The organism is Shewanella sp. FDAARGOS_354, from assembly GCF_002209245.2.
Lineage (GTDB): Bacteria > Pseudomonadota > Gammaproteobacteria > Enterobacterales > Shewanellaceae > Shewanella > Shewanella xiamenensis.
Genome location: NZ_CP022089.2, coordinates 980,418 through 1,038,088, shown reverse-complemented (window position 1 = coordinate 1,038,088; position 57,671 = coordinate 980,418). Strand labels below are relative to the sequence as shown.

The window sequence follows — 57,671 nt, the reverse complement described above, 5'->3', positions numbered from 1 at the left end:
TCAATTGGGGACGGCAGAAGTTGCTTCACTGGCATTGGCTGCGATGGGTGAAGCGGCAAATGGTAAAGCATTAACCGCATGGTTCGATCTGTTTGTCGAGTCATCATTACTTGGGCGCAACCGTCGCTGCCGTGAAGATATTCTACCGATCAGCGAGTTTACCGATGCCTTTGAAGCGGCTTATCGCGCTGCGACGTTGGAGTTGTGATTTACAGAAAATCCCCTCGAGTGAGGGGATTGATGTGCTTTATCTGATGCTTTAGTCGATAAATTAAACGGCGACTTCTTTGCCATCGAGTTTACGGATCACCACAGTGGCCGCGCGAGGGCGAAGCACGACACCTGTAGGCGTGACTTCAGCAGCGTTGTTTGAATAAGGCCAGTTTCCCGGATGCTGGATGTTGGCAAATACCGAGGTATAATCAGGGCTTATAGCAAAACCTGTGACTTCACAATCGTTGGGACCTACAAAAAAGCGTTTTAACTCCATTTGGTTATTGCTCGTTAAACTCGCTTGCTTATTGGCACTATCAAGCAGCGTCGAAGGGACAATCGCCAGCATTTGATCGTTCGTTTCTTCGGCGACTTCTTCAGCACCATTATCGGTTTGTACCCATAAGATCCCGCGTTTATCAAAGGCAAGACCATCTGGGCTGGCAAACTGGTTTAGATCTGTTAAGCCAGATAAATTAGTCTCGGCATTACCATCACTTGGTGAGCCAAAGACAAAAATATCCCAGGTAAATTCAGTCTCTTTCTCAGCTTCATCCCAACGAATAATATGTCCAAAGTTATTTTTCAATCTTGGATTTGCGGGGTTTGCTTCGGTACGTTTCGAGTTATTTGTCAGTGTTAAATAGGCTGAACCTGTGAAAGGATCGACTGCGCACCACTCTGGACGATCCATCGGTGTCGCGCCCAGTAAGTCTGCTGCTCCAGCGGTATTGAGAATAATCTCAGCCAGACTTGCAAAGGTGTCACCTAAGGTTTTGCCATCAGTCGTTTGGCTAGCTAAGGTCAACGGTAGCCAAACACCAACGCCATTTTCACTAAACTTAGCCGCATATAATGTGCCTTCATTCATATATTTATCGCCAACTTCAAGGCGATTGCTGCTGTTGGCATCTTGTGGGTCCCAAGGTGCTGCCGACACGAATTTATAGAGGTACTCAAAACGCGCATCATGACCAGAATAAAATACCACGGGTTTACCTTCGCTCAACTTACCAAAAGTACAACCTTCGTGACGGAAACGCCCTAAGGCAGTGCGCTTAATTGCGCGGGATGTGGGATTGTATGGATCTATTTCGACGATATAACCATGGCCATTGGCTTCATTGCGATAATCGTCCTGCGCGCTCGTTCCCTTTGGGGTCACATCAAAGCGGCTAAATTCATCAAGGCGTTCTTCATCTTGGCCGGCAAGATCATCCCAGCCATAACGACTGGAGGTTTTACTGATCCCTATGCGAATTTGATCTGGAGTGAGAGAGCCACGGTTAACAAAATATTCAGGCCAATTTTCCTCACATGTGAGGTAAGTGCCCCAAGGGGTATAACCATTACCACAGTTATTTAAAGTACCACGAGCTTGGCTACCATCGGGGGAGTATCGGGTTTCAAGCAGTGAAGAATAAGCTAGAGGACCGGCGATATCCATCACTGTCGCGCCGGTAAAACGGCGATTATGGCGATCGTTATAAATTACTTCCCATTGATTATTCGTCAATTTGATTCTAACCACTGACACTCCATGGGCATTAATTTCCTTGCGAACTTCATCGACAATGGTTCGTAATCCCGTTGTTGCATCGACCGTTGGACCATTGGGATGTAGGGCTATTTCATCAATATATTCATGGTTAATACACAATAAACCATCATCACCAGCGTCATTCAGTGGGAAAAAATGCATTCCGTCATGGTGCATACCGACAGCATTTGCTTGGTCATCTGCGGTATTACTGCCATCCGCTTTCCAAGGTGCAGCTTTAGAATTTAATGGTGTCCCCCAAGGTGCAAGGACTTGGGCGGTATACCCCTCAGGTACGACTACAGCATCTAAACGTGCGCCTTTGACTGAGGTAAAGTTAAGCTTAGCGCTACTTTTGCTAGGTGGTAATGGTGGCACGGGATCAACTGGGGTGGGGGAGGAGGAATTGCCAGAACCACATCCCGTCAATCCCATACCTGCAAAGGCGGTCATTGCCCCAAGACCTAATCCACTTTTGACAAAATTACGACGAGATAAATGTTTATCCAACACTTGGTTAAAAGGTTCGTTATTACTTTTATTATAGCGTGTAGGATCAAAGGTAGCCTTGCTCATATTTTACTCCAGCTAGTACGGATAATTAATTTCGTGACTAAGCCTAAAGTACTTATATGACACCAAAACGGCATTTATATTACAGGAATACTGCAATGACTAACCATAAACATTTGCAAGACTTAACTTAAAAATATCTTAAATACAGTATTGTGAATTATGGACTAATAAAATGGTTAATCTTCTTTCGGTTTTAGATAATGGCGCAATGAACGCGGATCCGTATGACCAGTTCGTGCCATGATATATAGTGTATCCTTATTTTTTTCATGTAGTTGTGTTACGCATCCGCTGCGTAAACTATGTGCGCCGTAGTATTGAGCGGGTAATCCTGCTTTTACGCAATATTGTTTAATAATTCGATAAATATCGTCTCCATTTAAGAATCCACTATTTCGGTTAAATGTGGTATTGGACTTGTTATTATCTTTCACTTGATAAGGTCTTAAGGTTTTTCCATCACGAGAGATAGAGCGAAATAAATGCCCATCACTAATCTGACTTTCATGTAACCATGCTTTTACTGCATGAAAAGCGGCGAAAGGTTCAGAATCAGGTAAATTTTTCCATTCTCTTAATCCTTGCTGATTACTTTTAGAAAATGGCAGGCGTACTTTTAATTTATCCCGCATAAAACTTAAATATTGCACCTTCAAATTCGCTAACTCAGAACGGCGAAATCCTCCTTGTAAACCGAGTTGAATAATAGCCTTATCCCTTGAACGCAGCAGAGGATGAGGTTGTTGCTCAACCGCTTGGAGCAGTAACTCTACTTCATCGTACATTATCGGTTGTTGATCATAATCTTGCACTCGGCGATTGTGATTACGACTCAAACCGCGCATGACTCGGAGCACCAGCGGGTGCTCAGTGGGTGACGGAAAACCCGCTTGTATGTGATAGTAACGAATCGCGGCTAACCGTGTGGTTAAGGTTTGCTTAGAAAGCTGCATCCTGAAGAATCCCCTGATGATTTACAAATAAATCATCAAATTAGAGTGGAAGCGCATCTTGTTGCATGATCAAATGGTTTCGCTAAAAACTACACTTGGACAACAAGATGCGCGAAGCCAATATCCTACAACATTCTTTACACCAATACTGCCCAGAACTTCACCTAAAACGATTAAACAGCTTGATGCTGGCCTCTAAGGCACTGATTGAATGTAAGACACTGACCTTGACTGAGTTAGGTCGAAATTTACCAACCACGGCCCGAACCAAGCACAACATCAAGCGCATTGATCGTTTGCTCGGCAACACGCATCTGCATCAAGAACGGTTAGCTGTCTACCAATGGCATGCCAGCCTCATCTGTTCTGGTAACCCTATGCCGATTGTGCTCGTCGATTGGTCAGACATCCGAGAGCATAAACGCATCATGGCTCTGCGCGCCTCAATAGCCTTCAATGGCCGCTCTATTACCCTGTATGAGAAGTCCTATCCCCTATCAGAACAATGCTCTAAGGCCTCCCACAACGGTTTTTTAGCGGACTTAGCCAAGATTTTACCTTTGCATGTTACCCCTCTCATCGTGACTGACGCGGGGTTCAAAGTGCCTTGGTACAAAGAGGTTGAGGCGCATGGTTGGTTTTGGCTAAGCCGTATTCGCGGTACAGTTCAATTTGCAGATATTGGCGCTGAAAATTGGCGTGCAGTTCGCAGTACACATGACTTGGCCAACGGTCAAGCGAAGAGCCTGGGTTGTAAGACCTTGACCAAAACTAACCCTATCAATTGCCATCTCACGCTTTATCGTAGCAAACCTAAGGGGCGTACAAATCAGCGTTCAACGAGGACTAATTGCCACCATCCATCGGCAAAAACGTACTCAACATCGGCGAAAGAGCCTTGGGTGTTAGCCAGCAATTTACCACCAGAATCTCGGAGCCCAAAGCAGCTGGTAAACCTGTACGCCAAACGTATGCAAATAGAGGAAACCTTTCGTGACCTCAAAAGCCCGGCATACGGCTTTGGCTTACGCCAAAGTCGTACCAACAGTCCAGAGCGATTCGACATCATCCTACTGATAGCGTTGATGGTTCAATGCCTGTTGTGGCTAGTTGGTTTACACGCACAGCAACAGGGCTGGGATAAGCATTTTCAGGCCAATACCATTGGGCATCGAACGGTACTCTCAACGATTCGCTTGGGATTGGAGGTGCTCAGGCGGCCTGATTATCAAATCACGGAGAAAGAATTGCTGGCGGCCTGGGTATTATTCGCCAATCAGTTGCTCAAATATGGCTATGCTATGGCTGATTTATGAGGGGATCCTTCAGAGCTGCATCCCTGTGTCGGCCATTAGCAATTCTTTTTGATGACCAATAAAAGAAATAACGCTTCTGGGATCAGTCGGTAATGATTGTAATCTGTGTTCTAAGCAATATTGTGCAAATAGACTGAAGCTCGTTTGGTATACACGGCGAGTATTGCTGGATATTTCAAATTCAGTTTCGGCTGCTGCATTATAAAAGTCATTATGCACAGATTGGGGAAGTGCACTTTCTTCAAAAAATGCATTATCAGCTTGTGTAAGTTTTTTTGTTAAATGAGTATTTACCCCTACGGGTTGCTGATTAACATCTATTGGATAAAATCGATTCGTTTTTGACATTAGAGCGATTTTCACTGCCGATAAAACTGGCGCAATTATACGTAAATCTTTGCTATTACTACCAGTGATAATCGTCATTATCACTGGTAGTTGAGTTATATGAGGGTAAAATGCACAAATAGGTTATAAATAAAACAGTTTAGAGAGGGCTAGGGCAAAATAGAGTGAAATTTATTTTTATATGAAAATTCAACCATCATTTACTGTGATTCACATTATTGCTTAAATATTATTCCATAAATGGTGTTGAACTTAGTGTTGGCGATAAAACACTCTATTTGATATTTAATGCTTGCCATAAAGTAGTAAGGATTAATTAAAATATTTAAATATGGTTACACCATTTTATTGATGATTAATGTTGACTAAATTTAAGACAGAATGATTATTGGTGCTGAGCTGGTTAAAATTTAGTCTTGTGAAAACATAATATTAGCCATGATTACCAAGATGAACCTCAGCCTTAACCGTACAGCTTTTAAGCGAGAAGAAGGTTATAGCAAAAACGGTCGATAAAATGGTGTAACCATTCTTTTATTTTATGGTGTTTGTCGTTATCATGAGCTTATCCGTTAACAACAGGTTTTGCATAAATGACGACAGCCTATTTTTGGGAATATCATCAAGAAGCACCAACCTCGGGGCGAAAATTACGGTTATTGGATAAAGCAGAATTAGTATTTGCCTTACCGTTAATTTATCGTATGGTTCATCCTGATGTGGTTGGGGAAAAGGCAGGATGGTTTAACTTATTGATGCATTCACCTGCAAGTTATACTGAGTTAATCGCTAACATAAATATACTGGTTCAATTACGTAAGAAAAATCAAACTGTAGATGTTCAATTACAGCAAGTGAATCGAATGCTGAATCAATATTTTAGTGATTTAGGATGGCGCATGGTTCGCAAAGAACTTTCCCAGATAAAAAAGCGTCAGAAAAAGTCCCACATCGAAGTTAGCAAGGATATTATCTTACGCTTAAAGCGTTATATGGAACTTGAGCGTTTAGATAGTTTTGATCAAGCACTTGATACGTTATTATCAGAATATGCCGCTACTGTTTCTGCCGCAAATGAAGAAGAAACCTTTTAAATAATGTTCATATCAACCAACGGCTATGTTTACCATCTTCAATACGTGACTTTTTGGTTTAGTGACGTAAACTAAACTGAAGTTAGCGATGACGCTGGCGTTAATCGCACAACGTTGGACAATGCTTCTAGCAGAAGTGTGTGACATAAGGAAATAATATGCCAAAAAAGCTATCAGTACTTTGCCGAGTTGAACCTGGTTGTCTCGGGCCAGATGGCCGCGAACATATTGAAGCTTTTTGTACCTTAGCACAGCAGGCCATGAAGCATTTTGCTGTTGATTTAGTGACGTGGACCTTAGTGCCTCGTTACGATAAAACCATGCCAGAAATGGAATACACGGTTGATCATAAAAATTTGTCACGTTCTCAAGTTTCCCAATACTTCAATACATTAGGTCAAGATCTCGATACATTTGAGGAGGTCTTTAACGATAAGCTCACCGCATTTATCAATTTATATTTAGCCAGAAAGTCATAGCGACAAGGTCTAATCGTTCTCAGCATTTCTTCAGTCGCAGACCCTGTCTATATGATAGGGTACAAGGATTTTTCAATGTCTTATTCAGCACCTCAACCCGATGATGTATCAACCTTGATACCACTATTACAGCAACAATTTGGCTTTGCAGGATTTAGACAGGGTCAAGGTGAGGTTATCTCTCAGCTATTAGCTGGCCAGTCGAGCCTGGCGATTTTTCCTACTGGCTCAGGAAAATCGCTCTGCTATCAATTTACCGCGCTACAACTTCCCCATTTAACCTTAGTGGTTTCGCCATTGTTGGCTTTGATTAAAGATCAATTAAGTTTTTTACAACAGAAGGGCATTAAAGCGGCGAGTATTGATTCGACCTTAACACCAGAAATGACTCAACAGGTGATGCGTGAGGCTCGCTCAGGCGAGTTAAAATTGCTAATGGTTTCGGTGGAGCGATTTAAAAATGAGCGATTTAGGCAATTTATTCAATCAATTCCGATCTCTATGCTAGTTGTTGATGAAGCACACTGTATCTCAGAATGGGGACATAATTTTCGCCCCGATTATTTAAAACTCCCCGATTATCGCCGTGAATTAGCGATTCCATTGGTGCTGTTACTCACGGCCACTGCAACACGTAAAGTAAAGCTTGATATGGCGGCGCGTTTTGATATTAAGCCACAACACATTGTTCAAACAGGCTTTTATCGTGCTAACCTCGACTTGACAGTACTACCTGTAGCAAGTCAACACAAGCTGGCGGCACTACAACAGCAGTTACAACATGTTATCGGTGCAGGAATTGTCTATGTGACTTTGCAGCATACAGCAGAGGAGGTGGCCGCTGAACTTTGCCGTATGGGATTTGAAGCAAGCGCCTATCATGCTGGGTTTGAGGATGAGAAACGCCAGCAAATTCAGCAGGACTTTATGCAGGGCAATATCAACATCGTTGTTGCGACCATCGCCTTTGGAATGGGGATTGATAAAAGCAATATTCGTTTTGTGATCCACTATGACTTACCAAAATCTATTGAAAATTACTGCCAAGAAATTGGCCGCGCAGGGCGTGATGGACAACTTTCCCATTGCGTCACTTTAGCCAATTTGGATGGGATCAACACTGTCGAAAACTTTGTTTATGGCGATACGCCTGAACTGGCAAGTATTAAGGCTGTAATTAATAACATTCGCGAAGAAACCCACAATGGACGTTGGGAACTGCAACTTCATCAACTGTCAACTGTGAGTAATATTAGACAACTCCCTCTGAAAACGTTACTCGTGCAGCTTGAAATGCAAGGCATCATCAAACCACTTTATGCCTATTACGCCGATATTCGTTACCGTTTTATTGTGCCGCAAGAGCAATTTTTGCATCAGTTTTCACCCGAACGGCAGGCATTTTTAACTGATATTTTCGCCCACACCCAAATGAAGCGCATTTGGGGCAGTTTGGATTTTTCTTCACTGTATCAGGCTACGGGGGCTGAACGAACTCGAGTAATGGCTGCGTTAGAATATCTTGCGAGTCAGCAACTCATTGAATTAGAAACAAAGCAAGTCACCGATGTCTATCAAGTCGATGAACAAGGCTTAGTACAGGAAAACCGAGCAGAGCAGCTCTATCAATACTTTGCTGATAAAGAAGTAAAAGAAATTGCTCGCATTGCACAGTTAGTACGATTTTTTGAGCTAACGACTTGCTTAAATTACAATTTAGCTCGCTATTTTGACGATAATGCAGCACCCCAATCCTGTGGTCATTGCAGTGTTTGTCGTGGCCAAGTGGCTAAATTGACCTATTCTGAAGAGCTAATATGGCCTGATGATACGCAAATTTGTGCCGATTTAAACGAGTTAAAACTCGCAGCAGAAGCCAAAGGCTTAGCACCTTTGTCCTTAGATACCCAATGCCAGTTTTTAGCAGGCCTGACTCAACCCATTTTGACTCGTTTGCAAGCTCGCAAACTCCAAGGTTTCGGACGTTTGGAAAAATGTAGATACGCCGATATCAAGCAAAAGCTAGAAAAAGCGGGTACTTAAGGGGTTAATGATTGAAGGCATATATGCTATATGCCTTTCGTCATCAGATGCATTTAGCTGGTTTAGGCAATCCTGCGATTTTTGTCGCCTGTTTAGCCGGGCCAACGGGAAACAGCGTATAGAGGTATTTGGAATTGCCTTTATCTGGGCCTAAGGTTTGGCCAATGGCTTTAACTAACACCCTAATCGCAGGGCTGGTTTTATATTCCAGATAAAAATCCCGAACAAAATTGACCACTTCCCAGTGAGCACTGGTCAGTTCAATTTGTTCTTCATGAGCGAGCAGCGGCGCCATATCGGGCTGCCAGTCGGCGATATTCTTCAAATAGCCTTGATGGTCGCGTTCAATTTCGACGCCGTTAAATATAAGCGGATTTACCACGTGATCACCTTATCGTGCTGTAGAGCTTGAGTGACAAACTCGTTGTAATCAATTTGACTAATGTTATTAAGACGTTCCGTTAAGCCGCGGGCGATGACATCGTCTTTCAGCACCATCACCTTAAAGGGTGATAGCGCCATGGCCCATTGGCGCAGTAATAATGCATTTACGCCATCACTCGAGAGTAAAATCGCATCCTCTTTGCAAGCATAACGCAGGCAAAGTTTGAGGGCATGGTCTCGGCTGGGCGAGGTTTGAATATGATGTAAAATCATTAGAATACTAAGACCTCATCGACAGCTTTTAAGTGAGCTGAAATCGCTTCATCGTTTAAGATAGTCACCGGAATCGACAGCAAACCATGGCTTAAGCCGTAGTCACCTAAGGACTGTTTGCAGGCGAACACCGATTCGATGTCGTACAGCGGGAGCGCTTTTAGCGCCGCGAGGTAATCTTTACCACCGATAAGTTCGGGTTGTTGGTCTTTAAGCAGATGAAGCACGCCTTCATCGACAAACACTAAACTCACTTCTTGCTCAAAACTGGCACTTAACAGGGCAAAGTCTAAGGCTTCGCGGCCTTTAGTAGTGCCATGGGGCGCGCTTCGGAACAATATACAAATTTTTTTCATAACATTTCCGAAGCTTAAAAGCAGATCAAACGATCGGCTGATTCAATTCCCGTGACCAGTTCACCCAGTCCACCCATAATAAAAGAACGTTCCACATTCCAGTGGCTTAGCCCGTTTTCCTGCGCCTCTTGCTGCGAGACGATGCCGCGCCGTAATGCCGCTGAGACACAGTTCACTAACGAGACTTGATGCTCGGCCGCCAGTTGTTTCCAGCCTTTAACCACATCATATTCATCGGATGCGGGTAAGTTAAAGTCCGTGGAGTTATACACGCCATCCTGATAGAAAAACACGCAGACAATCTCATGTCCGCTTTGCAGGGAGGCTTGGGTGAAACGTAGGGCATTCACACTTGCCGACGTGCCATAGGCTGGCCCGTTTACTTGGATAATAAATTTGCTCATCATAAAAAAAATGGCCCTAAAAGTAGGGCCATTTTAGCGTAAGTTTCCCGAAAAGGGGATTAATCATCGTTACCAATGCCAAGCAAATGCAAAATGGCGATGAATAGGTTTAAAAAGTCCAGATACAAGGAGATAGTGGCGCGGATATAGTTAGTCTCGCCACCATTCACGATACGGCTAGTGTCGAACAGGATAAAGCCGGTCATTAACAGCGCAAGACCCGCGTTAATCGCCATAAAGGCCACACTGTTACCCACGAAAATGTTAATCAGTGCAGCGGCGATCACCACAATCAATCCGGCGAACAGGAAACCACGTAGGAAAGAGAAATCTTTCTTAGTAGTGACTGCATAGGCCGAGAGCGCAATAAAGATAACCGAGGTTAATCCTAAAGCTTGCATGATAAGCTCAGAGCCATTGGTCATGCCAGCGTAGTGGTTAAGCATGTAACCTAATGAGGCGCCTTCCATACCAGTGAAGGCAAATACCCAGAAGATGCCCGCAGCCGAGTCAGCTTTGCGTAGGGTAACAAACAACAGCACTAAACCACCGATAGATAAACCGAGTGACATCAGTGGGCTGATGTTGAGCGCCATCGCTAAGCCTGCACACAATGCAGAAAAGGCGAGGGTCATGGCCAGTAACAGATAAGTGTTTTTAAGAAGTTTATTCACTTCTAAGGTGGATGCACTCGTTGAGTACAGGGTTTGCTGAGTCATATCTTTCTCCATTAGCTTTTGAATCCAAACTGATCATTTTGATTTTTAACGGGCACGAGAGTTCCCATTAATCTCGCAAATCCAGTAATCCTGTTTGCATAGTAACTAAAACAGCGCTTGGCTTAAAGGATTCACGCCACAAATAACAAGTTGTAAAGGCTGATTTTTCTGTGTTGTCTGATGATTCAGCCGTATTTCGTTACAACAGTGCAACACAAAGACTTTAAAACAAGCTTAATCCTGTGATCATACGGCAATATTACGCCAGCCATTCACGGTGTAATTTATCGGTATCGCCTAAATAATCCAGCACCCAAGCCAGGGCGGGCGACATTTTGTCGGCATTCCAAGCCAGACAGCAGGGGCTGGTCAGCTTAGGATTTTCAAGCTGTTTTTCGACCAAGGCGCCAGCTTTGATAAAGACGCTGGCCAAATGAACTGGCATATAGCCAATGCCGAGGCCCTCTCTAAAACAGTTAATCGCGCGGATCCAATCCGGCACCACGAGTCTGCGCTGATTCTCCAATAACCAGGTCATGCGCTTAGGAATTTCCCGCGAAGTATCTTCCAAACAGATGGAGGGGAAGGGGCGTAATTCATCGTCGGTTAAAGGTCGGTCAATATTGGCTAAGGGATGGTTTTTACTCACCAAAAACGCCCATTGAATATCGCCCATGTCTTTATATTGGTATACGCCACCTACGGGAATGGCGGTGGTTGCACCAATGGCGATATCACTTCGACCGGTCGCAAGCGCCTCCCACACCCCGTTAAAGACCTCGATGCGGATGATAAGCTCAATATCATGGAAATGACGGTAAAAGTCGGCAATTAATACGCTAATTCTGTCGGCGCGGACTATGTTATCTAAGGCGATAGACAGTGTGGGTTGCCAACCATTTGCCACACGTTGAGTGCCACGTTTCATCTCATCCATTTGAGTCAGCAAGTTTCTGGCTTGCTTAACAAAATGCTCTCCCGCAGGGGTTAAGGTCACGCTGCGGTGGTGGCGCTCAAATAACACAACACCGAGTTCTTCTTCGATTTGCTTAACGGCATAACTGACCGCTGAAGGGACCTTGTGCAGTCGATTGGCTGCCGCTGTAAAACTCCCCACCCGGGCCACGATATCAATGAGTTCTAACGCTTGTTCCGAGAGCATAGCTGACATCCATTGTGATGAAAATAATTGATAGCATCTGTCAAAAATAAACGTTTCCAATCAAATTAACAAGTATTTAGACTGCACGCCTTAAGTCTTTTGACATGATTATTTTATGAAAACATCTAGTAATATCTTTGTAAATATGAAGTTTTTTATATTCTTATTCTATTTAGCCTTGTTAAGCATGTTAGGCTTTATTGCCACAGACATGTATTTACCTGCTTTCAAAGCAATTGAAAGTTCGTTCAATTCTTCACCTTCACAAGTGGCGATGTCGCTCACCTGTTTTCTGGCTGGTTTAGCCTTAGGGCAGCTGATTTATGGCCCTTTGGTCAGTAAACTCGGCAAACGTTATGCCCTGATCCTCGGCCTTGGCATTTTTGCCGCGTCCAGTGTTGCAATTGCCAATAGCGACTCGATACTGATGTTGAACATCGCTCGATTCTTCCAAGCCATTGGCGCCTGTAGTGCTGGCGTTATTTGGCAAGCGATTGTGGTCGAACAGTATGATGCCGAAAAAGCTCAGGGGATCTTCAGCAATATTATGCCGTTAGTGGCATTGTCACCCGCATTAGCACCAATCCTTGGCGCTTATATTCTGAACGATTTTGGATGGCGTGCAATCTTTATCTCATTGTGTGTGATTGCCTTTTTATTGGTGCTGATGACCTTATACTTCGTGCCGAGCCATGCAGCGCATCAGGATGCTAAGCCAAGCGCAGTTTCCTACAAGCAGATTTTGAAAAATACCCGTTATTTAGGCAACGTAGTGATTTTTGGTGCGTGTTCAGGTGCGTTCTTTGCCTACTTGACGGTATGGCCGATTGTGATGGAGCAGCATGGCTATCAAGCAACCGAGATTGGCCTTAGCTTTATTCCGCAAACCATCATGTTTATTGTGGGCGGATACGCGAGTAAGTTATTGATAAAACGTATTGGTGCCGACCGTACACTCAACGTATTACTGGCAATGTTTGGACTCTGTGTTATCTCAATTGTATTTTTCACCTTATTAATGAAGATGGAAACTATTTTCCCACTGCTGATTTCGTTCTCGATACTTGCAGCGGCGAACGGGGCGATTTATCCCATCGTCGTGAACAGCGCCTTGCAACAATTTACCCAAAATGCGGCTAAAGCGGCAGGATTACAGAACTTTTTGCAAATCACTATCGCCTTTGGCGCCTCAAGCTTAGTCGCGCTCTGGGCAAGCTCAGGAGAAGTTGCCATAGGTTGGGCCATTTTGAGCTGTTCATTAGTGGTGATCTTGGGTTACCTGTTAAAAACCGAACAAACATGGGCCGATTTTGCCAAACACTTTACTGCGCCGGATCCAGCTCGCCTTGGGATCAATGTGGATAAGAAGCAAAATCAAGCAGATTGAATGTAATACGAGCAGTTAGCGCAAAATTATCAGTTAGTGCTTTACAGTCAGTAAACTAACTTATATTATGCGCATCGTTCGGAGGGGTGGCAGAGTGGTTTAATGCACCGGTCTTGAAAACCGGCGTGGGTTTATAGCCCACCCAGGGTTCAAATCCCTGCTCCTCCGCCATATTCTACGGAAAAGCCATCAGCAATGATGGCTTTTTTGTTTTTGGAATTTCGGGAGTTGAACCCTAGGGTTCCTAATTCTAAGCGCAGCTCCTTGGCAATATTCCACAGATAAACCATTAGTAATGATAGCTTTTCTGTTTTGGAATTTCGGGAGTTGAACCCTAGGATTCCTCATGCTAATCGCAGCTCCTCCGCGAGATCCCACGGAAAATCCATCAACAATGATGGATTTTTTTATTTATGGAATTTGACGCGGCCTTTTTCTTTCGCAATAGATTTAATTTCCCATTAGCTAGGATTTTCAAATAGCAAAGCAGCTTAGGATAAGTAAGGCTAGGCTAAGTGAGCTTATGCCTGATAAGACTTAGCGCAAAAGCTTCATAGGCAGGAACCGTTTCATTCCCCACCCATGTACTGTAGATGCAGGCGGGTTCACTCAATATGAGTCCAAGAGCATTAACATAGTCGGCGCCGTTGACCACCAAGAACTGCTTTTTATAGGGCAACAACACCATCTGCGGTGATTGCTTTAAAAAAGCCTGCGCCTCATCAAAACCGCTGAACCAGTGATTGAGCAAGGTATCGCAGCGCCTGCTATGGAATAGGGAACCTAAGTCTTCACCGATTTGTGCTTGACCCGATAACACTCTTTGACAGTGATTAAAATCAGTAAAACCGAGCTCACGAGCCAATAGGCTTTGGCAATGCTTAAGCTGAATATCCTGTTGCGTAAAACCTTGCTTATTCATCAAGGTGGCGAATCTATCTAGCGCCATTGCATCACCAGCGTGGCAGGCTTTAAGACGCTTTTTAGCGAGGATTTTGACTTCGGTTAAGGCGCGTGGTGCTGGGGTAATTTGTTGTATCACAAACAATTCTCCTAAGTTTTATTGGCATCTCCGCTAAGCCAAACCTAATCAATTGTTGTGTCATACATGTGATGCGTACATCGAGATATGAGTCAGAGTGATGTCATCTTCTGCGGATAGGTGTCTCTGCAACCTGGCGCCATTATTCGACTTCTTACCGTTTGAGTCAAGCTAAGCGCAGCTTAGTTTTCCACACTCTTCCTCACCTAATCGTTACATGCTCAGCCTTAATGTTAAAAATTTTATCACCCAACAACTAAAATCATATTGTATTACTATTAACTCGTAGTAATATTGTAGTATGAAATGATATTCACTCTACCTGCGTAAACCGAATAGGACGCAGACAAAATGAATGGGGATGCAAATGTCGAATGTTTTAGGGGTTTACGCGTTAGGGCTTGATTACGGCTCTGATTCAGTACGCGCGTTATTGGTGGATACCCAAACGGGCGCAGAAGTAGCAACCAATGTGGTGTACTACCCACGTTGGAAGAAGGGGCTGTTTTGTGAGCCCGCGAAGAATCAATTTAGACAACATCCCCTCGATTACATCGAAAGTCTTATCGAGGTAGTGCAAGGATTATGGGCAAAAGCCCCCAGTGGCGCCGCGCAAAGAGTCTGCGGGTTGAGTGTTGATACCACAGGTTCAACTCCCATTGCCGTCGACGAAGCTGGCGTTGCCTTAGCCTTAAAACCAGAGTTTGCGAATAACCCCAATGCCATGTTTTTGCTTTGGAAAGATCACAGCGCCATCCTCGAAGCTCAGCAAATTACCGCCGCGGCAAATAATGCAAACGAAAATTACCTGAAATATGAAGGGGGAATTTACTCCTCCGAATGGTTTTGGGCGAAAGCGCTATTCGTACTGCGCCACGACACAGAAGTCAGACAAGCCGCCTATAGCTGGGTCGAGCACTGTGATTGGATCACCGCATTAATGACGGGCACCACACATCCAAAAGTCTTTAAAGCAGGGCGCTGCGCCGCTGGTCACAAAGTGATGTGGCATGAGTCATGGAATGGTTATCCGCCGAATGACTTTTTCGTTGGCATCGACCCTTTACTCGATGGTTTAAGAGACAAATTACCCCTTGAAACCTGCACATCCGACAAGGTTTGTGGTCAGTTAACCCCTGAGTGGGCACAACATTTAGGGCTATCGACCGAGGTTATCGTGTCTTTTGGCTCATTTGACTGCCACGCAGGCGCCGTTGGGGCCAATGTTAAGCCCGGCGTATTAACCAAGGTGATGGGCACCTCTACCTGCGATATCACGGTCGCCAGTTATGAAGATATTGGTGAGCGTTGTATCAAAGGGATTTGCGGTCAGGTCGATGGTTCCGTATTACCCGGCATGATTGGCCTTGAAGCGGGTCAGTCCGCCTTTGGCGATCTCTACGCTTGGTTTAGGGAACTCACCGCATGGCCGATGCAACAGCTCGACACTTCAGCGCTGTTTGATGACGACACCAGAGCCAAACTTATTCAGCAACTCGAGGCTGAAACCTTAACCGTGCTGGGCAATGCGGCCGCGAAACTCCCCGTTGGCGAGACGGGTATTGTCGCGCTGGATTGGATTAATGGACGTCGCACGCCCGATGCTGATCAATCCGTTGCCATGGCTATCACAGGCTTAACCATGGGCAGCCAAGCACCGCAAGTCTTCAAAGCCTTAGTGGAAGCCAGCGCCTATGGCGCACGGGCCATTATCGAGCGCTTCAAACAAGAAGGCGTTTGCATTGACCATGTGGTCACTATAGGTGGGATCTCGAAAAAATCCGACTTCATTATGCAAACCTGCGCCGATGTGTGGAATTGCAATATCGACGTACTCGAGAGCGAACAAAGCTGTGCCCTCGGCGCCGCCATTTATGCCGCAACCGCAGCCGGGGTTTATCCCGATGTGTTGAGTGCCCAAGCCGCAATGGCCTCAAGCGTTGCGAAAACCTATCAACCGAATCCTGAAAACGCACAGAAATATCAAGCGCTTTATCAAGCGTACTTAGCCCTTGGCCACTATGTTGATGGAGCAAAATAAGATGTCTTTTTTAGAGCTAAAACGCGAAGTCTACGAAGCCAACATGGAGCTTGAGAAACGCAAACTGGTGACTTACACCTTTGGCAACGTTTCACAAATTGACCGTCAACTGGGCGTGATTGGTATCAAGCCCAGCGGCGTGCCCTATGAAGATTTGAAGGTTGAAGACATTGTGATTGTTGACCTTGAGAATCAAATCGTCGAAGGGCGCATGCGTCCTTCATCCGATACCAAGACGCACACCTATTTGTATCGTCAGTGGCAGAGTATTGGTGGCATTACCCATACCCATTCAACCTATGCCACCGCGTGGGCGCAGGCGCAGATCGCGATTCCCTGCTTAGGCACGACACAGGCCGATTATGTGTACGGTGAAATTCCATGCACAGCAGTGATGCGCAATGATCAGATAAGCCGCGACTACGAAGAAGAAACCGGCGTGCAGATCCTCGATTGTTTTGCCGACCGAGATCCCAACGAGTCGCCCATGGTGATAGTGGCAGGCCACGCGCCGTTCACTTGGGGCGCGAATGCGGCTAAATCTGTGTACCACGCCGTGTTGCTCGAAGAAATCGCGCGGATGGCGTATCTCACCAAAACATTATCACCAGGTATAAATCAGTTAAAACAAGAGCTTATTGATAAGCATTATTTGCGTAAGCATGGAAAAGACGCTTATTACGGCCAAAGCAAGTAATTGCCAGTCGGGTCTCATTTCAAACTAGAGAGAGTAATATGAAAGCCTTCAAACAAAAACAAGTGTGGTTTATCACAGGGTCACAGGATTTATACGGCCCGAAGGTATTAGAACAAGTCGCTAAAAACAGTGAGCAAATTGTTCATGGCTTTAATGAATCTTCCGCCATTTCGATGGAAGTGGTGTACAAGCCAACCGTAAAATCCCCACGGGAAATTCATGCCGTATGCCAAGCGGCCAACAGCGATGAAAACTGTGTTGGCGTCATTCTGTGGATGCACACTTTCTCTCCCGCCAAGATGTGGATTGCTGGCCTGAATGAATTAAGCAAGCCATTCATGCATTTACATACCCAGTTCAATGCCGAGCTCCCTTGGAGCGAAATCAATATGAACTACATGAACACCCACCAAAGTGCCCACGGTTGCCGCGAATTTGGTTTTATCGGCACACGTATGCGTAAAGAGCGCAAAGTGGTTGTGGGTCACTGGCAATCCAGCGATGTACAGGCACAAATCGATGATTGGTGCCGCGCAGCGGCGGGTTGGCACGAGAGCCAAAACCTGCGTATCGCTCGCTTTGGCGACAACATGCGTCAAGTGGCCGTGACCGAAGGCGACAAAGTTGCCGCACAAATTCAATTCGGTTACGAAGTGCACGCCTATAGCTTAGGTGAACTTAATGAAGCGATTGCAGCTATTGCCGAAGGCGATGTAACCGCACAGCTCGATCGTTACGCCAGTGAATACCAAGTGGGTAACGAACTTTTTGGTGATGAATACCAATTAGACCGTTTAAGAAAAGAAGCCAAGATTGAACTCGGCTTAACCCAATTCTTAACCCAAGGTGGATTTGGTGCCTTTACCAACTGCTTCGAAAACCTGACTGGTATGACAGGATTACCGGGACTGGCTACCCAACGTCTGATGGCGAACGGTTTCGGTTACGGCGGCGAAGGTGACTGGAAAACGGCTGCCATGGTGCGCATTATGAAGGTGATGGGTCAAGGCCGTGCCGGTGGTACTTCATTTATGGAAGACTACACCTATAACTTTGGGGCGACTGACCAAGTTCTTGGCGCCCACATGTTAGAAGTCTGCCCATCGATTGCCGCGGCAAAACCGCGTTTAGAAGTTCACCGCCATACCATTGGTGTGCGTTGTGACGTGCCACGTCTGTTATTCACTGGTAAAGCGGGCCCAGCAATCAACGTATCGACTATCGATTTAGGCAACCGTTTCCGTATCATTCTCAATGAATTAGATACAGTGACGCCACCACAGGATCTGCCTAACTTACCAGTCGCGTCTGCGCTGTGGGAGCCTCGTCCGAATTTAGCCGTTGCCGCCGCAGCTTGGATCCACGCCGGTGGTGCTCACCACTCGGCCTATAGTCAAGCTATCACCACAGATCAGATTGTCGACTTTGCTGAAATGGCCGGTGCTGAACTGGTTATCATCGATGCCGACACTAAGATCCGCGAGTTTAAGAATGAACTTCGCCAAAATTCCGTTTATTACGGTTTAGCAAGAGGGTTATAATTCTTGCGCAGCAATAAAGCCGCCTTCGGGCGGCTTTCATTTTTCTGGAACCATTCATTTCATAGGGTTAACACAGATGTATACAGAATTTGACGGCATTATCTTCGATATGGATGGCACCTTAGTCGACAGCGGTCAGTTGCATGAACAGGCATGGCGACAAACCTTGAATCACTTTGGGATCCCCGTAGAGCCTGCTCTAATGCGCTCGTTAGCGGGCGTGCCTACTGTTGGCACCTTAGAGATTCTGATCGCCCATTTTGGCGTCACACCAACGGCCAGTTGCGAAGCCATGAACGAGTATAAAGAAGCCCTAGTGCGCGACACTATGCATTTATATGTCAAACCGACGGCATTAGCCGAATTTGCCAAGCAGAATCAGGGCAAACGCCCAATGGCGGTCGGCACAGGCGCCTACACAGAGGAAGCCATTCAAATCTTAACCCTGTGTGGGTTACTGGAATTAGTCGATTATGTGGTGGGGGCTGACCAAGTCGCGTCACCCAAACCTGCGCCAGATACTTTTTTACGCTGCGCCGAGCTGATGGGCATAGCGCCAGAGCGCTGTATCGTATTTGAAGATGCGAAGGCGGGTATCCAAGCCGCCGAAGCGGCGGGGATGTTTGTGGTCGATGTGCATGCTGAATTACAGATTGAAAATGACTATTTCCTAGGCGCTCAATAGCCGTTGCGAGCTTGTCCAATCACTGGCTAAAACGCAAAATTAGGCTTTACAATGTAAAACTTTGGGGTAAGGTAGGGACAATGAGTTTGAGGAAATCCCCATAAATTCTTAGCGTTAACAAAATTTTTATTACCTTTATCAGGAAAGGTAGTATCATAACATTTGTTTATCCGCGTTAAGTACCTTATCCAGCTGATTGGATTGAGCACAGAGATAGAGAGTTAAAGAGGGCACTATGGCAAATCAGGCAAATAACCGTCCGCAGAATATCCATAACTGGGTGGCAAGCGAATTAGGTTCTCGCATTGTGGGCGGCTTTTATGCGCCAGGTGAATATATCCCTAACGAAAATGCTATCTGTGAAGAGCTGGAAGTATCACGCACCTCCTTAAGGGAAGCCTTTAAGGTGCTCACAGCAAAAGGGCTTATCGAGTCTCGCCCTAAGCTTGGCACTCGAATTCGTGAGCGTCGCCACTGGAATATGTTTGATCCGGTGATCTTAAACTGGTTTTCCCAATCGAAACCTTCACCCGAGTTTTATACTTCACTCTATGAAATTCGTGCCGTGTTTGAACCCGCTGCGGCGGAACTGGCTGCCAAGAAACGCACCCCAGAGCAGCTTGAGGTGATTGCGGCTGCTTATGCCAAGATGGAAGCGGCCGAATTAGGTACGGATGAAGTGTATACCTCGGATATCGATTTCCACATGGCGATTTTAGATGCGACCAATAACGAGTTTATGGTATCCCTCGGCGTGTCTATCCAATCTGCGCTGCTCGAAATCTTTAGACTCAGTAGCACAATTCAGGATGACTTTATCCAATCCCTCCCTGGCCATAAGGCCATTTATACTGCGATTGCCGCAGGAGACAGTGAAGGCGCGAAAGCCGAGATGAATAAATTACTCTCGACGTCTCAAGATACAGTGCATAAAAATATCGTGCGTAAATAACGGCTTGCTTAAATTTTTAACGCCGCTTTACTGCAAATAAAAAAGGTGAACTTAGGTTCACCTTTTTTACTTTAGAGCGAGTAAAAAATAGGATTACTGCGGCTCGTTGATGCCTTCGCTTGTCATATGAATACGCTGTAGGGTGCCATCGGCATTGTAATGCAGCGGGTCAATTGCGACGGAACGTCTAAACTCACCGCCGCCATCCTGCGAGGCGCCGGTATGATAGATAAAGTAGGATTTACCTTTAAATTCAATGATTGCTTGATGGTTTGTCGGCGAGTTACCCGCCACTTCATTTAAGATACCTTGGTACTTCCACGGCCCCTGAATGCTATCACTGGTCGCATAGGCAATTTTTTCAGGGAAGCCTGAAGCGTATGAAAGATAATAGGTTTTATCTTTTTTATGTACCCAGAGTGCTTCGGTAAAGTTTGGAATATCAATCGAGTGAATTGGGCCATCGAGTTCAATCATGTTGGCTTTTAACTTGGCAAATCTTGGCTTAGTGTTGCCCCAAAACAGATAGGCTTGCTTGTCATCATCGATAAAGACAGCAGGATCGATATCATCCCAATCAATCTCGGTATCTGTGGTCATATCATGGCTAAATTTGCCCAACGCGCCGAAAATGTAAAGTTAGCTTTATAACTAAGCTCTTGAGCTAAATTAAGCCACTGTTTTTTTTTGTTTTTAATGTGGAATTTATCTGGTTACGCTCATTAACACTGAATTTAAGTCGTTACAGCTTACCGGATCATAGTTAATCTGATTTTGGTCCTTTGACTTTCAACGACCTGAACGGTATCCTTACCTAACTCTATATTGTGTTTCTGTATATAGCTAAAAATCAAAATTTTACTCATTTTACCTGTTGTAAGGATAATTTCTGTAATGAGCTTTAAGCCGCATTAGTTTAACCCCCTTCATTTTGGATCGCTCAGATCCGTTCGTAGTATCTACCCTTCGGTAGCTTTTGTTGTACCTCCATAAATCTAATATTGATTCGTCACGTTGACGAAAAAGCTCTTGTCTTTGCACATCTGTGTATATGGCTAGCGTTAGCTTTTGTTATTGATTTAATTTTAATCAGAGTGAGTAACATGATTCAAACCATGAAAAAAGAGTGGTTCTCCAATATACGCGGAGATCTGTTAGCCGGTATTGTGGTAGCGCTGGCGTTAATCCCTGAGGCAATTGCCTTTTCTATTATTGCAGGTGTCGATCCTAAGGTCGGCCTATATGCTTCATTCTGTATCGCTGTGGTTATTGCCTTTACTGGTGGCCGTCCTGGCATGATCTCTGCCGCAACAGGCGCGATGGCACTGTTAATGGTGACCTTAGTAAAGGAACATGGCCTTGAGTATTTACTCGCGGCGACCTTATTAACCGGTGTGCTGCAAATTGCTGCGGGTTACTTAAAACTCGGTAGCTTGATGCGTTTCGTCTCCCGCTCTGTGGTGACGGGTTTTGTGAATGCACTGGCGATTTTGATCTTTATGGCCCAGTTGCCCGAACTGACCAATGTGACTTGGCACGTATATGCGATGACGGTAGCTGGCCTCGGTATCATTTACCTATTCCCACTCATCCCTGTGATTGGTAAATCCGTACCTTCGCCTCTCGTGTGTATTGTCGGATTAACGCTTTTTGCGGTTTATATGGGGTTAGATATTCGTACTGTCGGCGACATGGGACAACTGCCTGATACTTTACCTATTTTCCTCTGGCCTGAAGTGCCCTTGACCCTTGAAACTCTGATGATCATCTTCCCTTACTCGGCCGGCCTTGCCGTGGTGGGCTTGCTGGAATCTATGATGACCGCCACCATAGTTGATGACTTAACCGATACCCAAAGCGATAAGAATCGCGAGTGTAAGGGCCAAGGTATTGCCAATATCGGCGCGGGTTTAATGGGCGGTATGGCTGGTTGCGCTATGATTGGTCAGTCGATCATCAACGTTAAATCGGGTGGTCGCGGACGTTTATCATCCTTCGCTGCAGGCGTTTTTTTACTTGTGATGGTGGTGTTTTTAGGAGAGTGGTTAAAGCTTATTCCTATGGCGGCACTGGTTGCCGTGATGATCATGGTGGCTATCGGTACATTCTCTTGGGATTCAATCCGTAATCTTAAGCATCATCCTATGTCAACCAACCTTGTGATGGTGGCGACGGTTGTGGTCGTGGTCGCTACCCATAACTTAGCAATTGGGGTATTTGTAGGTGTATTACTCGCGTCCCTATTTTTTGCTAATAAAGTGGGACGTTTTATGGTGGTTAAGAGTACAACGACTGCTGCTGACACTGGTCGCCATTATCAGGTTATTGGACAAGTCTTTTTTGCTTCATCAGATAAGTTCAGTAATTCATTCGATTTTAGGGAAGTGGTTGATAAAGTGACTATCGACTTATCTCAAGCACATTTTTGGGATATTACCGCGGTATCGGCCCTCGACAAGGTAGTGATTAAATTCCGCCGCGAGGGGACTGAGGTTGAGTTGATTGGCCTTAACGAAGCCAGTGCCACCATAGTCGATAAATTTGGGGTACACGATAAGCCAGAAGAAGTTGAAAAAATGATGTCTGGTCACTAAGCCATTAGCAACACAACAACAAAGGAATAAAACGATGACAAATGTGATTGCTTGTATTGACGGTTCAAATGTGACATCCGCTGTATGTGATGCCAGTGGCTGGGCCGCCTTTCAACTGAATGCCCCTGTAATCCTATTACATGTATTGGATAAGTCAGCCTATCCGATAGAGTCAGATCTGTCGGGAAATATTGGCCTAGGTACACGGGAGCACTTGCTCAATGAAATGGTTGAGCTCGAAGCGCGCCGGGGCAAGCTGGCACTCGAGCAGGGTAAGTATATGTTGCAAGATGCGCAAACGCGCATCGTGGAGGCACAACCTGCAGTCGTGGTTAAAACCTTGCAGCGTCACGGCGATTTAGTCGAAACCCTGTTAGAGCAAGAATCCCATGCCAGATTGGTGGTGATGGGGCGTCAAGGGGAGCAACATCAAGATCAAGCGCAGGCGATTGGCAGCCATCTAGAAAACGTCATTCGCACAGTTAAGCAGCCTATTTTAGTGGTGATGACAGAGTTTGAAGCACCGAAACGATTTATGATTGCCTACGATGGCAGCATTACTGCGAAAAAAGCCCTTAATCAAGTGCTAACAAGTCCACTCTTAAAAGGGCTTGAATGTCATTTGGTGATGGTGTCTGATGCTCAATCACAGGCGACAGCAGAACTGGCGTTGGTGACCGAATCTCTGATGGCGGCGAATTTCAATGTGGTTACCGCTGTTTGTCAGGGAGAAGTTCAAACGGCTCTTGAGATCTATCAACTTGAGCATCACATCGATCTTATGGTGATGGGGGCCTACGGCCATTCGCGGATAAGAGAGTTTTTTGTGGGAAGCAATACCACAAAGATGATCAGTAAAAGCCATATCCCATTATTATTATTGCGCTAACAGCTATTGATATTGCACTAATCAGTATCCAAGACGCTGGTTAGTGCATAGTAATAGAGATAGGTTCTGACGCTTAAGTTTGGAGGTGAAATGAACGAGCAGCTAAAGCAACAACTGCATTTACAGTTACAGCAAATGCTGGAAAGTTTGTTAGCGCAGATTGCAGCACAAACGAGTGATGTGCAAGTTGTCGAACTTGACCAATCACGACTCGGACGTCTTTCACGTATAGATGCATTGCAAGGACAGCAAATGGAATTAGAAACTGCGAGACGCAAGCAGCATCAGTTACAAGTTATTGAAGGTGCATTATTGCGCATAAATAGCGATGAATATGGCAGCTGTTTTGTCTGTGGTGAAGATATCGATTTGAATCGGCTTATGTTTGATCCTACCGTGACTCGCTGCATTAACTGTTCGTAGAAATATTAATGTTAGGCTAAGGCTCTTTAGATAAGGAAAATTTATCATACCTATTGATGTTACGTTAATACAGTAAGGCTAATTTTAAACGTCAATACATACAATAGTCAGTATCAATCACGTTTTATATTTTCCATAATCTCGCAGCTCTTTAACATCTATCGAGTAGGGGGAAACAATTGATTGCTTAACTGAATTTATTGCCCGATAAATAGAAGCTTCTCCAAGGTGATACTCCTTGGCAAGCTGACCAATAGTGGCCCCCTCAGCTCTTTTATCATAAATTGCTTGTTTTAAGGTGTCCGTAAGTTTTACAGGCCTACCAAATTTAACTCCATTTTCATGTGCTTTTGCGATACCTTCAGCTTGCCTCTCTGTCCGCAAGTCATTTTCAAACTCAGCAATAGCAGCCAACATATTGAACATGAGTCTCCCAGTCGAAGTGCTCGTATCAATGTTCTGATCGATAACGAGCAAATCAATACCTTCACTTTGAAAACGCGAAGCAATCTGGGCTAAGTGGACGACTGAGCGAGCAAGACGATCGAGTCGGGTTACCACTAGGGTATCCCCTTCACGTAAATAACTCATGCAAGATTGAAATTCAGACCGTTCAGCCGTCCTCCCACTGCGTTTTTCTTGATATATCTTATTGCACTCAGCTCGATGTAACTTGCCCAGTTGCACTTCTAAGCTTTGACCCGTGGAACTCACTCGAGCATAACCAACTTTGGACATAAATCACCATATCTCTTTAAAGGTTTTGATAATGCACTTATGATAGTAGTTTTGATAGGTAATAACCAGAGCTATCAAATAGTATACATTTTGATAGGGTGCATTTTTGACTTTTATCGCCCAACTGGTGTAAATTGAGCGAATCGAACGATTCGTTTAAAGGTGATAAATGAACACTCTTTCAGCCAATGAAGCAAAAATTCACTTTGGAGATTTGTTGCTCAAAGCTCAACAAGCTCCAATCCAAATTAATAAAAATGGCAAGCCTGTGGCCGTTGTTATTTCAGCTGATGCATACCAAAGTATCGAGACACTAAAATTACATTTGCTTCAATCCAAAGCGGTGAAAGCCATAACTGACATCAAAATGGGCAATTTGGTTGATGGTAATACCTTTTTTGATGAGCTGGCCGCAGGGCAGTATGACTAATGCCGGTAACTTATCATTTAACGCCCGATGCACAATCTGATCTGATAGGTATTCACCGCTTTACGTTAGCCCAATGGGGAACGACTCAGTCGAAGACCTATTTATCAGGACTTAGACAAACGATTCAACTGCTGGCTGAAACACCCACCCTTGGGAAAAATAGACCCGAGGTACGCATGAATGTGTTTAGCTTCCCTTATTCAAGTCATGTCATCTATTACATCCAACATGAGCATCAATTCGTTGTATTTGGGATCTTACATAAAAGTATGGTTCCACTTGCACATCTCGCGGAGCGGGAAATTATTTGATGTAGTGAAATAGGGAGGGCACCATGAAAAATGATGTTCGGCGGCTATCTATTTTGTCAACTGATGAAATAGATGAACTGTTTGGATTACCTCATTTCTCAGATGATGATCGTCGATTATATTTTGACTTAAGTGCTAAAGAGCGCGAGCCATTCGACAATACCCGAACGTTTTCTGTGGCAGCCCATTTAGTATTGCAACTGGGCTATTTCAAAGCCAAACGGCAGTTTTTCAGTTATGAACAAGAATCGTCAGTACTAAATGACTTGGATTACATTGCCGCGCTGTACTTTCCCACCAAAACGCTTTCAAGACTGAAAAGTCCCTCAAGACCGATTAGGGCTGAACAACAACGAGCAATTCTTGATTTATTCCAGTATAAACAATGTGATAATGAGGTAAAAGTTGATTTGGAAGATAAAGCACAGCGGGTTGCGATGTTATCGACACAACCTATCTTTATCTTTCGTGAATTAACCCAATACTTAGCATTACACCGTATTGTCATGCCCAGTTATCGGTATATGCAAGAGATGATTGGTAGAGTGGTGGCTTATGAACGCACCCGTATTGCTCGATTACTTAGCACTTGCATGACTTCACTTATCGATCAGCAATTAGCGGCTTTGCTTCGGGCTGAGTCAGGAGTATTTCGCGTCAGCGCATTAAAACATGAAGCTAAAGATTTCAGTTATAAAGAATTGCGACATGAAGTCGCACGGCGGCAGTTTTTCCAGCCTCTACATGAGTTTGCCAAGCAGTTCCTCATAACAGCGGGGATCTCCAATGAAAGCGGCAAGTATTATGCTTCTATGGTTAAGTTTTATACCACTTATAAACTTCAACGCATGAAAAAAGAGACTGCACAGTTATATCTGCTGTTTTTTGCTTTTCATCGGTTTCAGCAAATTAATGACAACTTAATTGAAGCATTGCTCCATTGGGTCGATCAATACGAGAAACAGGCCAAGCGTGCCGCTGAAGAAGCAATGAATAATGCGGTTACCAATGCAGCGAAAAATTTACAGGCTGCGGGTCATGTATTGAGCCTGTTTACGGATGACACCATCACCGATGACACACCTTTTTCCATTATTAAAGAAAAAGCCTATGCATTGCTTGAACAAGAGAGATTCCCATTAGTTGCTGATTACTTACGCAATATTGCTTTCGACAAAACGGCATTTGAATGGTCACATTACACAAAATTATCCGCCACATTCAAACGTAACTTAAGGCAACTTTTTACTGATCTGGATTTTGCCGGACGTGTAGAAGACTCTCCTTTGCTTGAAGCTATCGCGTTTTTACAAAACTTATTGCGCACAGAAAAATCACCAAGGCAAACTGACCCTAATTCATTTCCGACTGAGATTATTCCTAAAGGTTTACGCCGATATTTGTTTAGTAAAGAGGGCAAAACATTTAAAACGCTTGATGTAGATCGCTATGAGTTTTTGGTCTATCGCCTACTACGCAACTCACTGGAAGCGGGTGATGTGTACGTTAAACATAGTAATGAATTTCGCCGCTTTGAAGATGACTTAATAAGCGATCTTAGATGGCAGGATAAAGAACGAGTATTGCAAGATATTGGTGCACCCATTTTATTGGCCCCTATCCAAGATACTCTGGCTGTATTTCATACTATGCTAGCAGCACGTTATAGTGCGATTAACCAACATATTTCTGATGGGGTCAACAAACATATTAAAGTAATTGGGGCTGCCGAAAAGCGTCGTTGGAAGCTGCTTTATCCGAGCAGTGATGAATCCGTTAATAGCGATTTTTACAGCCAGTTACCAGGAATTGGTATTGCGGATCTACTGTGGTTTGTTGCGGGTAATACTGGATTTTTAAATGCATTTACCCATGTATTAGATCGTTATGTAAAGCATGAAGCTGATCCCCGTGAAATTTTCGCCTGTATTGTTGCGATGGGAACAAACATGGGGTTAGCAAAAATGGCTGAGGTTTCAGGCCTTAGCTCAGCATCAATGGCGGGGACATCAAGAAATTATCTACGCTTGGAGACATTACGAGCGGCTAATGATGCGATTAGTAATGCGACCAGCCAGCTACCCGCATTTCATCTCTATGATATTCAGGACACACTTCATTCAAGTAGCGATGGTCAGCGGATAGAAACGCAAATTAACACCCTTAACGCTCGATATTCTCCCAAGTATTTTGGTTTACAGAAAGGTGTCAGCGCCTACACGTTGGTTGCAAATCATGTTCCTATAAATGCAAAGATTATTGGGACTCACGAACATGAAAGCCATTACGTTTTCGATTTATTGCATAACAATACCTCTGATATAAAGCCAGAACGGCATTCCACTGACACCCATGGCACCAATCAGGTTAATTTTTGGATTTTGCATGCATTTGGATATCATTTTGCACCTCGTTATCGTGATTTGCATAAGAAAATGGATACGTTAGTCGGCTCACAACATCCCAATGAGTGTGGTGACTGGCTAATAAAGCCTGCCCGAAAAACCAACGATGAATTGATTGAACGTGAATGGCCCAATATTCAACGGATCATGGCATCGCTAGCTCAAAAAGATGTTACTCAAGCCACGATTGTTCGCAAACTCTCGAGCTATTCGCGTCAGAATCAGACCAAGAAAGCATTATGGGAGTTGGAAAACATATGCCGAACGCTATACATTCTCGACTTTGTCGACGATGTTGGCTTACGTCAATGTGTACAAAAAGCATTAAATCGTGGCGAAGCCTATCATCGTCTTAGACGAGCAGTTGCATTTGTTAACGGTGGAAAATTCAGAGTAAAAACAGAAGAGGAGCAGCAAATATGGAATGAATGCTCTCGGCTCATCACCAACGCGGTCATTTACTACAACACAGTGCTGCTATCTCGTGTCTATGAACAGAAGCAAACAGTAGGAGATCAAAATGCACTGGCTCAGCTTCACAGTATTTCGCCCGTTGCATGGCAGCACATCAATATGTATGGCAATTTTGAGTTTAGTCCATCAACCTCAAAAATAGATATCGATGCATTGGTTGCTCGATATGCTGAACCAGAATATTGGAAGCAAGCGCTGATTGAGAACGAGAATTCAAGTGAGTGATTTTAGAATTTAAAGCTAACTTTACATTTTTGGCGCGTTGGGCAAATTTAGCCATCATTGGTGATAAGGGCGCTTCCGCGGGCATCCTTGAAGGGGCCGAGTGGACTATCTGCAACCGCGACACCTATGGCAAAACCATTGATTTTGTTGTGTCTTGCCGTGACATACCAGTAAAACTTACCTTCCTTTTCGATCACATGGCTGGCCCATGCATCTCCTTTTGCCCAGCTGAAATCCTTCACCGATAACTTGCTGCCGTGGGCCGTCCAGTTGTGCATATCCTTAGAGCTAAAAACCAGCCAGTCATGCATGTCAAAGAAGGTACGATTGTCCTTTGCAACATCATGGCCAGTATAAAGATAGACAGTATCTTGGTGCACTATAGCGGCAGGATCGGCGGTAAATACATCCGTAAACAAAGGGTTAGCAGCAATTGCCGCTGTACTTGCCGTGGTGATCAATGCCAAACAAGCACTCACACAAATACTAGAAAATGCCTTTTTCATACTTCCTCTATTGTTTTTTGATATTTTAGTATTATAGTAATACCAATACTTTTACGTGCTAGCAATATTAAAGTACAAATTGTTAACCCAGGGCATAAAGGTGCGCCAACTCTCTGATAGTCGACTGTAATGCGGCTAATTGAAGATGTCGGGCAGGGCACGTGCTTTGGAAAACGAAGGTGTCATATGAATAATAAAAAACCGAAAACACTTCGTTCGGCAAGCTGGTTTGGTAGTGATGATAAAAATGGCTTTATGTACCGCAGTTGGATGAAAAACCAAGGCATACCAGAGCATCACTTTCAAAATAAGCCTGTGATTGGGATTTGTAATACCTGGTCAGAATTGACGCCCTGCAATGGTCATCTGCGGGAATTGGCCCAAAGAGTAAAGAATGGTATTCGGGAAGCGGGTGGCATTCCGGTGGAGTTCCCCGTGTTTTCGAATGGCGAGTCCAATTTGCGCCCTAGCGCCATGTTAACGCGTAACCTTGCGGCTATGGACACGGAAGAAGCCATTCGAGGCAACCCCATCGACGGTGTTGTGCTGTTAGTGGGCTGCGATAAAACGACTCCGGCTTTATTGATGGGCGCGGCCAGTTGTGATTTACCGACGATAGTCGTCACGGGTGGGCCCATGCTCAATGGTAAGCATAAGGGCAAGGATGTGGGTTCTGGCACACTCGTATGGGAACTGCATCAAGAATATAAAGCAGGCAACATCAGCCTCGCCGCATTTATGAATGCCGAAGCGGATATGTCCCGCTCAACGGGCACCTGTAACACTATGGGTACTGCATCGACTATGGCCTGTATGGTGGAAACCCTCGGCGTGAGTTTGCCACACAATGCCGCCATTCCTGCGGTGGATTCTCGCCGCCAAGTGTTGGCCCATATGTCGGGAATGCGAATTGTTGATATGGTCAAAGAGGATTTGACCTTAAGTAAAATTTTAAGCCGTGATGCCTTTATCAACGCCATCAAAGTCAATGCCGCCATTGGTGGTTCAACTAACGCCGTTATCCATTTAAAGGCCATTGCCGGCAGGATAGGGGTTGAACTGTCACTCGATGACTGGCGCCATGGTTACACTGTACCGACCATAGTGAATCTTAAGCCTTCGGGTCAGTACTTAATGGAAGACTTTTACTACGCAGGTGGACTGCCAGCAGTATTAAGGCAGCTGTTTGAGCATGATTTACTGAGCAAAAACACGCTCACCGTCAATGCCGCTAGCCTCTGGGACAATGTTAAAGAGGCGCCTTGTTATAACCAAGAGGTGATTATGTCACTTGAAAATCCCTTGGTTGAAAATGGTGGCATTCGCGTACTGCGCGGCAATCTCGCGCCTCGCGGCGCAGTAATCAAACCCTCCGCCGCCAGCGCGCACCTGATGCAACACCGTGGCAAAGCGGTTGTGTTTGAAAGTTTTGATGATTACAACGCCCGCATCGGCGATCCTGAACTGGAGATAGATGAAACCAGTATAATGGTGCTTAAAAACTGTGGTCCTAAGGGATATCCGGGCATGGCCGAGGTCGGCAATATGGGACTTCCACCTAAGCTGTTGAAAAAAGGAATTAAAGATATGGTAAGGATTTCCGATGCACGCATGAGTGGCACCGCCTTTGGTACCGTTGTTCTCCATGTTGCGCCAGAAGCACAAGCCCTTGGGCCACTCGCCGCAGTACAAAATGGTGACATGATAGCGCTCGATACCTATGCAGGGATATTACAGCTGGAGATCAGCGACCAAGAGTTACAGGCGCGCCTAGCAAAACTCGCGGCGGTGAAATCCATTCCAATCAATGGCGGCTATCTCTCGCTCTTTAAAGACCATGTGCTCCAAGCGGATGAGGGATGTGATTTTGATTTTCTCGTGGGATGTCGAGGTGCAGAGATACCCGCACATTCCCATTAAATATGAACTCGTTTTCTTTTATAATGAAACCAAATAATTATTTTAATAAAAGGTTGAGTTATGAAGTTGACTAATCAATACCCGAGTTTACAAGGTAAGACCATTTTTATCAGTGGCGGTGGTACGGGTATTGGGGCTTGCTTAGTACGGTCTTTTTTAGAGCAGGGCGCGAAGGTGGCATTTGTCGACATTTTAGTTGAGGAGTCGACTCAACTTGTCGCAGGCCTTAAGCAGACTCAGCCTGACGCCAGTGTGAAATTTTATCACTGTGATCTTGTCGATGTAGCTGCGCTTAAAAGCGTCATTGCACAGGTTGAAGACGATTTAGGCCCTATCTCAGTATTGATTAACAATGCCGCGTGCGATGAAAGGCATAGCATAGATGAAGTCACGCCAGAATATTGGGACCAATGCTTAAATACCAATTTGCGGCACTACTTTTTTGCCGTACAAGCGGTCAGGCCGCAAATGCAGCGGCTCGGCGGGGGTTCTGTTATCAATTTTGGCTCGATGAGTTGGCACAATCGTCAAGCGGGAATGGCGGGATATACGGCCTCAAAAGCTGGTGTCATGGGCTTAACTCGAGGTTTAGCCCTGAAGGATCCCCTCATAAATCAGCCATAGCATAGCCATATTTGAGCAACTGATTGGCGAATAATACCCAGGCCGCCAGCAATTCTTTCTCCGTGATTTGATAATCAGGCCGCCTGAGTACCTCCAATCCCAAGCGAATCGTTGAGAGTACCGTTCGATGCCCAATGGTATTGGCCTGAAAATGCTTATCCCAGCCCTGTTGCTGTGCGTGTAAACCAACTAGCCACAACAGGCATTGAACCATCAACGCTATCAGTAGGATGATGTCGAATCGCTCTGGACTGTTGGTACGACTTTGGCGTAAGCCAAAGCCGTATGCCGGGCTTTTGAGGTCACGAAAGGTTTCCTCTATTTGCATACGTTTGGCGTACAGGTTTACCAGCTGCTTTGGGCTCCGAGATTCTGGTGGTAAATTGCTGGCTAACACCCAAGGCTCTTTCGCCGATGTTGAGTACGTTTTTGCCGATGGATGGTGGCAATTAGTCCTCGTTGAACGCTGATTTGTACGCCCCTTAGGTTTGCTACGATAAAGCGTGAGATGGCAATTGATAGGGTTAGTTTTGGTCAAGGTCTTACAACCCAGGCTCTTCGCTTGACCGTTGGCCAAGTCATGTGTACTGCGAACTGCACGCCAATTTTCAGCGCCAATATCTGCAAATTGAACTGTACCGCGAATACGGCTTAGCCAAAACCAACCATGCGCCTCAACCTCTTTGTACCAAGGCACTTTGAACCCCGCGTCAGTCACGATGAGAGGGGTAACATGCAAAGGTAAAATCTTGGCTAAGTCCGCTAAAAAACCGTTGTGGGAGGCCTTAGAGCATTGTTCTGATAGGGGATAGGACTTCTCATACAGGGTAATAGAGCGGCCGTTGAAGGCTATTGAGGCGCGCAGAGCCATGATGCGTTTATGCTCTCGGATGTCTGACCAATCGACGAGCACAATCGGCATAGGGTTACCAGAACAGATGAGGCTGGCATGCCATTGGTAGACAGCTAACCGTTCTTGATGCAGATGCGTGTTGCCGAGCAAACGATCAATGCGCTTGATGTTGTGCTTGGTTCGGGCCGTGGTTGGTAAATTTCGACCTAACTCAGTCAAGGTCAGTGTCTTACATTCAATCAGCGCCTTAGAGGCCAGCATCAAGCTGTTTAATCGTTTTAGGTGAAGTTCTGGGCAGTATTGGTGTAAAGAATGTAGTAGGATATTGGCTTCGCGCATCTTGTTGTCCAAGTGTAGTTTTTGGCGAAACCATTTGATCATGCAACAAGATGCGCTTCCACCCTAATTTGATGATTTATTTGTAAATCATCAGGGGATTCTTCAGGGTTTAGCCGCCGATTTAGGCAAAGATAAAATCCGGATTAATACCTTAACGCCGGGTTGGGTGATGACAAAACGTCAACTCACACACTGGGTAGATAAAGATACGGCAAAACATATCGAAAATAACCAATGTATTAAAGAATATGTAATGCCCGAAGATATTGCTGCTATGGCGTTATTTTTAGCAGCAGATGATAGCAAACTCTGCACCGCACAAAATTTTATTGTCGATGGTGGTTGGATTTAAATATCACAATAAAATTTCAGTTCATTGAATAATGAGGTGAGTGCTGAGTTTATTTTTAAATAAAAGGTAAAGCACTCACCATGCAACTCTCCGTCTCTAAAAAAAATGTAAAACATGCCGCATTTGCGGATGAATTACAATTAGTCACGCTTGCCAATAGCCACGGGCTTGAAGTGGTTCTATCAAATTACGGCGCTAGCATTTGGTCGGTAAAGCTTTATGGCAAAGATGAGCAACCTATTTCATTAAGTCTTGGCTATCAAGATATTAAAGATTGGGCGACTAATCCGTATTATTTTGGTATTACTGCCGGCCGTGTCGCGAATCGTATTGGTAAAGCACAATTTCCTTTAGCAGGTAAAACGATTCAATTAGTCGCCAACGAAGGCAATAACCAACTTCACGGCGGACCTAAAGGATTAAGCCATTGCACTTGGCAGGTTGAGACTTTGCAGAACAGTGACAGTGTGGTGGCGGTTTTCAGCATTACCAGTCCCGATGGCGATCAAGGATTTCCGGGTAATCTTGCCATTAAGCTAGAATACCGTCTCAATGAAAACAATGAATTAATCCTAAGTTATCACGCCTCTTGCGATCAAACCACACCCGTCTGTTTAACCAATCATGCCTACTGGAATCTTGCCTCAAACAAACAGCAAGGTATTTTGGAGCATGAGTTAACCATCCATGCCAGCCATATTCTTGCCCTAGATAATGAACAGATCCCAACCGGCGAATTAATCTTAGTCGACGATAGCGCCTACGATTTCAAACAACCAAAGGCAATTGCCGCAGATATTAAGCAATTAGCTAATGGTTATGATCATTATTTTGTGATGGATAGAAATCCTGACAATAAAAACAGTTTGCAGACAATTGCAGTGTTAAAAGATCCGCTTTCTGGCCGAGAACTCGAAATTAGTACCACGGAAGTCGGCGTGCAATTTTACAGCGGTAACTTTCTCGATGGCAGCCATATTGACGATGAAGGTTATAGCATTAATCAATTCCATGGGCTCTGTTTAGAAACCCACGGTTATCCGAATGCGGTCAATATTGATCATTTTCCGAATGTCATGCTTGAGGCAAATACTCAATATCAACAAATTACGGTACATAAGTTTAAGAATATTTAATTCAATAAAGGCGAAATAATATTTATTTATACGAGTTAGCCTGCTGATTTTAGCAGGCTAGGGGATCTCTGTTACCTAAAGTTATAAAGGGAATAATAATGAAACATAATAAAATCATTACCGCATTGGGATTATGGGCTGTAAGTGCCACTTGTGCCTACGCCACTACGGTAGGCTTTTCACAGGTTGGGTCTGAGAGTGGTTGGCGAACGAGCTTCAGTGAAGCTGTTAAAGCTGAGGCCAAACAGCGGGGTATAGATTTAAAATTTGCCGACGCTCAGCAAAAACAAGAGAACCAAATCAAAGCCGTGCGTAGCTTTATCGCCCAAGGCGTGGATGCCATTATTATCGCGCCTGTAGTGGAAACAGGCTGGAAGCCAGTGCTGAGAGAAGCGAAACGCGCCAACATCCCTGTAGTGATAGTAGACCGTAATATCAAGGTCGATGATGATTCCCTATTCCTCACCCGTATCGCCTCCGACTTTACCGAAGAAGGCCGCAAGATTGGCCAATGGCTCATGGATAAAACCCAAGGCAACTGTGATATCGCCGAATTACAGGGCACAGTCGGGGCAACCGCAGCGATTGATCGCGCCACTGGTTTTAACCAAGTGATTGCCAATTATCCCAATGCCAAGATTGTTCGCAGCCAAACCGGCGAATTTACCCGTGCTAAGGGTAAAGAAGTGATGGAAGGTTTCCTCAAGGCCCAAAACGGTCAGCCACTGTGCGCCGTGTGGGCGCATAACGATGAAATGGCCCTGGGTGCCGTGCAAGCCATTAAAGAAGCAGGTTTAAAACCGGGCAAAGATATTCTGATCGTCTCCGTGGACGGTGTGCCCGATTACTTTAAGGCCATGGCCGATGGTGATGTGAACGCCACGGTTGAACTTAGCCCTTACTTAGGTGGCCCAGCGTTTGATGCTATCGATGCGTACCTTAAGGGCAATAAGGAGCAGCCTAAGCTTATCAGCACCACGGGTGACGTATTTACCCAAGAAACCGCTGCCGCCGAGTACGAAAAGCGTCGCCATCAATAGTCAGATTGACGCTTTCTTGGGGAATAGCTATGAGCCTTATTTTAGAACTCAAGCAGATCAGTAAGCACTATCCGGGCGTAAAAGCCCTTGAGGATGTGAGTTTGCGGTTATTTGCGGGGGAAGTTCACGCCCTGCTCGGCGAAAACGGTGCGGGTAAATCGACGCTGGTGAAAGTGATGACAGGCGCCCAGTCGAAAGACATGGGCGACATCCTTTTCCTCGGCGAGCCGCAACACTTCAACACACCAATGGACGCGCAAAAGGCGGGGATCAGCACGGTTTATCAGGAGGTGAACTTAGTGCCTAACCTGACCGTGGCACAAAACCTGTTCCTCGGTTACGAACCGCGCCGCCTTGGACTGATCCATTTTAAAAAAATGTATGCCGACGCGCGGGCCGTGTTAACCCAGTTCAAGCTGGATATCGATGTTAGCGCACCGCTGTCGGATTATTCCATCGCGGTGCAGCAACTGATCGCCATCGCCCGCGGCGTAGCCATGTCGGCCAAGGTATTAGTGCTCGATGAGCCTACCGCGAGCTTAGATGCCAAAGAAGTGCAAGTGCTGTTTGGGATCTTAAACCAGCTCAAAGCCAAGGGCGTGGCTATCGTCTTTATCACTCACTTCCTCGATCAGGTTTATCAGATAAGCGATCGCATTACCGTGTTACGTAACGGGCAGTTTATCGGCGAATTTCTGACGGCAGAACTGCCACAACCTAAGTTGATTGAAGCCATGCTCGGGCGTTCTCTGCAGGAGCAATTGGTTGATAAACAGGAAAAGGAGCGCACCGTCACCCGCGCTGAGGCCGTGCTCTTGTCCCTCAAAGATGTGTCGGTAAAAGGCTCAATCCAATCGATGAATCTCACCGTGCCAAAAGGGCAAGCAGTTGGACTTGCGGGGCTATTAGGCTCTGGGCGCAGCGAAGTCTGCAACGCCGTATTTGGGCTGGACTTGGTCGATAGCGGCAGTATCCATTTAGCGGGGCAGAAATTGAATCTGTCACAACCCGTAGATGCAATCAGCGCCGGGATCGCCCTGTGCCCGGAAGATCGCAAGATTGACGGCATTATCGGCCCTTTATCGATTCGTGAAAACATCATACTCGCGCTGCAGGCGCGTATCGGGTGGTGGCGGTATTTATCTAAAGCTCGGCAGCAGGAAATTGCCCAGTTCTTTATCGATAAATTACAGATTGCAACACCGGACGCAGATAAACCCATAGAGCAATTGAGTGGCGGTAATCAGCAGAAGGTGATCCTCGCGCGTTGGTTAGCCATAGAGCCGATTTTATTGGTACTGGATGAGCCGACCCGCGGCATCGACATTGGCGCCCACGCTGAAATCGTCAAGCTTATCAGAAGCCTGTGTGATGAAGGCATGTCACTATTGGTCGCATCGTCCGAGCTTGATGAGCTTGTGGCCTTTTCAAATAAAGTCGTGGTGCTACGCGACAGATATGCAGTACGTGAACTTTCAGGCGCGGAATTAACCTCGCAGCACGTCATGCAAGCGATTGCGGAGGGATAAATGAAAAGCTCTGTCCAAACCCTATCGACCGAATCATTTTCGTCTGAGTCGAACTCATCTGAACGACAACGGATGCAGGAAAGCCACAAAACCATGGTTCAAGAAAAAAACACCCGTTACCAAGCGGGCAAGTCGACCTCCATTGGTCGATACCTCTGGCCACTCTTGGCTTTAGGTATTCTGTTACTTGCCAATCTGTTTATTGATAGCAGTTTCTTTAATATCAGCTATCAAGACGACAGGCTTTATGGCTCTTTGATTGATATCTTAAATCGCAGTGCACCCGTAGCGCTGCTCTCGATTGGTATGAGTCTCGTGATTGCCACTGGCGGTATTGACCTGTCGGTTGGTGCCGTGATGGCGATTGCGGGCGCCGTTTGCGCGAATCTACTGTTAGTGCCGGATTTAAGCTTAGTCATCGTCATTGCTGCAGGCCTGAGTATTGGGCTCTTAGCCGGTTGTATTAATGGCGGTCTGGTGAGTTTCTTAGGCATTCAACCGATTGTCGCAACCTTGCTTTTGATGGTGGCAGGGCGCGGTGTTGCTCAGCTTATCAACCAAGGGCAAATTATCACCTTCCAGCACCCAGGCTTTGCCGCTATTGGCGTGGGCCAGTTTTTAGGCCTGCCGATGCCCGTGTGGATTGTGATTGGGATGCTGATCTTTAGCCAATTACTGCTACGTAAAACCGCCTTAGGGCTGTTTATCGAAGCGGTGGGCTGTAATGCCAAGGCGAGTCGTTACCTTGGGATCAACGATAAATCCATCAAACTGTTTGCCTATGCCATTGCGGGTCTGTGCGCGGCATTGGCCGGCATGATCAGCACCGCCGATATCCAAGGTTCAGATGCGAATAATGCCGGACTGTGGCTTGAGCTCGATGCCATATTAGCAGTGGTTATTGGCGGCGCCGCACTCACGGGCGGGCGTTTCTCCTTGATTCTGTCGGTCGTCGGCGCGCTGATCATCCAAACCTTAGCAACCACGATTATCGTCAGCGGTTTACCCGCTAAATTTAACTTGCTGATCAAGGCCATCGTTATCCTGACCGTGCTGCTGTTGCAATCGGCTAAATTTAGGCGCCAATTGTCGGCGCTATTCAAATCCAAGCGCCAAGCGGATGCAAAACCAGCAGAAAAGGGCACAAGTGCAAAAGTCAGCACAGCGACAGGAGAAAAACCATGATAGCAAGACGTTTTATCCCGCTGTGGATCACCGCCTCATTGCTGCTGACGATGTTTCTGGTCGGCACCTTTCAGTTTGACGGTTTTGCCAGCGGCCGAGTAGTCACCAACCTGTTGCGTGATAATGCTTTTTTACTTATCACCGCATTAGGTATGACCTTAGTGATTATCTCCGGGGGCATTGATCTTTCAGTTGGCGCCGTCATCGCCTTAAGTGGGGTTGTCAGCAGTTTATTGATCACCGAGTACCAGTGGCATCCGCTGTTAGCCTTTGCGGTTATCCTCCCCCTTGGCACGCTGTTTGGCGCACTCATGGGCAGCATTATCCATGTGTATAAGTTGCAGCCTTTTATCGTGACGCTTGCGGGCATGTTCCTCGCTCGGGGCTTAGCGACGACGCTCAGCGAAGAGTCGATTGCCATTGACCATCCATTTTACGATGCGGTGGCCGAGATGAGCATTGCACTACCAGGCAATGCTGCGCTCGATTTAAGCTCACTGATCTTTATTCTGTTTTTTGTGATTATCGCCATTGTGATGCATTACAGCCGTTTCGGCACCAATGTGTATGCCATTGGTGGCAATCAACATTCTGCTGAACTAATGGGGATTTCCATCGCTAAAACCACTATCAGTATTTACGCCATCAGTAGCTTTCTGGCAACGCTGGCGGGCATTGTCTTTACCTTTTACACCTTCTCTGGCTATGCGCTTGGCGCCATTGGCGTCGAACTGGATGCCATTGCGGCCGTGGTCATTGGCGGCACGTTACTGACGGGCGGCAGTGGATTTGTGCTCGGCACTGTACTTGGAGTGATTTTGATGGGGGTGATCCAAACTTATATCACCTTCGATGGCAGCTTAAGCAGTTGGTGGACCAAGATTGTTATCGGACTCTTATTGTTCTTTTTCATCCTATTACAGAAACTCTTGAATGGACGCAAAAAACAACATGGATAATCGTCAACCTAACCTGTCGGTCTTTCGGCGCTTGCCTTTGACCTGTGGCTTACTCGCCGCATTGGCACTGCCATTAGCGCAAGCCGTGCCTGTGCTTGAGATTAGCCGCGCACAATCCCACAGCGCCACGGCGCAAGCCCTCGATGCGAAGGCGCCCTTTATCGAGAGAAGGGCGGATCCTTGGGTGATCCGCGATGATGACGGCAGTTACTACTTTATTGCCTCTGTGCCTGAGTTTGACCGCATCGAACTTCGCCACGCCAAAACCATAGATGGTTTACGCCAAGCAACGCCTAAAACCCTGTGGCGCAAGCATGAAACTGGCCCCATGAGTATCGATATTTGGGCGCCAGAGCTGCACAAAATCGATGGTCGCTGGTATATCTATTTTGCGGCCAGCAATAAGGATGTGCGTTTTCATAACCGCATGTTTGTCTTAGGCCTTGAGGGTGACTCGCCGATGACGGGCCAATGGCAAGAGCTAGGTAAATTACAGTCGGCGCAGGATGCCTTTTCCCTCGATGCGACCAGCTTTAGCCTGAAGGGCGAGCGTTATTTTATTTGGGCGCAGCAGGATAAGGCCAAGCGTTACAACACCGGTTTAGTGATTGCCAAAATGCTCTCACCAACTCAACTCTCTGATAACGAAGCCATTATCAGCGAGCCCTTATTGGATTGGGAACGTTTAGGCTTTAAAGTCAACGAAGGCGCTGCGGTGTTGGTTAAAAACGGTAAAGTCTTCGTGACCTATTCCGCCAGTGCCACGGACGACCGTTATGCCATGGGGCTATTATGGGCCGATGAAAATGCCGATTTACTCGATCCCAAGAGTTGGCATAAATCGCCAAGCCCAATCTTTACCACTGAGCCTAGCCTGAATCGTTTTGGTCCTGGCCATAATAGTTTTGTGCTGGCAGAGGATGGTAAAACCGAGCTGATGTTTTACCATGCTCGTAATTACCTTGAGCTGCAGGGGACACCATTGACTGACGGTAATAGACACACTTACTACCGCGCCATTCGCTGGTCGGCGGACGGTTTCCCAGTATTTGATAATCAGCAGAGCGATAGCCAAACCCTGCATCAGCAAGACACGCAATCCCGCGAATAAGCGAAATGCGTTTAACAGACACGAACCGCACACTTAAGTAATCGAAATAGACAGGTTTTCCATGATAAGAGCAACAAACAGCCCCCTAGTCGAGCAGCGCGCCGATCCCTTTGTGTATCGACATAGCGACGGTTATTACTACTTTACGGGCTCTGTTCCGACCTACGATCGGATTGAACTGCGTAAATCCAAGACCTTAGACGGCTTGAAAGACGCCCAAACCTTCGATATCTGGTTTAAACACCAAAGCGGCCCGATGAGCCGCCACGTATGGGCACCCGAGATCCATTATATCGACGGCAAATGGTACATCTACTTTGCGGCCAGCGAAGAAGAAAATATTTGGGCCTTACGCCCCTATGTGCTTGAGTGCCAAGGGCAAGATCCCTTGAATGATGAATGGATTGAACTTGGCATGATGCAGGCGGCCGATGGTGATAATAAGTCATTTATCGACTTTTCCTTAGATGCGACCATTTTTGAAAACAACGGTAAGCGTTACTTCTGCTGGGCGGAGAAAACCGGCGGTCAATTTGCGGCATCCAACCTTTATTTAGCGGAAATGGCATCGCCCATCAAGTTAAAGACGGCGCAATTCATGCTCACCACCCCAGATTACGATTGGGAACGAGTCGATTTTTGGGTTAACGAAGGGCCTGCAGTGCTTAAACATCAGGGGAAAATTTTTATTACTTTCTCGGCCAGCGCCACAGGTGCTTGTTATTGCATGGGTTATATGGAGGCCGATGAGCATGCTGATTTGCTCGATCGTAACTCATGGAAGAAAACCCGCCAGCCAGTGCTGTGCACTGATGTCGACAAGCAAATCTTCGGCCCTGGTCATAACAGTTTCACCGTGGCTGAAGATGGCGTAACGCCCATCTGTGTGTACCATGCCCGTGATTATGAACATGCAGAGGGCGACCCAAGTGTGGTACCTAACACAGATACCCGTCCATTAGCGCAAATAATTAAAGATCCACTCTATGATCCCAATCGCCATGCGCGAACGTTAGCGGTGTCATTTGATGAGAGCGGGCGTCCCTTGTTCAACCTCTACTAATTGATTTGCCACCACATATGATGTGATACCCGCGGGGCATGCTTCAGCAGCCCCGCTTTTTTATGCCTGACTGAAGCGCTATTGCTGCTTAGGTGAAGCGCTATTGTTTAGGATCGCACGCAAAACAAGCTATTCCAATCACTTAACCGATGCAACCTTTGAACCTATTGATGTTATATTACCGCCCGAGCATTCACATTGTGGGCAGAAGTACTGCCTGCGTGTGAAAGTGAATGTCAGTGATGATGATTTTGCCAAGTTCGAGGAGTAGGGAAATGGCGATAAACAAGGACAAACTTAGTGCAAATATTGAAGCAAGAATGGATGAATTTACTCAGGAAATAACACAGGCACTTGCGAAATATTACGATTGGTGGCTGTCAGAATATCCGGCGCAGACCCTCTACGGTTTTTGCTTGTACAGCACGCCCTTAGTGGAATATTTAGGCGTCACCCTTTTCACCGAGGAAGGCCTGACGGCCGTCGCAGAGCAATATCAAAACGCTCATCGTTTTCGGCATAAATCCCTCGCACAGCTTAAGCAAACGCTGCGCTGGTCGGCCTGCGACTCTCCACATCACAATGAAAATGAAGACATTTTTGAGGCAGTTAACGACAAACTTCAATTGCTGCTTGAGGACGCTGAAGCGCTTGAGTCCGAAGAGGCATTTGATGCTTACCTTAAAGCCTTGTACGCCATATTAGTCAGGGCGCTCAATGAGGTTAAAGCCATGCGCCCGCTAAACCCGCAGGCAATATTGTTCTCCGTCTGGTTTGGCGATCAAAGCGATGTTGATATCGATTATTTTGTTCAAAGTTGCAATAACAAAGAGATGGCCGCTAGTTTTTATCAGCAATGGCGTTGAATATTGCTAACAAAAATTTTCAACACAACTTGCTTATTTCGTCTGTTACCTACGAGGTCCCACTCAATATTGACAGGTAGTGGCTGATATTTACGGCGAGTCGCATAGGCCACCAGCAAACATCAGGTAGTGCCAAGCGTAGAAACTCTGGGTAAGGGGATAAAAACAAGGGAAAGCGTTTCACTTTCCCTTATCTGAATCAGTGTTTTGAGCCCGAGTTTTTATATGAGCTCGGGATGCTCGCTTACTGAGTCGAGGTTGGCTCGCTTTTTAGCAGGCGCACCTCATATAAACCGCCAGCAATCGAGCCCGGTTTTGCCACAAATTTCACCCTGAAGGGCACTGTACTATCCAAAAGCATATCGGCGGGAATAGGGTAGTCGACACTATAAAATGTTGGCCCCTTATCGGCAGGCAGAGTGACTTCGGCAAGGCGTTTATCGTTGATCAAAATATCAAAACGTCGCCCTGCATCCAAACCAAAGTAAGTTAAGCGCAATATGGGTTGCGGTTCACCTTTGGCATCGAGTTGATAGCTAAACCAATCCTGGGCATGGCGCCAATGGCGATTACCATTAAGGCCCGCTTCACTCTTTGATGCCTTAAAGAAATGATCCGACTCAGGTTGCTGCTCACCGGGCTGCACACTATCTAAGGTTTGCGCCATCAGCTTGGCTTCCATCTGGGCTTTTTGAGCTAACGCTTGCTGTTTCTGCTGCCATTCATCGGGAGCGCTCTGGCCAAAATACAAGGTATAGCGGCTGTCATGCAGACGAAAGAAGGGGATCAGCGTGATTGGGCTCGCTTGATTTGTACGAGCTTTCCCGGTGGTAAATTGCAACTGACTCATGGGCTCACGGCGGATATCGGTTAAAAAGCGGGTACCATCGCTGATAAAAATCGGCGCCTGACTGGGTTCGCACATAGGGCCACTGGCAATATGCCCAATGCGACTGGCATCACCGATAAAATTTAAGGCTTCATTGGCGATAGGCGCGGTTTTTGCCGCTAACACAATTGGCCCATAGAGTACTGAGTAATAGGCGGTTTTATCAGGCAGCTGCTCGAGACTAATGTCCATCGGTAAGGTGATGGTCACGCTATCGCCCTTACGCCAGTGCCGCGTTAAGGGAATATATTGCCCTTGAGTCGTTTTAAACCTTTGTGGCTCGCCATTAATACTCACGGCCACATCACCCTTAGCCCATGTGGGATAGCGCAGATTGAGGGTAAAGTCCGCCTTCTGATGGATAATCACCTGCGAAGTATTGTCATCGGGAAACTGAGTTTTTTGGCTAAGGCTGATGCCCTTGGCTTTCCAGTTGACCTCGGAATCGACAAACAGGTTCACAAACAGATTGTTGTCCTCCTCGGCATAGATGAGCTCGCCGTATTTAGCATGGTTTTCGATACCGGAACCAACACAACACCACATACTTTCCTGCGCCGAGGAATAGACGCGGTAATGGTCTGGGCGCATTGGCGTAAAATACACTAGGCCGCCAGTTTGCGGATGCTGGGACGAGAGAATATGGTTGTAGAGCGCGCGCTCGTAGTAATCGATATAACGTAAATCACGTTTGTTTTCATAGAGTAATTTAGACAGTTTCAGCATGTTGTAGGTATTGCAGGTCTCAGGGCCTTCTACCGAATCGAGCATACTGCTGAAGTCTTCGCTAGGATGAAAATGCTCGCGCACACTGTTGCCACCGATGGAAACGCTGCGCTGGTGAACCACTTGCTGCCAAAAGTAATCGGCGCTCTCTAACCACGCCTTGTTATGACTGAGCTCGGCAATACGTGCCACTCCCACAATTTTAGGAATTTGTGTATTGGCATGTAGGCCCGTCAGTTTATCTTGATGCTGCAACAGGGGTTGTAACAGGCTTTGATCCGTATAGCGATTCGCAAGATTTAAGTATTTGTTTTGACCTGTAATGCTGTACACATCCGCTAAGGTTTCATTTAAGCCACCGTATTCGGTGCGCAGCATAAGCTGCAGCTGCTCATCAGTTAGATTGCGACTTAAATCCAGCATCCACTCGGCAAAACCGACGAGCATTTTCTTCGCCGTAGGATTTTGAGTATAAAGATAGGCATCCCGCAGGCCGGCAAATACCTTATGCAGGTTATACCAAGGCACCCATGATTGGTTGAGCGTAAACAGATCCGCTTCAATATGACCAGCGGCGACCTGCTGCCATAATTTATCTCCATGGGGGACACCGCCCACGTAACCATTGCCATGGGCCTGTTGACACTTTTCCAACTCGGCCACCATGTAGTTGAGTCGTTCAAGCACCGCCTGATCGCCCGTAGCAGCATACATTAAGGCCAATGCCGATAGATAATGCCCACCGATATGGCCATCAAGGCCCGTATTTTCCCAATTGGGGTAGTTGTCGGCGGTAGTCGCGATTCCCGCTTCCTTACGGTAAGGAGCCAGTAGTCGCTCGGGATCCATCGACATGATGTAAGCCAAATCGGTCTGCTGGGCATGCAGAAACGGCCCGGCAGTGAGACGCACATCGTTTAGGGGAATGGGGGTAAGGCTAGCAAAACTTAGCTGGGATACGAATGGGCAAGTTAATGGCAATAACAGGCAAAGGCCAAACAATCGGGCAGTGTTCATCTTGGCTCCCTTATTATACGGATTGGAGTTTTACGTTTGGATTAACTCAGTTTTTGCGTGATAAAAAAGCCCCTGGGTAGGGGCTTATGGTGTTATCGCAGATAGATTACGCCGATACTTGAGGCGCAGCAGTCTTAGACGTTATGGCCTTAGAGGCTTCAGTGCTAGAGGCTAGAGCCTTAGACGTCAAGTTGGCGTCCGTTTGGCTTGAATGGGCCTGCTCGGGTAAAGCCTGTTTGATTTCTTCATACACGCGGTCAGAAATCTTATATTTGAACATCAGTAAGCCCATCAGCGCGTGGAATGCGCCAGGGATCACCGTCAACATTAACGAAATGCCGGTCAACGCAAACTCGCTTTGGGTTTCACCGGGTTGATAGTTGAAGTAGGTCAGCAGCATACCGACCACAAATCCCGCCGCGCCCATTCCCGCTTTTTGGGCGAATGAGATCCCGCCAAAGGCAAGGCCAGAGACCCTGTGGCCCGTTTTGACTGTGCCATAATCCACCGACTCGGAAATCACCGACCAGAAGACAGGCGCATGTAAATCCACCACAAATGAAATCGCAAAATAGAGTACGAAGGCCAGCACTATGTCCCCCGGTTGCACGGCAAAGAACATAATGACGCTTAAGATCCCAACCGCGATCTGGCTGTAACGGAAGAGTTTAAGTTTGCAGTAACGCTTAGTGATCCAAGTCGAAGCCACCATGGCCAGAATCGCTGCGCCCACACCGGTCGATAGAAATGCCGAGAGCATTTTGGCATCGCCGCCCAAGTAGTAGGTGGCGTAGTAGGCAGCTACCGAGCCGCGGATCACATAGCCAATGGTGCCAATCACACAAATCGCAGTTAACACTAGCCATTGATCGTTTTTAAACAATAATCGCAGTTGCATGGCGACAGGCTTAGTTTCAACCTTATAAGCCACGCGCTCTGTGGTCGTGAAAAAGCAAAATAAAAACAACAGTGTTGCCATTAATGCCATCACGCCCATGGCTTTTTGATAACCCGCGGCAATGTTATCACCGCCCCAAGACGACGCTAACATAGGCACGATAATGGTCACTAAAAAGGCGGCAATTTTGGCGAAGAACAAACGATAACCATTGGCGGATAAACGCTCTTTCGGATCGTCGGTGATCACACTGATAATCGAAATATATGGAATAGTGACGGTGGTAAAGATGATAGTGACCAGAATATAGGTCGAATAGGCCCAGATAAGGTTGGCATTGTAATCCCAATCCGGGGTTGAGAAGGTTAAGAAGACCGAAATACCAAAGGGAATCGCCATAAACAGGAAGTAGGGGCGATATCTTCCCCAGCGGGTGGTCACTTTATCGTTAATAATGCCCATTAAAGGATCGGTAATGGCATCGATAAGCCGGACCAGCAGGAACAAAATCCCGACATCGGCGGGCTTTAACCCAAAAATATCGGTATAAAAGAAGGTAATAATTAACATCATTGACGAAATCACCACGTTAACGGCCATGTCCCCGGAGCCGTAACCGATCTTTTCAATGACTGACAATTTATGAGAACTCATCAGAAATCCTTATTATATTTATTATAAACAGTGAGTTATTGTGTTATTTTGCGATTTACCGCATCCGCAATGTTAACACATTTTTCTCCTGTTAATTTTTTTGCATTTGATTGTTACTTCCTTGTCCGATAGTATGATAACTTGATTCATCATACAATAGCATAATAGCTATTTTATTAAATAGGATGAGGTAATAAGGAGAATTAATGCCAGCCATAAGAATCACACCGAAAACAGCTCTAAAACGTCACCTTAAGATGCTCAATTGTGCGCTGCTGGGCATATTGGGAACCCTAGGCCAAGTAAGTGCCAAGCAGGTGAGTATTCATGATCCTGTGATGGCGAAAGAGAACGGGCAGTACTATCTCTTTAGCACTGGCCCTGGCATTACCTATTATTCCTCAAAAGATAAAATCCATTGGACGCTGGCGGGTCGAGTATTTGAGACCGAACCTAGCTGGGCGAGTGAGGTGGCATCAGGGTTTAATGGCCATTTATGGGCACCGGATATTATTGAGCATAACGGCTTGTTCTATCTGTATTACTCAGTATCAGCCTTTGGTAAAAACACCTCTGCCATTGGCGTGACAGTCAATAAAACCCTCGACAAAAACTCAAAGGACTATCAGTGGGCAGATAAGGGGATCGTTATTCAATCAGTGCCAAATCGTGATGCATGGAACGCGATTGATCCCAATATTATTGTCGATGAAAAGGGCACGCCTTGGATGAGCTTTGGCTCCTTTTGGCAAGGGTTAAAACTGGTCAAGCTCAACCCAGACTGTATCTCCATTGCCAAGCCTGAAGAATGGCACACGCTAGCCAAGTTAGAACGCCCCGCGTTAGTTGCCGAAACGGAGCCAGGTCCTGCACAAATCGAAGCGCCTTTTATCTATAAAAAAGATGACTATTACTATCTTTTTGTCTCCTATGGCCTTTGCTGCCGTGGGGATGACAGCACCTATCACTTAGCCGTGGGCCGAGCCAAAACGGTGACTGGGCCTTACCTCGATAAAGAGGGTAAAGACATGGCACAGGGCGGTGGCTCAGTATTACTGCATGGCACTAAGGACTGGCCTGGATTGGGCCATAACAGTGTTTATAACTTCGATGGTAAAGATTACTTAGTCTTTCATGCCTATGAATCCGCCGATAATGGCTTACAAAAACTCAAGATGGCGGAACTGAGCTGGCGCCAAGGTTGGCCCGTGGTCGATCCTAAGGTGCTCAATCAATACCAGAGCGTATTAGTTGCACCCGAAGGAACAAAATAATAATGACTCACACAATCAACAAACGAATGGCTACGCTTGCGTTGGCCATGGGACTTAGTGCGACCTGCTTGGGGGCAGGTAACCTACATGCAGCGGAAAGTGTGAAAGGCGCGGATGAAAACCGCATTACCGCAGCGACCTTTGCGAATCCGTTATTTCGAAATGGGGCCGATCCTTGGCTCGAATACCACAATGGTAACTATTATCTGACCACTACGACTTGGACCTCAGAGCTGGTGATGCGTAAATCGCCCACCATAGCTGGGCTTGCCGATGCGCCGGCCCACAATATTTGGAGCGGCACCGATAAGTCCAACTGCTGTAACTTTTGGGCATTCGAATTCCACCCTCTACAAACTGCGCAGGGACTACGTTGGTATGTGATTTACACTTCGGGCGTGGCAGAACACTTCGATGGCCAGCGTAACCATATCCTCGAGAGTGAAGGCAGTGACCCCATGGGGCCATACAAGTTTAAGGGCACGCCAATGCCCGATCACTGGAATATCGACGGCAGCTATTTGGAGTATAAAGGCCAGTTATATTTTCTCTGGTCCGAATGGCACGGCCAAGATCAAGTGAACTTGATTGCCAAGATGAGCAACCCTTGGACCGTCGAGGGCGAACATAAGGTGATTACCGCACCTATTCACGACTGGGAAAAATCAGGCTTAAACGTCAATGAAGGCCCAGAGATCATTCAGCACGAGGGCAGAACCTTTTTAGTTCACTCGGCAAGTTTTTGTAACACTGAGGATTATTCCTTAGCCGTGGTCGAACTCACTGGTGACGATCCCATGGATCCCGCCGCATGGACTAAGTACGACAAGCCTTTCTTTAGCAAAGCCAATGGTGTCTATGGCCCTGGGCATCATGGTTTCTTCAAGTCACCCGATGGGAAAGAAGATTGGCTTATATACCATGGCAACTCCTCGGCTTCCGACGGCTGTAGTGGCACCCGTGCGGCACGCGCTCAACCCTTTACATGGGATAACAAAGGCTTGCCTAAATTTGGTGAACCGATGGCGGATAAAAAGCAATTGCCTGTCCCAAGTGGCGAGTTTGGCCCGATAACCACTCAAGTGGAAGGCGTGAAATACCGCATTGTGAGCCGTGAAGTCGGTCAATGCCTAGTGACCAATGCCAAGGGCCAGGTCAGTGTCGGTAAGTGCAACGATGACAACAGCCAATGGGTAATTGATCCGAGTAACGATGGCCTATATCGCTTTGCCAATGTGGGGCAGGGAACCTTTTTAACTCAGGCTCAGTGCCAAGATGAGTCTTCAACGGCACTGAATACAGCGCCTTGGGTCGCCTCCCGTTGTCAGCGTTGGTCGGTGGATTCGACTCGTGAAGGCTGGTTCCGCTTTGCAAACGATCGCTCCATCGGTAATTTACAGGCGAAAAATTGCAGTAAAAAGGCCGGTACCGACGTGATTGCGGGCGAAAACCGTGTCAGTGAATGCACCGATTGGCGGATTGAGCCAGTCTCAACATTTGCCATAGTCAACGCCCATAGCGGCCGAGTAGTCAGCGCCGAACAATGTCAGCTTAAACCGAATGCCAATGTTGTTCAGTTTGAATACACCGGCGATGCCTGTCAGCAGTGGCAAGCAGTGCCGACAACTGATGGATTTTACCGTTTGCAATCCATCCAACTTTCAAACAACAAGGCGCAACAATGCCTTGTGACCAACGAAGGTAATCTGGAGCTAGGGGCTTGTAATACAATCGACAGTGAGTTCCGCAGCGAATTGATGCCCAATGGCTCATTAAGGCTGGTGTCCCGTAAGGGCGGTTCATCCATGAAAGTGGCCAATGGCTCCTATGCCAACGGCGATAACATAGTGGAAGACGTGTGGAAAAACACCATTTCACAACAGTTTTACTTTAGAGAGGTGAAATAATTCATCCCTTTGAAATAACTGAGCATCACCACGGCGGTGGTCATACCCAAACAACCTGAAGATATAGGATTCAGCGGGAGTTTAACGCACTTTAGGCAAGGCGGTTATTTGAGAACCTAGTGAACTAAGTTAAAAATAACCAACACAGCATAAAATACGTTAAAACCCGCCGGGACGGAGAGCCTAGGGCACTCCATTTCTGTGTTACATCAATTCAAAAGGTGGTCGATTTTTTCATTGATGCGCCTTGAATTGAAGCCCCTAGGTACTCTGAAACTCGTATCTTCAGGTAGCTTGGGTATAAACGCTTGCTTGTAATGTCGTTTAAGTTGAGGTCGCTTAACGGCATCTTGGTTGAGCCTAGTTTGCTCGGCACCAGAGCAGTAATTGTGTATGCAATTACTGCTCTTTTTTATCCCGGCTCTTTTTATCCAGTCATGGCCTGCCATAACAGTCGTATAGCCAGTAGCGTGAGAATCAAATCAAAAGCTAAATTGAAATGTTTGTCTGTTACTCGAGTAAGCATCTTAAAGCCTAGCCATGTTCCAATACCGCCACTGATAATCATACAAACGAACAGTGGCCACCATGGGAGTATGGGGATATCAACACCCTCAAAAACGATAATTTTCATCCCATGTTGTAAGGACATAACCATTGCAAAAGTGGCTACGGTACGAAATCGATCAATCTCTAACTGCTTGATAAACGCCGCAACCAAAGGGCCAGTTGCCCCAACGAATAATGAGATAAAGGTCGTTATCCCACTCGCAATTAACATGCCCATAGTACCCAGTACTACACGAGGTATTTTGGGGCCCCAACAGGAGTACAAGATAAATAGGGCAATGGTGAGATACATCACCGTAGGGGGGATCGCCACTAAGACTAAGCTGCCCAGCGCGGCACCAATGAGCGCCCCCGGTAAGAATACCCTGATAATTCGCCATTGAATATGTTGCCATCCCAATAGGGCTCGTCCTAAGTTAGAGCCCAATTGCACTACGCCGTGTAGGGGAATAATCACTTGAGGCGGAAGCACTTGCGCCATCACGCCCAATAACATCACACCACCGCCAATACCAAAACAGGCGGTAAAAAATGCAGTAAAGGCCGAGCCTAAGGTTAACAGCGTGAATATATCGATAGGGATCAGATTAAAATCGAACCAAGCGGTGTGCATAGCCAATATTCAAGGAAGAAAAGAAAGATAAACTAGCAAAGCTTGGGCTCAGACAAAAGCAATTTGATGGATAAGCATTAGAAAGATCGAGTAAAAATCTCGCCATTTATTTGATATAAAAAGAAAAAGCTAATCACTGGATTAGCTTTTTCGGTTTAAACAACAGTGGTCAATTAGAAGGAGTAACGCGCACCGAGGGCAAACGTTCGGGTGTAGATACTATTCGTGCGGTTATAGAGTACTGAGTCTTCATAGTATTCTTGATAGATATCATCAAGAATATTTGTCGCATCGAAGGTTAGTACAAATTCATCTGTTACGTTATAGCTAAATTGGAAGTCAAGCGATTGCTCCGGCTTACGATAAATGCCACGAGGCATTGCGAAGCTACCTGCGTCATAAGCAGATAAGAATTTGTCACGCCAGGTGTAAGAGAGGCGAGCACTATAAACGTCTTTATCATAAATCAATACAGCACTCATTGAGGTATCTGATACACCAAATAAATCTCGTGTTGTAGTTGCAATTTGCTCACCACTTTCACTATCAAACTCTGGGATGTCTTGGCTAGAATCTAAGAAGGTTGCACTCACTTGAGTACCTAAACCATCTAGGTAACTAGGCATATTTTTAGGGAAATACACCGCACCAAGTTCATAACCACTTAGTTTTCCATTCGAAGAGTTTTCTGGTCGGCTTAAAAGATATTTTTTTGTTTCACCATCAACTTCACGAGTGATAGTCGATACTGAGTTAAATACAAAACCTTCAATATCACGACGGAAATAAGTACCGAAAATAGAAGATCCCTCACCAAAGTAATATTCCAATGAGAAATCATAGTTTTGTGAAGTAGTTGGTTCTAACTTAGAGTTACCACTTGAAGCTTGACCGAATCCAAGCTTTGTTAAGTCTTCTGTATAGGAAATCGCAGTGGTTAAATCACCAAAGGCGGGGCGACGAATCGTTTCAGTGTAGGCAAAACGTGCAACCAGTTCATCCGTTAACCAGAAGCGTACCATTAAGCTTGGTAATAACTCCGCACTTCCATTGGTATCGGTGTCATGCACGAGATAATATCGAATGTCATCAACGACATCCTCAGTAGCATATTTTTTGCGTTCCCAGAAATCCATATCAGCATCGGCTTTCTCGTAACGTAGGCCGATTTGACCATCGACTTGCTTACCCCATAACTCAGTTTCAAAATCACTTTGGATATACGCAGCGTATGATTTTTCAGTGATGTCATAGTTAGTATACATAGCAAGAGCTTGTTCATCTGCACCGTACATCGTTTCAATAGCAGAACGATTAGCATACAGATAGTTACCGTTAGCGATAGCCCAGCTAGTTGGTACATTTCCACGGCCATCAAAGAAGTCAGTAGTTACGGTAAACATGTTCGGGTCAAGATCACTAAATAGAACATTAGTGTTTAGTGAGCCTGCATCGTACAATCCGTGTTTTGCACCACGTTGCTCAGCACGTACACCAAACTTCATCTTAGTGAAGATACCGTAGTCGAGGTAATAGTCACCATCGAGTGTCCAAGTAACTGAATCCCCCTCGTCTTTGGCACCGCTATCGTATACGTTTGCAGTTTGCCACAAGGATAATTGCGTTAAATCAGATTCATTAATAGCAGTGTCAGGGTTATCTAAATAAACCCAGCTAGGGACACCACCACTTTTGTCGTTATAGTCAACATCAACGCCGTAGAAAGTTTGAGTGCTATTCGCGCTTACACCACGCATCGCCAGAAATTGTGATTCATAGGTACTGGTTTGATAGACAACTTCAGACTTTAAGATCAAATTGTCAAAGTCCCACTTACCTCCTAAGGCAAATACGTAACTATCTGTTTCGTTGTGGCTATGATCTGAACTGCTAAAGCCGCCAACGTTATATGCAGTTCGCGATTTTACCACGTTGGTACCATCATAAACTTCGATACCATCTTTGATCACTTGCTGCCAATTAGCCGAGGAATCAACATTGCTAAAGAGCATAGAGTTGAAGTTATCATTGCGATAACCGTTATAGAATGCTTCAAAAAGGTACTCGGAAGTGTCAGTTGGTGCCCATTGCAATGAGAAATTTAGTGCTGGACGCTCACGTTCACCGTTATTCATATTTTGAAACACAGCATCACGCATGAGCAGATATTCTTGACCGTTGATCAAGGCTCCTTCAGATGTATCAAGACCATGAGCTAAACCGCGGGTCCAATAAATATCAGGGATTTGTGTACCCGTTTCTGCGTAATAGGGCAAGGACGCACCAGGAGCGACAACTTGATCGTTGTAATTGGTACGAATATAAGAAACGTTAACTAATGCACCGACTTCACCGATGCTGGTATCCCAGCGGTCGCTAATTAAAGCACTGAAATTGGGATCGATAGTGTCAGGCTGATCAGAGTAAATCCCTTTGGCTGCTACCGAAATTTTTTCTTCTTGAAAATCAAAAGGTCTATGGGTACGAATGTCAATTTGGCCTGCGATACCACTGGCGACTTGAGAAGAGGAGCGTGTTTTAAAGACTTCAACACTGCCGAGTAATGCCGCTGGTACGTCTGCAATTGCCACTTCACGGCCTGCGGCGGTGAAGATTTGGCGGCCATTCACTGTGGTTGTCACATCCGTTAAACCCCGAATGCTTACAGTATTGGCTTCACCTGAGGCGCGGTCGGTGACTTGAACACCCGTTACCCGTTGTAAGGCTTCAACGACGTTATTATCTGGGAATTCGCCAATATCTTCGGCAATGATGGCATCAACAACTTGAATATTTTGACGTTTGAGTTCTACCGCCTTATTTAAACTACCGCGGATCCCCTGAACCTGAATGATCTCCATCTCTTCGTTATTTTGCGCTTTACCGCTAGAAGAGGGCTGTGCCGTTTCTTCCGCCTGAGGCGATTGTGTCGCTTCAGGTTCTGCTGCATACGTCGCTTGACTAGCAAGAGCAAGCAGAATCGCACTTGCCAAATAAGTCTGTTTAAACATCTAGTTAATCTCCGGTAGTTTTATTATTTGACCCGGTAGCCTAAGACACCATCTGACGTCCCGGTCTTTTTTATTCCACTTCAGAGTCACGGACATCCCCACAGTGTCCCTGAAAATTTAGAATTTTGTAGCGTACTTTGCACCATGGCATCTGATGATGCTTCAAGTGCTCAATTAAGATCTTATTAAAGTGTTAAAATCATATTGTATGACTATTAGCCTGTCAACATTGCTATTTCATTTTGATAATAAAGAGAGAGTGCATTTCTTAGAATGAATTATGGACAAGGAAAAAATTAAATTTTTAAAACAAAACAGAGAGATAGTTTACTGTTTGACGGTAGGTAAATTGGTGAATATGCGGCAAAATCAATATAAATCGCATTGTATATTTAGCTTTAATGCCTAATTTCTTGCAAAAAATCATAAATCTCTTTCACAAGATATTTACTTCTTTCGTCAGAGTGCTAATGTAATTTTAGTGTTACAGTAGTATTGTATTACCAATATGTAATGCATTGATACACGATTAACCTCTAACTATCCAACACAACAATAAAAGGAACGACGCTCATGGTGCTTAAACGCTCATTCGTGTCAGCAAGCTTGATCATGGCACTTGCCGCCTGTGGTGGGGACGACAGCAGCTATAGTGCTAACGACACAAATACCTTTACACCTCCCGCTCCAGTGACTTCGGCGGATCCGACAATAGCAGGTGAGGTGAGCTATAAAAATGCAGTGGTCCATGATCCATCGATCATTAAAGATACTGATGGTACTTACTATGTTTTTGGCTCCCACCTAGCGGTGGCCAGCTCTACTGATTTAATGAACTGGACACAAATTGCTTCGGATGGTGCCGCCACGAGCAGCTTGTTTAATACCTATGCGTCAGAAATCGCTGAAGGCACGGCATGGACGGGCGGCTTTGTCGGTTCGTGGGCGCCGGATGTGATAAAGCTTGCTGACGGTAAGTACCATTTCTATTACGACTTCTGTGGCGGCCCCGATAAGATTGATTGCGTATCGCGCTCCTATTTGGGGATGGCGACTTCTGACAATATTCTCGGTCCCTATGTTAACCAAGGCTTGATCTTGAAGACTGGGCATATTGGGGCTGAAAACCCAGGCGCAAACGGTCAAATTTACGATGGCAATGTCGACCCTAATGCTATTGATCCAGCCGTGTTTTACGATAAAGATGGCGGCCTGTGGATGACCTATGGTTCCTATTCCGGCGGGATCTGGGTGATGCAGTTAGATCCAGCAACGGGTAAACCGCTCGCTGGACAAGGTTATGGTACTAAGATCATGGGGGGCAATTACAGCGCGATTGAAGGGTCTTATGTTATCTATAGCCCTGAATCCGAATACTATTATATGTTTACCTCCTTTGGTGGTTTTGCCCAAAAAGACGGTTACAACATTCGTATCTCTCGCTCTAAAAATCCTAACGGTCCCTATGTCGATGCAGCTGGGCTCGACATGATTGGCGCAACGGCCGCAGGCAATATCGCAGACTATGGCGTCAAACTGATGGGCGGTTTCCAATTTGTGGCCCACCCTGGCGATGTGGGTCATGATCACGGTTATCTGTCACCCGGCCACAACTCAGCTTTTTATGATGCACAAACGGGCAAATACTTCTTGGTATTCCATACGCGCTTCCCCGATACCGACGAAGGTCACAGCGTGCGCGTGCATGAGCTATTTCTCAACAGCGATGGTTGGTTAGTTGCCTCACCACAGCGTTATGCACCGATCAACGGCGATAACATTGTCGATGAAATCGATGTCACTGGTGATTATCAATTCATTAATCACGCAAAAAATATTAATACTGCGGCACATAAATCAGTCCATGTGAAGTTATCCCGTACTTGGACCAATAAAGGCACTGTATCTGGCGATGTGACTGGTACTTATCAACAGGGTGATGACAATAAAATCAGCTTAACGCTAGACAATTTAGGCACATTTGAAGGCGTACTCGCCTGGCAATGGGATCCTGAACAAAACAAACTTATGCCTACCTTTAGCGCCATTTCTAATGATGGGGCGAGTATTTGGGGCGTGAAGCTCACCAATAAAACCACTGAGGAAATTTTATCGGCATCGGCAAACGGCATTAGCCTGCCGACCGAAGTCACCGAAGGCACGCTCGCCTTACCGATACAAGGTACCCGTGGGGCAACTATCGAGTGGCATTCGAGCGACGAATCAGTGATCCGTGCCGATGGTACCATTATCCGCCCCAACGTGGGCGAGGGCGATAAGGTCGTCACCCTAACCGCGACGATTATGGTCAATGGTAAGAAGGTGACTAAAACCTTCAAAATCACCGTATTTGCCCATAAAACCTATAACCGTATTGCCCTGTACAGCTTTGAGAATAACCTCAAGGATTCCTTGGGCTTATTTGGTGATGGCCAACCCACTGGCGATAGGATCTTCAAAGCGGGCGATGCCATTGGCTACGCCACAGGCTTTGAAGGACAAGCCCTGTCACTCGATGGTACCCATGGGGTGTTACTACCATCGGGCATTATCTCCAGCTACGAGTACACAGTGTCTTTTTGGGCAAGTCCTGCGGTTATTACAGGGTTTACCACGGCATTCTTCGGCGCAGTTAACGAGCAAACCGCTGAAGATGGTAGCAAGTTCTCCAATACTTGGGTCAGCATGCTGCCACAGGGTTGGGACGGTAATACCATGTTCTGGAGTCACAATATTGATACCAGCGGCAGTGCGGCGGTTGAAAGTTGGTTTGATGGTGTAACCGGCGAGCGCATCGCTGAAAACACGTGGTCGCATCTGGCGTTCTCAGTCAATAAAGGGCTAGTTAAAGTCTTTATCAACGGGGTTGAGCGCTTTAGCCGCGGTAACCTTGCGAACTACTTTACGGGTGCTCAGGGCGTTTTCGGTCTTGGCGTTAACTACTGGGATCTGCCATACAACGGCCTAATTGATGAACTCAAAATCTATGAAGCGGCATTAACGGCTGAAGAAGTCAAAGCCCTCGATATCGACAAGTTAGCCGACAGTGAACTCTTGTCCTCAGCAACGGCCATTCTGGAGCTAGGCGACTTATCGGCGGTGCGTAAAAATATCGAACTGCCAGTAACGGGTCCTTATGCTGCGGCGATTTCTTGGGTATCTTCAGATCCAACGACTATTGATACCCATGGAAGCGTAACGCAACCTGCACGTGGTGAAGAAGACAAGGTGGTCACCTTAACGGCCACCTTAAAACTGGGTAATGCGACTCAAACCAAAGTCTTCACCGCAACCGTAAAAGCTAAGAATCCACCAACACCTGTAGCGGTTTACAGTTTCGAAGATAATCTTAACGACAGTACCGCTAACTTCGGTGCGGGCACTTTAGTGGGTAACCTGATTGGTGTCGAAGGCGGTAAAATCAGCTATATAGACGGCGCGGTAGGCAAGGCGGCGGTCTTTGATGGTGCCTCTGGTATTGTATTGCCGAATAACCTTATCAAAGACTACACCTACTCAGTGTCGATGTGGCTCAATCCTGAGCAGCTGAATAAGTACACTACAGCCTTGTTTGGTTATGCGACCGATTCTAGCTGGACCAGCGTCTTACCTGGCGGTCAAAATGATTATGAGCGCATGGTATTATGGTCAGGCACAGCATGGTACGACGGTAGAACCGGTTTTGTGATGCCAAAATCCCAATGGACACACCTTGCGTACACAGTGAATGGCGGCGATGTGAAGGTTTATATCAATGGTGAATTGAAGTTTACCGGCGCTAACTTCCCGAACATCTTCTCAGTACCGACCACTAAGTTTGCGGTCGGGGTCAACTTCTGGGATACGCCTTTCAAAGGGGCAATCGATGAAATCAAGTTCTATGACGAAGCGATTACTGAACAAGATGTGGCTGATTTATTTAGCGAATCTAATCA

Annotated in this window: 47 protein-coding genes, 1 tRNA gene and 3 pseudogenes (2 of these 51 cut by a window edge); 33 read left to right on the top strand and 18 right to left on the bottom strand. The window is 46.0% G+C overall.

The features are described from left to right. Positions 1 to 208, top strand: partial view of a tRNA-uridine aminocarboxypropyltransferase gene (locus CEQ32_RS04775; RefSeq protein ID WP_088585596.1) — the end only. Its footprint begins 554 nt before the window's first position; 208 of the gene's 762 nt are visible here — the last part of the coding sequence; its start codon lies off the left edge, out of view; it ends in the stop codon at positions 206 to 208. A gap of 63 nt (positions 209 to 271) precedes the next feature. On the opposite strand, the gene CEQ32_RS04770 is transcribed toward CEQ32_RS04775, so the two are convergent. Then, complete coding sequence (locus CEQ32_RS04770; RefSeq protein ID WP_088585595.1) at positions 272 to 2,329, bottom strand: PhoX family protein; 2,058 nt, start codon at positions 2,327 to 2,329, stop codon at positions 272 to 274. 176 nt (positions 2,330 to 2,505) lie between these two features. Further along, positions 2,506 to 3,282: pseudogene (locus CEQ32_RS04765) on the bottom strand (tyrosine-type recombinase/integrase); the annotation flags it as partial. Between the two features lie 107 nt (positions 3,283 to 3,389). On the opposite strand from CEQ32_RS04765, the gene CEQ32_RS04760 reads away from it, so the two are divergent. After that, a complete protein-coding gene (locus CEQ32_RS04760) occupies positions 3,390 to 4,598 on the top strand; it encodes an IS4-like element IS10A family transposase (protein ID WP_001206290.1) in 1,209 nt (402 codons plus the stop codon). Between the two features lie 9 nt (positions 4,599 to 4,607). On the opposite strand, the gene CEQ32_RS04755 is transcribed toward CEQ32_RS04760, so the two are convergent. Next, positions 4,608 to 5,024 carry a hypothetical protein gene (locus tag CEQ32_RS04755; RefSeq protein WP_088585594.1) on the bottom strand — a complete coding sequence of 139 codons (417 nt, stop codon included), beginning with the start codon at positions 5,022 to 5,024 and terminating at the stop codon, positions 4,608 to 4,610. Between the two features lie 515 nt (positions 5,025 to 5,539). On the opposite strand from CEQ32_RS04755, the gene CEQ32_RS04750 reads away from it, so the two are divergent. The 3 genes from CEQ32_RS04750 to CEQ32_RS04740 all read left to right on the top strand — a co-directional run bounded on the left by CEQ32_RS04750 (position 5,540) and on the right by CEQ32_RS04740 (position 8,562). Beyond that, on the top strand, positions 5,540 to 6,040 hold the full coding sequence (locus tag CEQ32_RS04750; RefSeq protein WP_088585593.1) for a hypothetical protein: 501 nt from the start codon (positions 5,540 to 5,542) through the stop codon (positions 6,038 to 6,040). Between the two features lie 158 nt (positions 6,041 to 6,198). After that, the gene (locus CEQ32_RS04745; RefSeq protein WP_037418945.1) at positions 6,199 to 6,519 is read left to right on the top strand and encodes a hypothetical protein; all 321 of its coding nucleotides are present in this window, start codon (positions 6,199 to 6,201) and stop codon (positions 6,517 to 6,519) included. A gap of 75 nt (positions 6,520 to 6,594) precedes the next feature. Further along, on the top strand, positions 6,595 to 8,562 hold the full coding sequence (locus CEQ32_RS04740) for an ATP-dependent DNA helicase RecQ (protein WP_088585592.1): 1,968 nt from the start codon (positions 6,595 to 6,597) through the stop codon (positions 8,560 to 8,562). Positions 8,563 to 8,605: 43 nt separating this feature from the next. Here the strand turns inward: CEQ32_RS04740 and CEQ32_RS04735 are convergent, their stop codons facing one another. From CEQ32_RS04735 to punR, 6 genes are all read right to left on the bottom strand, one after another. Beyond that, on the bottom strand, positions 8,606 to 8,944 hold the full coding sequence (locus tag CEQ32_RS04735; RefSeq protein WP_069454968.1) for a TusE/DsrC/DsvC family sulfur relay protein: 339 nt from the start codon (positions 8,942 to 8,944) through the stop codon (positions 8,606 to 8,608). After that, positions 8,938 to 9,219 (bottom strand): sulfurtransferase complex subunit TusB, encoded by a 282-nt coding sequence (gene tusB / locus CEQ32_RS04730; RefSeq protein WP_088585591.1) that lies wholly within the window; start codon positions 9,217 to 9,219, stop codon positions 8,938 to 8,940. Before tusB ends, CEQ32_RS04735 begins: the two co-directional genes overlap by 7 nt. Next, a complete protein-coding gene (gene tusC / locus CEQ32_RS04725; protein WP_011622737.1) occupies positions 9,219 to 9,575 on the bottom strand; it encodes a sulfurtransferase complex subunit TusC in 357 nt (118 codons plus the stop codon). Before tusC ends, tusB begins: the two co-directional genes overlap by 1 nt. 14 nt (positions 9,576 to 9,589) lie before the next feature. After that, positions 9,590 to 9,979 (bottom strand): sulfurtransferase complex subunit TusD, encoded by a 390-nt coding sequence (tusD, locus tag CEQ32_RS04720; RefSeq protein WP_047540451.1) that lies wholly within the window; start codon positions 9,977 to 9,979, stop codon positions 9,590 to 9,592. Between the two features lie 59 nt (positions 9,980 to 10,038). Continuing rightward, complete coding sequence (locus CEQ32_RS04715; RefSeq protein WP_037418955.1) at positions 10,039 to 10,698, bottom strand: Bax inhibitor-1/YccA family protein; 660 nt, start codon at positions 10,696 to 10,698, stop codon at positions 10,039 to 10,041. A gap of 259 nt (positions 10,699 to 10,957) precedes the next feature. Beyond that, on the bottom strand, positions 10,958 to 11,860 hold the full coding sequence (gene punR / locus CEQ32_RS04710) for a DNA-binding transcriptional activator PunR (RefSeq protein ID WP_037418958.1): 903 nt from the start codon (positions 11,858 to 11,860) through the stop codon (positions 10,958 to 10,960). Positions 11,861 to 11,975: 115 nt separating this feature from the next. Here punR and punC point away from each other — a divergent pair, with 115 nt between their 5' ends. Together punC and CEQ32_RS04700 are read left to right on the top strand one after the other, a co-directional pair. Continuing rightward, the gene (gene punC, locus CEQ32_RS04705) at positions 11,976 to 13,247 is read left to right on the top strand and encodes a purine nucleoside transporter PunC (RefSeq protein WP_037418960.1); all 1,272 of its coding nucleotides are present in this window, start codon (positions 11,976 to 11,978) and stop codon (positions 13,245 to 13,247) included. A gap of 80 nt (positions 13,248 to 13,327) precedes the next feature. Continuing rightward, positions 13,328 to 13,418: transfer RNA gene (locus CEQ32_RS04700), tRNA-Ser, on the top strand. A 340-nt stretch (positions 13,419 to 13,758) separates the two neighbouring features. Here the strand turns inward: CEQ32_RS04700 and CEQ32_RS04695 are convergent. Then, positions 13,759 to 14,289, bottom strand: a complete 531-nt coding sequence (locus tag CEQ32_RS04695; RefSeq protein WP_122040738.1) for a hypothetical protein — start codon at positions 14,287 to 14,289, stop codon at positions 13,759 to 13,761. Positions 14,290 to 14,656: 367 nt separating this feature from the next. On the opposite strand from CEQ32_RS04695, the gene CEQ32_RS04690 reads away from it, so the two are divergent. The 5 genes from CEQ32_RS04690 to CEQ32_RS04670 all read left to right on the top strand — a co-directional run bounded on the left by CEQ32_RS04690 (position 14,657) and on the right by CEQ32_RS04670 (position 20,205). Beyond that, positions 14,657 to 16,330, top strand: a complete 1,674-nt coding sequence (locus CEQ32_RS04690; protein ID WP_088586944.1) for a ribulokinase — start codon at positions 14,657 to 14,659, stop codon at positions 16,328 to 16,330. 1 nt (position 16,331) lies between these two features. Continuing rightward, positions 16,332 to 17,027, top strand: a complete 696-nt coding sequence (locus CEQ32_RS04685; protein WP_037418966.1) for an L-ribulose-5-phosphate 4-epimerase — start codon at positions 16,332 to 16,334, stop codon at positions 17,025 to 17,027. Positions 17,028 to 17,065: 38 nt separating this feature from the next. Then, complete coding sequence (araA, locus tag CEQ32_RS04680) at positions 17,066 to 18,568, top strand: L-arabinose isomerase (protein ID WP_047536289.1); 1,503 nt, start codon at positions 17,066 to 17,068, stop codon at positions 18,566 to 18,568. Between the two features lie 76 nt (positions 18,569 to 18,644). Beyond that, entirely contained in the window at positions 18,645 to 19,253 is a 609-nt protein-coding gene (locus CEQ32_RS04675; RefSeq protein ID WP_037431316.1) for an HAD family hydrolase, read from the top strand. A gap of 235 nt (positions 19,254 to 19,488) precedes the next feature. Further along, positions 19,489 to 20,205, top strand: coding sequence for a FadR/GntR family transcriptional regulator (locus tag CEQ32_RS04670; RefSeq protein WP_037418975.1), 717 nt, complete (start codon positions 19,489 to 19,491; stop codon positions 20,203 to 20,205). A gap of 93 nt (positions 20,206 to 20,298) precedes the next feature. Here CEQ32_RS04670 and CEQ32_RS04665 read toward each other — a convergent pair. Next, positions 20,299 to 20,814 (bottom strand): annotated as a pseudogene (locus CEQ32_RS04665) (family 43 glycosylhydrolase); the annotation flags it as partial. A 494-nt stretch (positions 20,815 to 21,308) separates the two neighbouring features. Here CEQ32_RS04665 and CEQ32_RS04660 point away from each other — a divergent pair. The 3 genes from CEQ32_RS04660 to CEQ32_RS04650 all read left to right on the top strand — a co-directional run bounded on the left by CEQ32_RS04660 (position 21,309) and on the right by CEQ32_RS04650 (position 24,111). Further along, a complete protein-coding gene (locus CEQ32_RS04660; RefSeq protein ID WP_011787801.1) occupies positions 21,309 to 22,799 on the top strand; it encodes a SulP family inorganic anion transporter in 1,491 nt (496 codons plus the stop codon). 34 nt (positions 22,800 to 22,833) lie between these two features. Next, a complete protein-coding gene (locus CEQ32_RS04655) occupies positions 22,834 to 23,688 on the top strand; it encodes a universal stress protein (protein WP_011787802.1) in 855 nt (284 codons plus the stop codon). A gap of 90 nt (positions 23,689 to 23,778) precedes the next feature. Continuing rightward, a complete protein-coding gene (locus CEQ32_RS04650; protein WP_011787803.1) occupies positions 23,779 to 24,111 on the top strand; it encodes a TraR/DksA family transcriptional regulator in 333 nt (110 codons plus the stop codon). Between the two features lie 117 nt (positions 24,112 to 24,228). Here CEQ32_RS04650 and CEQ32_RS04645 read toward each other — a convergent pair whose 3' ends face one another. Beyond that, positions 24,229 to 24,849 (bottom strand): recombinase family protein, encoded by a 621-nt coding sequence (locus tag CEQ32_RS04645; protein ID WP_011787804.1) that lies wholly within the window; start codon positions 24,847 to 24,849, stop codon positions 24,229 to 24,231. 169 nt (positions 24,850 to 25,018) lie between these two features. Between CEQ32_RS04645 and CEQ32_RS04640 the strand changes: the two genes are divergently transcribed. From CEQ32_RS04640 to CEQ32_RS04630, 3 genes are read left to right on the top strand one after another with little or no spacing between them, the layout of a single operon-like run. Next, positions 25,019 to 25,279, top strand: coding sequence for a type II toxin-antitoxin system Phd/YefM family antitoxin (locus CEQ32_RS04640; protein WP_011787805.1), 261 nt, complete (start codon positions 25,019 to 25,021; stop codon positions 25,277 to 25,279). Further along, on the top strand, positions 25,279 to 25,590 hold the full coding sequence (locus CEQ32_RS04635) for a type II toxin-antitoxin system RelE/ParE family toxin (RefSeq protein WP_011918375.1): 312 nt from the start codon (positions 25,279 to 25,281) through the stop codon (positions 25,588 to 25,590). Before CEQ32_RS04640 ends, CEQ32_RS04635 begins: the two co-directional genes overlap by 1 nt. A gap of 23 nt (positions 25,591 to 25,613) precedes the next feature. Then, on the top strand, positions 25,614 to 28,694 hold the full coding sequence (locus tag CEQ32_RS04630; RefSeq protein WP_088585589.1) for a Tn3 family transposase: 3,081 nt from the start codon (positions 25,614 to 25,616) through the stop codon (positions 28,692 to 28,694). Between the two features lie 53 nt (positions 28,695 to 28,747). On the opposite strand, the pseudogene CEQ32_RS04625 reads toward CEQ32_RS04630, so the two are convergent. After that, positions 28,748 to 29,200: pseudogene (locus tag CEQ32_RS04625) on the bottom strand (family 43 glycosylhydrolase); the annotation flags it as partial. A gap of 186 nt (positions 29,201 to 29,386) precedes the next feature. Between CEQ32_RS04625 and CEQ32_RS04620 the strand changes: the two are divergent. Continuing rightward, the gene (locus CEQ32_RS04620; protein WP_069454962.1) at positions 29,387 to 31,120 is read left to right on the top strand and encodes an IlvD/Edd family dehydratase; all 1,734 of its coding nucleotides are present in this window, start codon (positions 29,387 to 29,389) and stop codon (positions 31,118 to 31,120) included. Between the two features lie 60 nt (positions 31,121 to 31,180). Continuing rightward, the gene (locus CEQ32_RS04615) at positions 31,181 to 31,744 is read left to right on the top strand and encodes an SDR family NAD(P)-dependent oxidoreductase (RefSeq protein ID WP_226871868.1); all 564 of its coding nucleotides are present in this window, start codon (positions 31,181 to 31,183) and stop codon (positions 31,742 to 31,744) included. On the opposite strand, the gene CEQ32_RS04610 is transcribed toward CEQ32_RS04615, so the two are convergent. Further along, positions 31,728 to 32,936: an IS4-like element IS10A family transposase gene (locus tag CEQ32_RS04610; RefSeq protein WP_088585542.1), complete on the bottom strand. Its 1,209-nt coding sequence runs from the start codon at positions 32,934 to 32,936 to the stop codon at positions 31,728 to 31,730. The two genes, CEQ32_RS04615 and CEQ32_RS04610, sit on opposite strands and share 17 nt — an antisense overlap. 97 nt (positions 32,937 to 33,033) lie before the next feature. Here CEQ32_RS04610 and CEQ32_RS04605 point away from each other — a divergent pair, with 97 nt between their 5' ends. The 10 genes from CEQ32_RS04605 to CEQ32_RS04565 all read left to right on the top strand — a co-directional run bounded on the left by CEQ32_RS04605 (position 33,034) and on the right by CEQ32_RS04565 (position 42,177). Continuing rightward, positions 33,034 to 33,288: an SDR family oxidoreductase gene (locus CEQ32_RS04605; RefSeq protein WP_083244004.1), complete on the top strand. Its 255-nt coding sequence runs from the start codon at positions 33,034 to 33,036 to the stop codon at positions 33,286 to 33,288. 80 nt (positions 33,289 to 33,368) lie between these two features. Continuing rightward, on the top strand, positions 33,369 to 34,424 hold the full coding sequence (locus tag CEQ32_RS04600) for an aldose epimerase family protein (RefSeq protein WP_088585588.1): 1,056 nt from the start codon (positions 33,369 to 33,371) through the stop codon (positions 34,422 to 34,424). Positions 34,425 to 34,522: 98 nt separating this feature from the next. Then, positions 34,523 to 35,464, top strand: coding sequence for an ABC transporter substrate-binding protein (locus CEQ32_RS04595; protein WP_037431307.1), 942 nt, complete (start codon positions 34,523 to 34,525; stop codon positions 35,462 to 35,464). A gap of 29 nt (positions 35,465 to 35,493) precedes the next feature. Then, positions 35,494 to 36,993, top strand: coding sequence for a sugar ABC transporter ATP-binding protein (locus CEQ32_RS04590; RefSeq protein ID WP_088585587.1), 1,500 nt, complete (start codon positions 35,494 to 35,496; stop codon positions 36,991 to 36,993). Continuing rightward, a complete protein-coding gene (locus tag CEQ32_RS04585) occupies positions 36,994 to 38,178 on the top strand; it encodes an ABC transporter permease (RefSeq protein ID WP_088585586.1) in 1,185 nt (394 codons plus the stop codon). It begins immediately after the preceding gene. After that, positions 38,175 to 39,137, top strand: a complete 963-nt coding sequence (gene yjfF / locus CEQ32_RS04580; protein WP_122040736.1) for a galactofuranose ABC transporter, permease protein YjfF — start codon at positions 38,175 to 38,177, stop codon at positions 39,135 to 39,137. Before CEQ32_RS04585 ends, yjfF begins: the two co-directional genes overlap by 4 nt. Next, complete coding sequence (locus CEQ32_RS04575; protein WP_088585585.1) at positions 39,112 to 40,248, top strand: family 43 glycosylhydrolase; 1,137 nt, start codon at positions 39,112 to 39,114, stop codon at positions 40,246 to 40,248. Before yjfF ends, CEQ32_RS04575 begins: the two co-directional genes overlap by 26 nt. 61 nt (positions 40,249 to 40,309) lie before the next feature. Further along, entirely contained in the window at positions 40,310 to 41,311 is a 1,002-nt protein-coding gene (locus CEQ32_RS04570; RefSeq protein ID WP_088585584.1) for a family 43 glycosylhydrolase, read from the top strand. Between the two features lie 103 nt (positions 41,312 to 41,414). Beyond that, the gene (locus CEQ32_RS22925; protein ID WP_181159853.1) at positions 41,415 to 41,582 is read left to right on the top strand and encodes a hypothetical protein; all 168 of its coding nucleotides are present in this window, start codon (positions 41,415 to 41,417) and stop codon (positions 41,580 to 41,582) included. 4 nt (positions 41,583 to 41,586) lie between these two features. Beyond that, positions 41,587 to 42,177 carry a DUF4303 domain-containing protein gene (locus CEQ32_RS04565; protein WP_088585583.1) on the top strand — a complete coding sequence of 197 codons (591 nt, stop codon included), beginning with the start codon at positions 41,587 to 41,589 and terminating at the stop codon, positions 42,175 to 42,177. A 244-nt stretch (positions 42,178 to 42,421) separates the two neighbouring features. Here the strand turns inward: CEQ32_RS04565 and CEQ32_RS04560 are convergent, their stop codons facing one another. After that, positions 42,422 to 44,809, bottom strand: coding sequence for a glycoside hydrolase family 127 protein (locus CEQ32_RS04560; protein WP_088585582.1), 2,388 nt, complete (start codon positions 44,807 to 44,809; stop codon positions 42,422 to 42,424). A 106-nt stretch (positions 44,810 to 44,915) separates the two neighbouring features. Continuing rightward, a complete protein-coding gene (locus tag CEQ32_RS04555; RefSeq protein ID WP_088585581.1) occupies positions 44,916 to 46,361 on the bottom strand; it encodes an MFS transporter in 1,446 nt (481 codons plus the stop codon). A 206-nt stretch (positions 46,362 to 46,567) separates the two neighbouring features. Between CEQ32_RS04555 and CEQ32_RS04550 the strand changes: the two genes are divergently transcribed. Together CEQ32_RS04550 and CEQ32_RS04545 are read left to right on the top strand one after the other, a co-directional pair. Continuing rightward, complete coding sequence (locus CEQ32_RS04550) at positions 46,568 to 47,635, top strand: arabinan endo-1,5-alpha-L-arabinosidase (protein ID WP_088585580.1); 1,068 nt, start codon at positions 46,568 to 46,570, stop codon at positions 47,633 to 47,635. A gap of 2 nt (positions 47,636 to 47,637) precedes the next feature. Continuing rightward, complete coding sequence (locus CEQ32_RS04545) at positions 47,638 to 49,542, top strand: family 43 glycosylhydrolase (protein ID WP_088585579.1); 1,905 nt, start codon at positions 47,638 to 47,640, stop codon at positions 49,540 to 49,542. Between the two features lie 427 nt (positions 49,543 to 49,969). Here the strand turns inward: CEQ32_RS04545 and CEQ32_RS04540 are convergent, their stop codons facing one another. Both CEQ32_RS04540 and CEQ32_RS04535 read right to left on the bottom strand, forming a co-directional pair. Then, on the bottom strand, positions 49,970 to 50,725 hold the full coding sequence (locus tag CEQ32_RS04540; protein ID WP_088585578.1) for a sulfite exporter TauE/SafE family protein: 756 nt from the start codon (positions 50,723 to 50,725) through the stop codon (positions 49,970 to 49,972). Between the two features lie 173 nt (positions 50,726 to 50,898). Continuing rightward, entirely contained in the window at positions 50,899 to 53,736 is a 2,838-nt protein-coding gene (locus CEQ32_RS04535) for a TonB-dependent receptor (RefSeq protein ID WP_088585577.1), read from the bottom strand. 573 nt (positions 53,737 to 54,309) lie between these two features. Here CEQ32_RS04535 and CEQ32_RS04530 point away from each other — a divergent pair. After that, on the top strand, positions 54,310 to 57,671 hold the 5' portion of the coding sequence (locus CEQ32_RS04530) for a LamG-like jellyroll fold domain-containing protein (RefSeq protein WP_122040735.1). It continues 4 nt past the right edge of the window; the window shows 3,362 of its 3,366 coding nt (coding positions 1-3,362); it begins with the start codon at positions 54,310 to 54,312; its stop codon lies off the right edge, out of view.

Bases quoted from the DNA above. Each gene is read 5' to 3' on its own strand.
- CEQ32_RS04770 (WP_088585595.1), bottom strand. From the start codon at position 2,329: ATGAGCAAGGCTACCTTTGATCCTACACGCTATAATAAAAGTAATAAC.
- CEQ32_RS04760 (WP_001206290.1), top strand. From the start codon at position 3,390: ATGCGCGAAGCCAATATCCTACAACATTCTTTACACCAATACTGCCCA.
- CEQ32_RS04755 (WP_088585594.1), bottom strand. From the start codon at position 5,024: ATGACGATTATCACTGGTAGTAATAGCAAAGATTTACGTATAATTGCG.
- CEQ32_RS04750 (WP_088585593.1), top strand. From the start codon at position 5,540: ATGACGACAGCCTATTTTTGGGAATATCATCAAGAAGCACCAACCTCG.
- CEQ32_RS04745 (WP_037418945.1), top strand. From the start codon at position 6,199: ATGCCAAAAAAGCTATCAGTACTTTGCCGAGTTGAACCTGGTTGTCTC.
- CEQ32_RS04740 (WP_088585592.1), top strand. From the start codon at position 6,595: ATGTCTTATTCAGCACCTCAACCCGATGATGTATCAACCTTGATACCA.
- tusB (WP_088585591.1), bottom strand. From the start codon at position 9,219: ATGATTTTACATCATATTCAAACCTCGCCCAGCCGAGACCATGCCCTC.
- tusC (WP_011622737.1), bottom strand. From the start codon at position 9,575: ATGAAAAAAATTTGTATATTGTTCCGAAGCGCGCCCCATGGCACTACT.
- tusD (WP_047540451.1), bottom strand. From the start codon at position 9,979: ATGAGCAAATTTATTATCCAAGTAAACGGGCCAGCCTATGGCACGTCG.
- CEQ32_RS04715 (WP_037418955.1), bottom strand. From the start codon at position 10,698: ATGACTCAGCAAACCCTGTACTCAACGAGTGCATCCACCTTAGAAGTG.
- punR (WP_037418958.1), bottom strand. From the start codon at position 11,860: ATGCTCTCGGAACAAGCGTTAGAACTCATTGATATCGTGGCCCGGGTG.
- punC (WP_037418960.1), top strand. From the start codon at position 11,976: ATGAAAACATCTAGTAATATCTTTGTAAATATGAAGTTTTTTATATTC.
- CEQ32_RS04690 (WP_088586944.1), top strand. From the start codon at position 14,657: ATGTCGAATGTTTTAGGGGTTTACGCGTTAGGGCTTGATTACGGCTCT.
- CEQ32_RS04685 (WP_037418966.1), top strand. From the start codon at position 16,332: ATGTCTTTTTTAGAGCTAAAACGCGAAGTCTACGAAGCCAACATGGAG.
- araA (WP_047536289.1), top strand. From the start codon at position 17,066: ATGAAAGCCTTCAAACAAAAACAAGTGTGGTTTATCACAGGGTCACAG.
- CEQ32_RS04675 (WP_037431316.1), top strand. From the start codon at position 18,645: ATGTATACAGAATTTGACGGCATTATCTTCGATATGGATGGCACCTTA.
- CEQ32_RS04670 (WP_037418975.1), top strand. From the start codon at position 19,489: ATGGCAAATCAGGCAAATAACCGTCCGCAGAATATCCATAACTGGGTG.
- CEQ32_RS04660 (WP_011787801.1), top strand. From the start codon at position 21,309: ATGATTCAAACCATGAAAAAAGAGTGGTTCTCCAATATACGCGGAGAT.
- CEQ32_RS04655 (WP_011787802.1), top strand. From the start codon at position 22,834: ATGACAAATGTGATTGCTTGTATTGACGGTTCAAATGTGACATCCGCT.
- CEQ32_RS04650 (WP_011787803.1), top strand. From the start codon at position 23,779: ATGAACGAGCAGCTAAAGCAACAACTGCATTTACAGTTACAGCAAATG.
- CEQ32_RS04645 (WP_011787804.1), bottom strand. From the start codon at position 24,849: ATGTCCAAAGTTGGTTATGCTCGAGTGAGTTCCACGGGTCAAAGCTTA.
- CEQ32_RS04640 (WP_011787805.1), top strand. From the start codon at position 25,019: ATGAACACTCTTTCAGCCAATGAAGCAAAAATTCACTTTGGAGATTTG.
- CEQ32_RS04635 (WP_011918375.1), top strand. From the start codon at position 25,279: ATGCCGGTAACTTATCATTTAACGCCCGATGCACAATCTGATCTGATA.
- CEQ32_RS04630 (WP_088585589.1), top strand. From the start codon at position 25,614: ATGAAAAATGATGTTCGGCGGCTATCTATTTTGTCAACTGATGAAATA.
- CEQ32_RS04620 (WP_069454962.1), top strand. From the start codon at position 29,387: ATGAATAATAAAAAACCGAAAACACTTCGTTCGGCAAGCTGGTTTGGT.
- CEQ32_RS04615 (WP_226871868.1), top strand. From the start codon at position 31,181: ATGAAGTTGACTAATCAATACCCGAGTTTACAAGGTAAGACCATTTTT.
- CEQ32_RS04610 (WP_088585542.1), bottom strand. From the start codon at position 32,936: ATGCGCGAAGCCAATATCCTACTACATTCTTTACACCAATACTGCCCA.
- CEQ32_RS04600 (WP_088585588.1), top strand. From the start codon at position 33,369: ATGCAACTCTCCGTCTCTAAAAAAAATGTAAAACATGCCGCATTTGCG.
- CEQ32_RS04595 (WP_037431307.1), top strand. From the start codon at position 34,523: ATGAAACATAATAAAATCATTACCGCATTGGGATTATGGGCTGTAAGT.
- CEQ32_RS04590 (WP_088585587.1), top strand. From the start codon at position 35,494: ATGAGCCTTATTTTAGAACTCAAGCAGATCAGTAAGCACTATCCGGGC.
- CEQ32_RS04585 (WP_088585586.1), top strand. From the start codon at position 36,994: ATGAAAAGCTCTGTCCAAACCCTATCGACCGAATCATTTTCGTCTGAG.
- yjfF (WP_122040736.1), top strand. From the start codon at position 38,175: ATGATAGCAAGACGTTTTATCCCGCTGTGGATCACCGCCTCATTGCTG.
- CEQ32_RS04575 (WP_088585585.1), top strand. From the start codon at position 39,112: ATGGACGCAAAAAACAACATGGATAATCGTCAACCTAACCTGTCGGTC.
- CEQ32_RS04570 (WP_088585584.1), top strand. From the start codon at position 40,310: ATGATAAGAGCAACAAACAGCCCCCTAGTCGAGCAGCGCGCCGATCCC.
- CEQ32_RS04565 (WP_088585583.1), top strand. From the start codon at position 41,587: ATGGCGATAAACAAGGACAAACTTAGTGCAAATATTGAAGCAAGAATG.
- CEQ32_RS04560 (WP_088585582.1), bottom strand. From the start codon at position 44,809: ATGAACACTGCCCGATTGTTTGGCCTTTGCCTGTTATTGCCATTAACT.
- CEQ32_RS04555 (WP_088585581.1), bottom strand. From the start codon at position 46,361: ATGAGTTCTCATAAATTGTCAGTCATTGAAAAGATCGGTTACGGCTCC.
- CEQ32_RS04550 (WP_088585580.1), top strand. From the start codon at position 46,568: ATGCCAGCCATAAGAATCACACCGAAAACAGCTCTAAAACGTCACCTT.
- CEQ32_RS04545 (WP_088585579.1), top strand. From the start codon at position 47,638: ATGACTCACACAATCAACAAACGAATGGCTACGCTTGCGTTGGCCATG.
- CEQ32_RS04540 (WP_088585578.1), bottom strand. From the start codon at position 50,725: ATGCACACCGCTTGGTTCGATTTTAATCTGATCCCTATCGATATATTC.
- CEQ32_RS04535 (WP_088585577.1), bottom strand. From the start codon at position 53,736: ATGTTTAAACAGACTTATTTGGCAAGTGCGATTCTGCTTGCTCTTGCT.